Here is a 57,671-nt window from a genome sequence, read left to right as displayed (position 1 = left end):
TGCAGGTATATTAATGCGGCGAACATCACCATCTACGCGTATCATAGGTGAAACACCTGACGATAAGTGTAAATCAGATGCTTTGTGTTGCACACTAAACGCTAATAATTCGGTAATATCCATTTATGACTCCACAACTAACTGATAAATATATGGTTACAATAGCAGAACGACTCACATCCGCCTACGCTAGAATTGCCAACGCGGCTAAAAATGCTAAACGTAGTAGCGACGCTATTACGCTGCTAGCAGTATCAAAGACAAAACCAAGCGACGATATTATTGCTGCCTACGAGCATGGCCAGCGCCAATTTGGTGAGTCTTATGTTCAAGAGGCTGTAGATAAAATAGCTCAACTACACACATTTAGCGACATCATTTGGCATTTCATTGGCCCTATTCAATCAAATAAAAGCGCCCTTGTTGCTGCACATTTTGATTGGGTACAAAGCGTAGATAGAATAAAAATAGCTAAGCGTTTAAACAGTCAACGTCCAGAAAACCTAGCGCCTTTAAATGTGCTTATTCAAGTAAATATAAGCGCCGAGGAGGCTAAATCGGGCTGCAGCGTAGAGCAAATACCCGAACTAGCTGAGTTTATTGATCAATGTGAGCAACTCACTTTGCGTGGTTTAATGGCTATTCCGGCTAAAAGCGACGATCCGAGTGAGCAAAGTCAATCTTTTGAGCAATTACAAACTTGCTTTGATAAACTAAAGGCCCAATATCCTCATATAGATACGTTGTCGATGGGGATGAGCAATGATGTTGAAGCCGCCATTAGCGCAGGTTCAACCATGGTGAGGATCGGCACAGATATTTTTGGAACTCGAACTTAAAAGGTGATAACAGACATATGTCAGATAAAACAATCGCATTTATAGGCACAGGTAACATGAGCTACGCCATTATTGGTGGCATGGTAAAAAACGGTTTTAATGCAAACAACATCATTGCTACAAACCGCAACCAAGAAAAGCTTGCCAAGGTAGCAGACGATTTCAAGGTGAAAACCACCAGCGACAATAACGAAGCCTTACGCGATGCTGATGTCATTGTATTGTCTGTTAAACCACAAATGATGGGCGATTTATGTAAATCGTTCCAAGAATCGGGGATCGACTTTAGTGATAAACTGTTTATTTCGGTAGCGGCTGGCTTAACCGTTAAGCGTTTACGCGAAATGCTTGGCCAAAACGTTAAAATGGTTCGTTGTATGCCAAACACGCCATCGCTACTAGGGCGTGGTGTATCGGGTTTATTTGGCGCAGATGAAACAGCCGAAGAGCACGACTTTGTACAACAAGTATTTGAGTGCACAGGTATTGTTGTTTGGGTAGAGCAAGAGTCGCAAATTAACGATGTCATTGCTGTGACAGGTTCATCGCCCGCTTACTTTTTCTTATTTATGGAAGCCATTGAAGAAAAAGCGAAAGCACTTGGCTTTAACGATGAAGATGCGCGCCGCTTAGTGCAGCAAACTGCGCTGGGTGCAGCCGAAATGGCATTGAGCCAACCAGAGATAAGCATTTCGCAATTACGCGCTAATGTAACTTCTAAAGGCGGCACCACCCATGCTGCGGTTGAGCATTTAAAAGGCGAAGGCCTAGTGCAAACAGTTAGCGATGCAATGGATGCGTGTATTGCGCGTGCAATGCAAATGGAAAAAGAACTTTAAAATTACTTTTTATTGAAGGTTACACTATGAATGCCATGCAATTTTTGATCAGTACCCTGTTTGATTTGTTTTTAATGGTGGTGCTACTGCGTTTTTGGCTACAGTGGGCAAAAGCCGACTTTTACAACCCAATGAGCCAATTTGTGGTTAAAGCAACCTCGTTTGCAGTTAACCCGTTACGTAAAATTATACCTGGACTAGGTGGGCTGGATTTAGCCTCTCTATTGCTGGCATTTATTGTAGCCGTTGCCAAAATTAGTACTTTAATGTTGGTGATATACGGCGCATGGGCTGCGCAACCTGTGTTTATACAAGCACTTATTACCGTACTTAAAGAAGGCTTAAACCTTGTATTTTGGGTATTGATTATTCGCGCTATTTTAAGCTGGGTAAGTCAAGGTTATAACCCAATAGAAGCGGTTTTCCATCAGCTTACTGAGCCAATGCTCAAGCCACTTCGTAAAATTATTCCACCAATGGGTGGCTTAGATTTATCGGTGCTTGTACTAATTATTGGTATTCAGTTTTTACAAATGCTGCTAATGGACTTTTTAGCCTAAATTTTTTGTTATAAGCAAAAGAGGCCCTTTGGCCTCTTTTTTATATAGGACATCATAATGAACCGTTTAATTAAGTTTTGCTTTATTAGTTTTTTAGCCTTTGCTTTTAATGCCCACAGTGAAGACATGCAAGGCGCACAGTACAAAGAGCTGGGCCCTTGGCAAGTGCATTACATTGCTTTTCCATCTACCTTTATTCAGCCGCAAATAGCTAAAACATATGGCCTTGAGCGTAGTGGTTATAAAGGCATTGTTAATATTTCAGTACTGAAAAACAATAGCGATAAAACCGCGCAAACCGCTCAGCTCAGCGGCACCGCAAAAAACCTACTCGGCAATAAGCAAGCCCTTACTTTTAAAGAAGTAAAAGAAGGTGAATCAATTTATTACCTTGCGCAAGTAGACTACACCAACGAAGAGATTTTACGTTTTGAGATAAACATCCAGCAAGGTAGTCAGTCTCAAAAACTCACGTTTCAGCAAAAATTTTACGTAGATTAAAAACATGACCAAAACATTAGTGCTTGCCACAGGCAACCCTGGCAAAGTTAACGAGCTGGCCAATATGCTTAGCCCGCTTAATATAAATGTGCTTCCGCAAAGCGATTTTAACGTAGGCGAAGTAGCCGAAACCGGCACCACCTTTGTAGAGAACGCGATAATTAAAGCCCGCCATGCTGCTAAAATTACCGGCATGCCAGCCATTGCAGATGACTCAGGCTTAGAGGTAGATGGCTTAAATGGTGCGCCGGGCGTGTACTCAGCTCGTTTTGCCGGTGAAAGCGCCAGCGATCAAGACAACATAGATAAACTACTTAATGAATTAGCCGATAACCCAAATCGTAAAGCCCGCTTTTGGTGTGTGCTGGTATTAATGCGCCACGCCGATGACCCTACCCCACTTATTTGCAGCGCAAGCTGGGAAGGCGAAATTACACAAACCCAAAATGGCGAAGGCGGCTTTGGTTATGACCCAGTATTTTTTGTAGCAGAGCAAAACTGTACCAGTGCCGAGCTCACCAAAGAGCAAAAAAATGCGGTGAGTCATCGCGGCCAAGCACTTAAAAAGTTATTACTAGAGCTACAAAGCAAAGGCGGCCTGTGAACCTTCCACCACTGAGCTTATATGTGCACGTACCTTGGTGCGTGCAAAAATGCCCCTATTGCGATTTTAATAGCCATGGGCAAAAAGGCGACATTCCTGAAGCTGAATATGTTCAGCATTTAATTGACGACTTAAAAGCCGATTTGCACTTGGCGCAAGGGCGTAAAATTCACAGTATTTTTATTGGCGGCGGTACACCAAGCTTATTAACTGGCGATGCATATACCCGCTTATTAAGCGAAGTCGATAACCTAATTGGCCTAAGCGACAACTGCGAAATAACCCTTGAGGCAAATCCTGGTACCGTAGAAACCGGGCGCTTTAAAGAGTACGTCAAAGCGGGTATTAACCGTATTTCTATTGGCGTGCAAAGCATGCAAAACGACAAGTTAAAAGCACTTGGCCGTATTCATGGTGCCGATGAAGCGCACTACGCTGCAGAGCAAGCTAAGCAAGCCGGGTTAAATAGCTTTAACCTTGATTTAATGCATGGCTTACCGGGGCAAAGCCTTGACGATGCGCTGAGCGATTTAAAAAAAATAATTGCTTTAAACCCGCCACATATTTCCTGGTATCAGCTCACTATTGAGCCTAATACACAATTTGCATCCAAGCCGCCAACTTTGCCACAAGATGAAACCCTATGGGATATTCAAGAGCAAGGTCAAGCACTACTTGCTCAAGCCGGTTACATACAATACGAAATATCGGGCTATGCAAAGCCAGGCTTTCAATGCCAACATAACTTGAATTATTGGCGTTTTGGCGATTATCTCGGTATTGGCTGTGGCGCTCATGGTAAGGTGACTGATGCAAAAACCGGCATTATTACCCGTACAGAAAAAATTAAGCATCCGCGTGGTTACATGGATATGCTTAAGCCGTACTTGTATAAAAGCTGGCAAGTAGAGCAAGACGATTTAGCCTTTGAATTTTTTATGAATCGCTTTCGCTTAGTCGAGCCTTGCCCTATTGATGATTACAGTGCGCTGACTAATCAGCCATTGCAAAGCCAACAAGCAGCGTTAACTAAAGCAATAAATGCAGGTTTGTTAATACAAGAAAACGGCCATTGGCAAGTAAGCCTTAAAGGGCATCGTTTTTTAAATGACCTGCTAGAATTGTTCGTGTAGTGGTTTTAACCACGCGCGATAAACATAAAATACAAGCAAATAAATATAATACACCCTAATGGGTTTCTAACAACAAAGGGAAAACAATGCGTAAACTTACCTTTATTGCAGCAGCCGTGAGCGTTGCTATTTTAGCCGGCTGCCAGCAGGCACCACAACAAACAACGCCGGCGCCTGCAGTTCAAGCGCAACCTGTGCAAAGCGAAATCGACAAAGCGAATGCGTTTTTTGAAGATACCTTTAACCGCGATGTAATGAACAGCCCGGTTTATCAAACTTACATGGGTATTAAAAAAGATTACGATAAATGGGATGACGGTAGCGAAGAGCAAAAACTAAAAGACCTTGCGCAAGCAAAAGAAGACTTAGTTACTTTAAATGCTATCAACCGCGACCTGCTTGATGATGCCACTAAAGTAAGTTATGACTTAAAAAAACAAGACCTAGAAAGCTCGATTGCTGATTTTAAATGGCGTTACCATAACTACCCGGTTAACCAAATGTTTGGTACGCACTCTATGGTGCCTGCGTTTTTAATAAACCAACATTCAATTAGTAATGTTAAAGAAGCTAAAGATTATATTGCGCGTTTAAACGGTGTACCTACTGTATTTGATCAGCTAATTACTGATTTAGAAACCCGTGCTGATAAAGGCATTATCGCGCCTAAATTTGTGTTCCCACATGTTATAGATTCGAGCAAAAACATCATTCATGGTGCGCCGTTTGATAAAGGTGAAGACTCAACCCTATTAGCCGACTTTAAACGTAAAGTAAGCGCTCTTGAAATTAGCCAAAATGAAAAAGATGCCTTAATTAGCGAGGCAACTGATGCATTAAAATCAGCCGTTAAGCCTTCTTACTCTAAGTTAATTAATTACTTAGCACAGTTAGAAAAACGTGCAGATAACCGCGATGGCGCATGGAAACTGCCTGACGGCGAAGCGTTTTACAATAACGCACTTAAGCGCACCACAACAACTGACTTAACCGCTAAAGAAATTCATGCCATTGGCCTTGCTGAAGTAAAACGTATTCATGATGAAATGCGTGAAATTAAAGACAAAGTAGGCTTTAAAGGTGATTTAAAAGCGTTTATGCAGTTTATGAAAACGGATAAACAATTTTATTATGCCAATGACGAGCAAGGTAAACAGCGTTATTTAGATGAAGCCACTGGCTTAATCAACACCATGAAAACTCGTCTAGATGAGTTATTTATTGTTAAGCCAAAGGCTGATCTTAAAGTTAAAGCCGTTGAAGCATTCCGCGAAAAAGCAGCAGGTAAAGCATTTTACCAACAACCTGCGCCAGATGGCTCACGCCCTGGTATTTACTACGCAAACCTTTACGACATGGAAGCAATGCCAACGTACCAAATGGAAGCATTAGCGTACCATGAGGGTATTCCGGGTCACCACATGCAAATTGCTATTTCACAAGAGCTTGAAGGTGTACCTAAGTTTCGTAAGTTTGGTGGCTACACCGCTTACATTGAAGGTTGGGGCTTATACTCAGAGTACATTCCTAAAGAAATGGGCCTTTACTCAGACCCATACTCAGACTTTGGTCGCCTTTCTATGGAATTATGGCGTGCGTGTCGCTTAGTCGTTGATACCGGTATTCACGCAATGAAATGGACTCGCCGAGAAGGTATTGATTACTACGTAAATAATACGCCTAACGCCACATCTGACGGTGTTAAAATGGTTGAGCGTCACATTGTAATGCCATCGCAAGCGACAGCTTATAAAGTGGGTATGCTTAAAATTTTAGAGCTGCGTGAAGAGGCTAAAAAGCAACTAGGCGATAAGTTTGATATTCGTCAGTTCCACGACGTTATACTTAAAAATGGCCCTGTACCACTTAACGTACTAGAGAACTTTGTAAACGAGTGGGTAGCAAGTAAAAAAGCTTAATACTTGGTTATAAATAGAAAAAGGTCGCTGATGCGGCCTTTTTTGTTTTATAGTAATAAAAACGCTCAGAGGTAGGGTTAAGAATGGATTTAAGCATACAATTACTTAATGCGCGCATTGCTAAGCATCAGCTAGACGAGCTCGATAACGACTTTAAACAGTTAAGCCCTGCTCAGCAAACATTACAGCTAAACCACCTTTACGAAAGTGCTTTGCGGATGAGTATTAAATACGACTTTATGCAAAATGTGGCAACACGTATTTTAACAACCAACACCCCACCAGCACCTTTTATAAACCAATTAACAACGACTGATGCTTTAACGTTTTTTACACCTGCATTAAAAGAAAATAACGGCTTTTTAGCACAAGACAGCCAAGGAAATAATGTGCTGCACAATGTATTTAAACACGCCAATGCTCAAAAGCTGGCGTTTAACTATGTGCGCTCATTAATGCTATTTGAATCTAACGATAATTTAGTTAAAGCCCTTGCACAAACAAATGCTCGTGGCCTCACCCCTGTTGCCTGTTATATCGCCTATGCTGATAAACCTAGCACACCAATAAAGCATGAATTTTCAGCATTATTAGCGCTTATGGAAATAGAGCAAAAACAAAATCCAACCGCTAAACAGCAACTGGCAAATATATTAAAAGGCGCTGATATAAACGAAACCAGCATTTTACTTAGCGCTGCTTACCTACAGCGCTCAACCGCGCAAATTGCCCACTTAGTTAGAGCAATTTAGTCACTTAAGTAATATTCAACACTGGTGACCACCCTCACCTTTTTGATATGTGGCGTGTTTGAATCGCGATTGCTAATGCTAAATTGCCCTTGGCGAGCGGATTTTATTTTACCCAGCGTTGAGTTCGAATCTTTAGCAAATTTGTTGGCAACTTCACGGGCTTTTTCTGTAGCCTCTTGCACCATGGCTGGTTTTATATCGTTAAGACCGGTAAATAAATACTCAACTTTGGTTTCGTAACTATTTTGCACAATGGCAATGCCCTGTTTAGCTAATTGACTCACTTTACTCAGTGCATTTTGTACTTTGTCGGGCGCGTTCGAATACACAATAATATTAGCGCGTACCAAGTAACGAAACTTTTGATTATCGTTAGCGTATTCACGGGCTTGCTTATCAATTATCGACTGGCTACCCGTACTTATTTCGTCATCATCAAAGCCATGTAGCTTTAAAAATGCAATAACAGCATCGTTTTTTTGCTCAACCCGACTAACCAGTTTTTCTAAGTCGTTGTCTGCATCACTGTATTGTAGCGGCCAAATTACCGTATCGGCACTAACTTCACGCTCTGCTAACCCTTTAACCTGCACACTACGCTCCATGCTTTTTACATCTACTGCGGCACTTTTAATAATAAAGCCTAATAAAATTAAGCCTATACTTAGGCAAATTGCGGCTATAACGGTGTAAAAACCGGGTGTTTTATTCACAAAAAACTCCTTGATTGATATCAATAATAAGTATCTATGCGCTCGAAATAACACAGCAAACAGGGTACATTGAGACTATAAATAACGCAAAATATAATCAGCCAAGGATATGCCATGAGCTTAAAGCGCATCAGCCAATTTTTTAATCCGGCCTCGGTAGCCGTTATTGGCGCCTCGAATACCCCCACACGCGCGGGGTTTGTCGTTATGCGCAATTTATTGCAAGGTGGGTTTAAAGGGCCAATTATGCCCGTAACCCCTACCCATAGTGCGGTACACGGTGTGCTTGCCTACCCTGATATTGCCGCGCTGCCCAAAGTGCCCGACTTAGCCGTTATTTGTACAAATAAAAATACCTTACTGAGCATTATCGAGCAGCTAGGTGAACTTGGCTGTAAAAGTGCAATTGTGATTGCTGATGGGCTCTCATTGAGCCAAAAAACAGCCTTAAAGCGCGCTGCAAATGCCCATCACGTTACTTTGCTTGGGCCTAACTGTTTAGGGCTGCTCATTCCGCATATTGGCCTTAATGCCAGCTTTTCTCACACAGTTGCAGCACCAGGGAAACTGGCATTTATATCGCAATCCGCAGCGGTGTGTTCCACTATTTTAGATTGGGCTAAAAATAAAGAAATTGGCTTTTCGTATTTTGTTTCGGTCGGTGATTGCCTAGATATCGATTTTGACGAGCTGCTCGATTTTTTAGGCCGCGATGCTAAAACCAAAGCGATTTTGCTCTACATAGATAATATTGAGGATATTCGCGGGTTTATATCGGCAGCACGGGCAGCGGCTTTTAGTAAGCCAGTTATTGCCATTAAAACGGGAAAAACCGGAGCAGGCGCACTGGCTGCTGAAATTCATACCGGTGGCAAGCAAAGTTCAGATGCAGTGTACGATGCGCTTTTTCAACGCGCCGGTATGCTGCGAGTTAGTGATCTGCGCGAACTTTTTGCAGCCACGCAAACACTTGCCATCCACCCTAAGTTACTAAAAGTTGAGCAGTTAACCATTTTAACCAACGGCGGCGGCCCGGGGGTTATGGCGGTCGATGAGCTTATTTTAAATTCGGGCAAACTTACCCAGCTTAGTGAGCAAACACGATCCGCACTCAATAAAGTTATTCCGCAGTCGGATACTACATCTAACCCTGTCGATATTTTTGGCGACTCTGCTCCGGCGCGTTACAAGCAAGCATTAGAAATTTTACTTCGCGCCGAAGAAGTTAAAAACTTACTTATTATTCATACCCCTTCGGCACTTGCACCAAGTGAAGACTACGCCGATATGATAGTGCAAACCTTACAAAAAATACCAAAGATGGCACGCCCTTATGTAATGACCAACTTTATGGGTGAAGATGCGGCTTATGCTGCGAGGCGTGTTTGCTCTAACCACACTATTCCAACCTATCGTACGCCTGAGGGTGCGGTTGGCGCATTTATGCATTTAGTTAGCTATCGTCGTAACCAAAAACATTTAACGCAAACACCCGAATCAAATACCGATGATGCAAAAATAAATAAATCAGCGGCCACTACGCTCATTAACGAATTTTTAGAAGAAGAGCAAAGCTACTTACCCACTCATCAAGCAAGCCAAATTCTTAGTCATTATGGTGTTGAGTGTATTCAAACAGAAGTAGCCTACACGCCCACAGAGGCGCGTGAGCAAGCAATTGAACTAGGTTTTCCGGTAGCGTTAAAGTTGATTAGCCCAAGTATTGCCTCAAAATCAGAAGTAGGGGGCGTGGTTCTTAACTTAAACGATGCAAACGAGGTTGAACAAACCGCCTTTGCCATGCTGATACGAATTAAAAACACCTATCCAGATGCTGTTATTGAAGGGTTTTCATTGCAAAAAATGGCGCCGCGCGCCGGCGCTAATGAACTGCGAATCGCCATTAAAACTGAGCCTAATTTTGGCCCTGTTATATTACTTGGTGAAGCGGGTAATGGGTTAGAGTATGCCCAAGCAGCCGTTGCTTTGCCGCCGCTTAATATGAACTTAGCTAAATACCTCATTGCAGCCGCAAACGATAAAGGCGTATTAAAAGATCGCATTTTGCCAGAAAAAGTCGACAAATATCGCTTGTGCGCCCTGCTCACACGTATATCTCAACTTGTTGTCGATCAGCCCGATATAAGTGCCATGGAACTTAATCCTATTTTAGCCAGTAATGGGCAATTTTTGGTGCTTGATGCCACTATTAGTGTTAATCGCTATCAGGCACGCAGCGATCGTAAACGTTTATGTATTCGCCCTTACCCTATTGATCTTGTAGAAGAAGTAACCCTTAAAAATAATACACGAGCTACATTAAGGCCTATTCGTCCAGAGGATGAAAAAGCCCACCAAGAGTTTGATCAATCACTCAATAAAGAAGATCGTTACAAACGCTTTTTTGGTGAGCTGCCCCAATTTAACCACGACCAGCTCGCAAAAATGACGCAAATAGATTACGACCGAGAAATGGCCTTTATTGTATGCCAGCGCTTTGAAGGTAAAAGCCGCACCCTAGGTGTAGCACGCGTTATTATGGACCCTGATAATTTACATGCTGAGTTTGCAACCGTGGTTCGCTCTGACTACCAAGGCTTAGGTCTTGGCAGACTGCTTATGAGCGCTGCAATAAATCATTGTAAGCGCCAAGGCGTAGAAGTAATTGAAGGCATAACACTGCCTGAGAACACCGGCATGATTGAGCTTGCCCGTAAGTTAGGTTTTACAATTAGCCGTGATTTTGAAGAAGGCAGTATTAATATGCTGTTAAAGCTAAACACATGAGCAGCACAGCAAGACAAACGTTAGCGCAGGTATTTGAAGGGACTGGCGATTACCGAAAAGCGGGGCATATACTCGACACCGCGCTGATTGCTTTAATTATGCTTAACGTTATTGCCATTGTGTTGGAATCAGTACCGAGTATAAACAAAGTATATTACCCGCAGTTTTTACTATTAGAGGTTATTTCGGTGGCTATTTTTAGCCTTGAATACCTTGCAAGGCTTTGGGCCTGTGTTGATAAAAGCAAATACGCAGCTATAAAAGGTTCAAACGCAAAACGCCGGCTGCATTATTTTTTATCACCTTTGGCTCTCATCGATTTAATAGCCATTTTACCCAGCTTGCTAATGTTTGTGTTTCCTCTGGATTTGCGTTTTTTACGTGTATTAAGGCTTTTAAGAGTATTTAAACTTACTCGTTATTCACGTGCAATGCAGTTGTTATTACAAGCATTTAAAGACGAAGCGAGCTCGTTACTGGCCGCGTTTTTTATTATGTCGGTACTGCTAATACTTGCCTCCTGCGGTATTTATTTATTGGAGCACGATATTCAGCCAGATAAATTTGGCTCTATTCCTGCAGCTATGTGGTGGGCTATGGCGACCCTCACTACGGTTGGGTATGGTGATGTTGTACCGCTAACGCCACTTGGTAAACTCTTTGGTGGCGTAGTTACTTTGGTGAGCATGGGAATGGTGGCAATTCCTACAGGCTTGCTTGCCTCAAGTTTTTCGGAGCAAATACGTAAACGCCGGCAATTTTTTGAAGATGCCGTACATGAGCAAATTCACCAAGGCAGTTTAGATGAATCACAGCGTTTGCACTTAGAGGAGCTGCGCTACAAGTTAGGCTTAAGTAAACTTGAGGCCAATAAAGCAATTAAAACGCAGCTTAATCAACGCAACAGCCATTTATTTTGCCGCCACTGTGGTAAACGCCAATAAGCTTATTTTTACTGGTTAAATATGTTGCCCCAATCTTGTTTGATCAGTGCGGGAACAGCTTCTTTAGGTACTGGCTTACTAAATAAATAGCCCTGAAAATGCTTACACCCTAACTGCTTTAAAAACTGCAGCTGTTGTTTGTTTTCAATGCCCTCAGCCACGCACTCTTTACCTAAGCTATGAGCTAAGGTAAGCGTTGATTGAATAATGGCTTCATCATCCGAGTCCACGCCAATATCTTGCACAAAGCTTCTATCTATTTTTAGTACATCGATAGGAAAACGCTTTAAATACGTTAATGAGGCATAGCCTGTTCCAAAGTCATCCATGTAGAGCTTACAGCCAAGCTTTTTCAGCATTTCCATACTGTGCAGCGCATGTTTAGAGTCGCGCATTAAAATAGACTCGGTAATTTCAAACACTATGGCTTCTGAGGGCACATTAGCGTGGCTCAGCGCTTTATGAATGTCGGTTACAAGCTCTTCGTATTCAAAATCAAGTGCAGAGAGGTTTATCGACAAATACAGCTGAGGTGAAATCTCACGCCATTGTTTAAGGGCTTGCAACGCACGGGCAAAGGTTTGCAGCATAATTTTTGTTATTAACCCTATGCTCTCAGCCGCTAAAGAAAACTCTTGCGTGGGCACTAAAGTGTTTTCTGGCCAGCGTAACAACACTTCAAAACCTTCGGTTTTTTGAGTGTGCGCATTCACTATAGGCTGGTAGTAATTGCAAAACTCTTGCTCTTGGTACGCTTTAGTTAGCAAAGACTCTAAATGCAGGGCTTTTTGTACATGCTGGTTCATCTCCTGCTTGTAAAACTTATAACTGCTTTCGAGCGACTCTTTTGCATGGTACAAAGCTATACTGGCAGCTTTTAACAGCGCAGCATGATCTGCGGCGTCATCAGGCGCTATTGCTACACCAATACTTAAATTAACGTTTACCACCTGGCCATTAAATTCCATATTTTGGCTTACAGAATCTATTAATTTAGTGCAAATAAGCAATACTTCTTCAATTTGCTGCACATCTTCCACCAGCACCACAAATTCATCGCCACCAAAGCGCGCAACACTTGCAGAAGGACGCAAAGAGCGCTTAATGCGCTTAGCCACTTGCTTTATTAGCTCATCAGCCGCTTCACGTCCAAATGAGTCGTTAAAGTATTTAAACCGCTTAATGTTTATGTGCAGCATAGCTACTTTACATTGATGATTTTGCGCTTGCTCAATCGCATGCTCAACCCTGTCGTTAAAAAGCATGCGGTTAGGCAAACCGGTTAATGAGTCATAGTTGGCTAAAATATGAAGCTCATTTTCAGCCAATTTTTGCGCATGAATGTCGGTTAAAATAATAACGTAGCTGCTTAAACGGTGTTCAGTGTCGGCCACTGCACTTATTTTTACTAACACATGGCGCTGCTCACCACTGGCAAGGGTGACTAAGTCTTCACAGGAAAAATGCTCACCCACATTTAGCTTTTGCATTATCCGTAAGTAGTCAAAGCGATTACTTCGCGATATGCCTAAATTAAGGGCACGGCTAGAGCGTGGCTCACTAGGAAAGTTAAAGGCCGTTTGCAACGATTTGTTAGAGGCGCGAACCGTAAAGTTTTTATCAAGAATAAATACCCAATCGCGGGTTTGCTCAAACGCAGCGGTAAATAAACGGGCATGCTCTTCAAACACCATTTCGCGGGTCATATTGGTGTAAGTACCCGCTACTTTTTTAGGAAGTTGTCCGCTCCATTCCACCACTTTGCCAAAGTCTTTATACCAACGCCAATAGCCTTTAGCGTGGCGTAAACGATAAGTGCAATTAAAGTAGCCTTTATCGGTTGATAAAAATTCTAACCATTCTAATCTGAAAAGCGCTTTATCTTGCGGGTGAATTTTAGCTAGGTAATCATCCAAGCTCACGCTTTCTTGATCATACCCAAGTTCATTACATAAGCGCGGCTGGTAAATACTACTCGATGTAGACTGCCAATCCCACATGCCAGACTCACTACCCTCTAAGGCTAGTTTTAATCGCGCTTCACTTTCTTTACTTTCTTTATTAGCGGCCAGTAATATGCGCTGAATTTTGTTGCGGCGCATTACCCAAAAAGCAATAAATGCGATAAACAAAACGCCATAAAGCACCATAAAATATGGCGCTCGCCACAGAGGATACTTAACACGAATTTTTAGCACTGCAGGCGGCGTGTACTCACCGGTTAACGGATCTTTAGCCCATACTTTGAGCTGGTAATTACCTGGATTTAATTTAGGGAATAACACCCGATTATTATTACGGGTGTAGGTTTTTTGGCCGTTATCGAGCTGATACTCATAAATTATGCGCTCTTGATAGCTAAACGCCATCGCCGAAAACGCCACCTCTAAACCGATATCATCATGGTTAAGGACTATTTCATTTAATGGCTGTTTTAAATCGATAGATAAGTCGCGCGACATTAAATCAACTCGCGTTATATTTACATGATCAATTAATGAGTGGTAATTTTGATTTTCCATCGGATGAAAATATGTAATGCCCTTTAAGCTGCCATAGGCAATGCGCCCATCGCTTAAATGCGCCATGGCACTGCTGTTAAACTCAGCAGAAAGCAGCCCCTCAGATGTAGTAAACTGCTGAAAATGAAGTGTTTCTGGGTTTAGTCGCCATATGCCTTTATGGCTACTCATCCAAATCATGCCATTATCATCAAGCACCATGTCATAAAGTAAGGTACCTAACTTATTTTTTTCTAAGTCAATCGTGTGTACCAATTTGTAACTGGCTGCATCAAGCCCAATCAGGCCAAAATTAGATAGTGAAATCCATAAAATATTGTTGTTATCGACCACGTAAGAAAGCACATTAATAGCCACGTTATCGTGCTGTTTTGGCACTTTATAAATGGTGTTTAATGCTAATGTGGTTGGGTTTACCTGATATAAAATACCCGCATTAAAAAACAGGGGCATATCAGGCTTGGTTGCCAGCGCTGGCGAAAAACCATGCGCCAAAAACGGCTCTATTTTGCTAAAGGCCCCTTCTAATCGGGTGATCTGCTGAGTATCAATATTATATACAAACATACCGTGATCTGAGTGCACATAGTACAAATCACCGTTAGGCATTAAGGTTACGCCGTGTACCCAGCCTTCTATGTAGGCTCTATTGTTGGGGTTTGTTATTGTTGGCTCGTTAATTTGATGCGTTATGGGGTCAAACTCAAACAGCCCACGGTTTGTATGTAACCAAAGCTTTTGCTTATAAGGAATAATTTCATACACGCTAAATTCGGTAGTCAGTAAGTCTACTTTGTGGTTTTTTAAGTAAACTTGGCTGGTGTTAGTGGCTAAATCAATTTCGGTTAAGCCATTATGCGTTGCCAGCCATAGGCTGTTGCCATACTCCGTAATGCCCCAAACCGAAGGATGTGAAAGGCCATCGCCACCCAGTTTACTACCATCTATATTGCTAAAGTGATAGGTATTATTAGACAGATAAAATGCACCATCGGTTTTAGTAGCGAGCCAATACCCTCCCGATTTATCTTTTACCATGTCTATCATACTGGTATCAGATAGGCTGTATTTACTTTGTGTAATACGTGTATTTTTTACCAACTCTTTGCTATTTAAATCAAATTTAAAGAGCCCTTTATTAGTCGCCAGATCTAGCTTTTCGCCTTCGTTGATGATGCGCCATACATTTAAATCGGCAATAACGGCTTGGTTTTTAAATGCTATGTCGGGGCGTTCAAACATGCCTGGCAAGTCGCTAATATCAACTTGATACAAGCCTTTAACGGTGCCTACTAACAACTGATTATTTTCAATAACCGAAAACGATTTAACGTTGTTTTGATAAATATGCTCGGCTTTGCTTTTTAAATGCTGCAGCGGCCTAATTTGCTCAGAGGCGATATCAAATACAAACGCCCCATGGCTTGTGCCTATAAAAATATACCCATTGTAATGAAAAAGCTCTCTGACTAAGGTGTTTTCGTATTCTTTAGGCAGCTCAAATAGGCTGGTTATTTTACCTGTTTCAATATCTAATTTAGCAAAGTCGCGACCACGCCCAATCCATAAGGTTTTGTCATCAACCGCAGCCATACTAAATACCGACTGGCTTAAAATTTGTTTTTCGCTGGTAGGTTGAGAAATAAATTGCTGGTAGGTGTCGGTACTTGGGTCGTATTTAAATAAGCCGGCAAGTAATGAGGCTATCCAAATATTGCCTGCGGGGTCTTGGTAAATACAATCAATTATGGCTTCTTCAAGCTCGCCATTAGGGCCATTAATTGAAACAACTTGGTAACCATCATAGCGGTTTAACCCCCCTTCGGTAGAGAGCCATAAGTAACCGTTATCATCAAGCAGCATAGTGTTCACATAGCTTTGCGACAGGCCTTCACTGGGGGATAAACGTTTAACCTGTGCGCCAACTTGGCAACTAAATATAGCGATTAAAGCTATACAGCAACTAATGATCCAATGAACGCCTTTACTCATGGCTTGATCCGTTGTTTTTGTTATAGGTATTCGAGTGCGACTATATTTCGATGCGTATAAATATCAAAAAGTGCTTTTAAACCAGGAGTATATGTTAATACTTGGTTAAAACCAAGACTCGTATATAAAGCTGTAATATTTTTATAAGCAAAGGTGTAAAGCGGCATACTTTGCTGTTTTATAGCGGCGCATACAAGTTGCTTTGCCAGCCCTTTTGCACGGTGCTGCGGGGCAACAAATACGGTCGATAAAAATAAAAAGTCGTGTTTATTTTGTATCCGACACGCCGCAACTATCTGCATTTCACTGTAAACAACCCAAACCTGATCTTGCTTATTAGCACGTCCTCTTACGCTATACAGTGCATAAAACTTATTAACTAATGGAATCTTAAGTGTGTCTAACTTTTGTACTGTATACATATATTAGCTTAGCATTAACGCCAAATACTGCTCAAACTGTTGCTTTAAAAACGTTTGCTCTGCCACTGGGCGGCTATGAATCGTATTATAAACTTGCTCACGTGTTTTTTTATTACGTTTAATTTGATAAGCCCAAAATGAGGCTTCGTAATCTAATTGAATCTGGTATTTTTGCTCTCGGGGTAAAGCACATAAATTAAAACTCACAACCACTCCTAAGTACGGTTAGTTATCCGCATTTATTATACGTATATTTGAACCCATTTACTGTTTAAAAAGCAACAAACATGGGCAAAAACCAAACTATTTTGGTATTATTCGCTGCGATCATTTGCCCTCTCCTTATTTTAAACGGAAGTAACCTTGCAGATACAGCTCAATGCTTTGTTTTTATTAGTCGTTTTATTTTTTAGTAAAATTACACTCGCCAATCACAATAGCGTTATATTTAACCGCCCGGCCGACTCAGCTCAAGCAAGCTATGCGCTCGCTTTACTCACATTAGCCTATAAAGAACTTAATTATGAAGTACACATAATTGATTTTAATCGCCAAAATGCCTTATTAGCAGCCAATAATGGGGTGTTAGATGGCCAGCTTGGCCGCGATATAAGTATAGAGGCGGACAATAAAAACCTGATCAGAATTAACTACCCACTGTTTGACTATAAGCTTTTACTGTTTAAAAACTGCCAACCCAATACACTCGATAAGCTCGATAGTATTGCGGTTTTATCAGGCTATCCAGTTCAGCACCATTACTTAAATGAGCATAAGTTTAACGGCAATATTATTGAAGTAAAAAATATTACGACCCAACTTAACCTACTAGCCCAGCATAAAGTTGATGGGGCAATTATGCTCGACTTTGTGCTTAAAGCCGATAACTTTTCCCTACCAGAGACCTGTATGCAAACCCAGCTGCTAAGTACATTTTCGCTCTATCACTATGTACATAAAAAGCACGCGGCTTTGGTAAGTAAATTATTGAATGCTTTAAATAAACTACACGATAACGGCACTAGCCGCGCATTGCGCGCAAAATACAATTTAAAACTCTAGCATGTACAACAAGGTTTAAAATTCAAAGCCTTGTTGCTTATCTAAAGTGGCTTGTGATTGCGCAGCTTGGCGCTTTTGTAAATACCGTTTGTAACGTTGCTGGCACAAGCTAAGTACTTTCTTTTTTTGCGCATTGCTTAACGCATTCCAATTAAAGCGCTCATCCCGGCTTCGGTAGCAGCCTTTGCAATAACCTCGGTTGTTTACTTGGCAGATACTTTTACAGGGGCTTGGAATATCAAATATTTCAATTTGTTGCATTGCGCCCCCTAAGTAGATTAATTGCTTTGTATGAGTATAGCGTTATTTATGCACAAAAAAAAAGCAGCGTTTACGCTGCTTTATTACGCTATTTGCCAACGCAGATGCCTAATGGCTTTGCTCACATACTTTGTTTGTGATTTCAGTTTTGCGTTGAAATGGCTTTGCATACATAGCTAAAACAAGTGGCTTTAGCTCTTCTGGCACTAAGGCTAAACGCTGTTCAAAAGTGGCGCTATCGGGCTCATCAATAACTGCTTGCTTGCACCCACCGGCAATGTAATTTCCTGGGTGTAAGTAAAAAGACTCAACAATGTGCTTATCAATTGTTTGCGCCAGCTCATCAGCATCATCGCAACCGCTTTCAACCGGTTGTCCAAATGCTAAGTGCACATGCCCTTTAGCAGAGCTAAACCCTTCAACAATACTTGCTATGTCTTCGCCCTCTGATTTTACGTATTCACCGTGCTGCTGTTTATGATAAAGCTCTTTTGCTTTAGAAATTGCACAAGGCTCATACTGGTAAGAAATAGACACAGGAACAATTTTTAACTCTTTAATGTACTCGCCAAATTCTTTCTTTTGTTTACGACCATTAAGTTGCAGCATTTTTAAAAGCGCCGGATCTGTTTGATCAAAGCCGTCTTTTGCACGCCCTTCTTTTTGCGCAATCCAAATAGAATTTCCAGCTGTTAACGAGTCATAAATATACGATGACAACTGCGTAAGCGCCTTAAGCATCTCTTTAGGTGCTTTGGCTGAGCGCTTAACGATAAAGCTTTTATTTAAACGCATCAGCTCGGTTATATACGGTATTTGCAATAAGTTATCACCAATTGCTATACGCACCGTCTTCATTTTATGTTGATACAAACCCCAATTAACAAGTGCAGGGTCCAGCACTATGTCGCGGTGGTTTGATATAAATAAATACGCCTGCTGCGGGTCTAATTTGTCTAATCCCGAAAAGGTAACTTTTGAGGTAGTGCGTTTTATAAGTTTATCTAAATACTTTGCAACTTCGTTTTGTACATCTTCAACGCTCGTAAATTTACCCCATTTTTTTCGTAACTGGCTTCTCACCAGTGTGCGAGCAATAAAAGGCATAGCGGATATAAAGCGCGGTAAGTTGTACTTTGCTATTACATCTATAAACGCATTATCGTTAATTAAACGCGCTAGCGAGGCCGCAACTTCATCGTCGTTGTAAGGTCTTATGTCTGCGTACTTATCTTCTAATTCACTCATTACTGCATCTACAATGTTAAAAAAACGGCACGCAAAACGTACCGTTTATATATAATTTTGATTATAACTCAGCCACTCTTAAATAAGAAATAGCCATTTGGTTATGCTTATTTGCGAGCCATTTCAGTCTATGACCACACAAAAAGGGGTTGGTGCATTGTTTTTTAGTTTTATCAACGTTAATAAGGCTTGTTGACCTTTCACAGGAAAGTGAGTTCAACCTCAATTGATAAACAGGCCCCAGCGATATAGCCCGCTAAAATATCATGTTATTTATATTTGAGTGGGCAGACCAGCCAATTTAAACTTTTATAAGCAACCTGACTTTTTGTACTAAGCATTTGGTAGTAATAGCATTAACAAAGGTGTGTATTCGTAGTACCTTAAACGCTCTTGCCATTTTACGGTACGCATTTAGATAGGACACACAATGAAAATCACCATTCTCGATAACGCTACTTTAGCTAAAACCTCGTTAACTTGCATTGAAGAACTAGGTGAGCTCACTACTTACGAACTTACGTCACCTGAGCAAGTTGTTGCTCACAGCCAAGGCGCGGACGTCCTTATTACCAACAAGGTTGTGCTAAATCGCGATACGATAAGCCAACTTAAAACGCTTAAGCTTATTTGCGTAAGTGCAACAGGCACTAATAATGTTGATTTAAACGCCGCTGAAGAATTTGGTATTGCCGTTACCAACGTAGCAGGCTACTCAACCCCTTCGGTTGTACAGCACACGTTTTCGTTAGTGACTAATTTATTAGGTAATACACACCGCTACCAGCGCGACTGCCAGCAAGGCGCTTGGCAAAAAAGCGAGATGTTTTGCCGATTAGATTACAGCTTTAATGATTTACAAGGTAAAACATTTGCCATTATAGGCGGCGGAACGCTAGGTAAAGGTGTGGCGACAGTAGCGCAAGCTTTTGGAGCCAATGTAGTGGTTGCAGAGCGTAAAGGCGCCTCTTGTAGAGAAGGCCGTACACCTTTTGAAGAAGTATTAAAAACCGCTGATATAATTAGCGTGCACTGCCCGCTTACTGATGAAACACGCGATTTAATTTCGTTAGATGAGCTAAAAATGATGAAACCCAGCAGTATTATTATCAATACCGCCCGTGGTGGCATTATAAATGAAGCCGACTTAGCCACAGCCCTAGAGCAAAATTTAATTGCCGGTGCGGGTGTTGATGTACTAACTAAAGAGCCGGCAGAGCCTTCTAACCCGCTGGCTAATTACACAGGCGAAAACTTGCTTCTTACACCTCACATTGCATGGGCCAGCACAGAGTCAATCGTACGCTTAATTAATGAAGTAAGCCTAAATATTGCAGCCTTTACTAACGATGAGTCTCGTAACCGCTTGGTATAATAACAATTTGCAATAATAATGAGCCGCATTGAGGCTAGGTTTTACCTGTCTCAAAGTCGCTCATTCTATTTAGTAAATAGCTGTAACGTGTTTTCGCTAGGCTAAATAAACGCAGGCTAGCTTAATCGTTAAAAAACCTAAAAAGTGGCTGTTTTTGCTAATGATTTTTATAATTAATCACTTAGAAACAGCCATTACAATCTAACCCTATGAATTTTATAATTTTGTTATATTGGCCTATTACTTGCTCTTGATAAGTAAATAATTAAATTAAAACTCATCAAGGACTATAACAATGAAAAAATCACTTTTAGCTGCTGCACTTATTGCTCCATTTTTAACAGGCTGTGTTATTGCCGTATCAGATGGCGAAGCAGAAACGCACTGGGCAGGTAACGACTCATCAAGCTGGCAACATCAGCATAAAAAAAACCGCGAAGCGATTGCAGATTTAACAATGGATAGCAGCTACCAATCTGTTTTAGCGCAATTAAAAACGCCAAACTTTACCGAGCTATTGAAAAAAGACGATGATGTGTATCAGGTACTGTTTTACGTGACTAACAGCATTCACTCTGATGGCAAAACAACAAAAGATGAATGCACGCCATTGGTATTTAAAAATGATAAATTGGTAGGTATTGGTGAAAGCGCGCTGGGCATGATCACAAAATAACAACGCGTTAGTAGCGTAAAGTCGCCCCGCTAGGTAATAACATTAACGTGTGGGGCCGATTTAAATAACGCTTTAATATAAACACAGCCACATTATAAGTTAAGCGCAACCACCTGATCGCGCCCTGCATCTTTTGCGGCATATAGCCCTAGGTCTGCTTGTTCGAGTAAGGCTTGTTCGGCACTTGCATTGCCGTTTTCCATACTGGCAATGCCAATACTGATTGTTATGTGATCTGCATTTAACGAAGCTTTGTGCTCTATATTGAGGCTGTTTACCGCTTTTCTTAACTTTTGGGCAAATGCTAATGCCTGTTGTTTATTAACATCGGGTAATACCGCAGCAAACTCTTCCCCCCCGTAGCGGGCAATAAAGTCAGTACTACGCTCACATTGCGCTGCTAACGCCTGGGCAACCTGCTTTAAACACTCATCCCCCGCTCGGTGGCCATAGCAATCGTTGTAACGCTTAAAGTGATCTATATCCATTAATAAAACAGACAAACACGAGCCATTACGTTTACTTCTGCGCCATTCACGAGAGAGGTTTTCATCTAAATAACGCCTGTTGGGTATTTCCGTTAAACCATCAATTGAGGCAAGCATTTCTAACAAATCATTTTTTTGCTTGATCAGTAATTGGTTGCGTACCCGCACTTTGACTATAGACGCATTAAAGGGTTTAGTGATGTAATCCATTGCACCTAATTCAAGTCCTTTTGCTTCATCGGTGTGGCTATTATTAGCCGATATAAACACAATAGGAATAGACTGAGTAATAGGGTTTTCTTTAAGCTGTACAAGCACTTCGTAACCATCAATGCCTGGCATCACCACATCTAAAATAATTAAATCGACCTGATTTAATTTAATAAAGGTGAGCGCTTTTTCGCCGCTTTCGACTAAAAATACGTCATGCTCCGTGCCCAGTGTTTTTTCAAGCACCAGCCGGTTAAGGGGATCATCATCCACAATCAGTATTTTAGCTTTTTTCGACATCCCGTCCCCCTAAGGTTTCAATAAATATAATCACTTGCTTTAGCTGAATGATTAGCTCTTTTAAAGTGTGCTGAAGCGGCTCGTTAGTTGTTTTAAGGTGCGTTTCACATTGTTTTGCACACAATGAAAGCCTAATAAAACCTAAGTTACCTGCCACGCCTTTAATGCTATGCACTAAGCGTACCACTTCATCTCGCTGGGTGTTTTCTTCAATTTGTTCTAACTGCGTTTCACACAACTTCGCAAATTTTCCGACCATGGTTGCCAGTAAATTTTCATCAAAATTAAACTGGGTGAGCGCAAAGCTTTGGTCATAAAACTTAGGTTTTATAAAGTCTACGTCTCTAATTGCATCTAACAGCACAGCTGCAACCACAGGTTTAGTCAAATGCTTATTCATGCCGCTACTAAGTGAGCGCTCAACATCTGCAGGTTCACAATGTGCTGTTAAAGCAAAAATAGGCAGCTGGCGCGCGTCAAACTGTTGGCGAATCAATTGCGTTGCTTGGCAACCATCAATATGCGGCATTTGCACGTCCATCAAAATTAAATCTGGTTTTAATATTTGTAGCAGCTCTATTGCATCTGGCGCATTGGTAACCGTTATTACATTTATATGGGCCTGTTTTAGCACACTGCTAATAATGTCTAAATTAAGCGGGTTATCATCAACCGCCATAATAAGTAGACCCGATATATCTTTTTTTACTTCTTCATTATTTTCAGCGGCTTTAGGTGGCTCCGCCCCCGCATTAGCATTTAAGCTAATCAAGCGCTGAGCTAACGCCGTAGCTTTAACATGTTGCGCGTTAATTTGCGTAGTACAAGGCAATGCTAAAGTGTGCTCGTGATTCACCACAACCACAGGGGATGAGTTGCCACTGAGCGTTTCGTGTATAGATTCAACCTTTAATAAATCGTTCAATGTGGTTTCATCAATAATCAGTTGCTGTGCATCAGCAAGCTTTATTGGGTAGCGAAGCGCCTCTTCTAAATCAATAGCTACCACTTGTGAGTAGGCATTAACCACTTCGTTTAGCTGTACAGTGTCATCGCTCACAATGGCTAACGTATTAGGTATAAATACACTATTTTTAGCCGTATCTACCGCAAGCGCTAGAGTAAAGAAAAACTCACATCCACGGCCTTTGTCGCTATTAATTGCAATTTCGCCGCCCATTAAGGCTACACCATGTTTAACTATAGCAAGTCCAAGCCCGACCCCTTGGTGAATACGCGTAGAGGATTCATCGCCTTGAGTAAAAGCATCAAACAGTCGTCGTTGGTCAGCCTTAGCAATACCTACACCACTGTCTATTACGTGAAAACAAATACGTTGCTGATCTAAAACGTCATTTTCTTCAAGCACCATTTTTAAGGTAATACTGCCTTTATTAGTAAACTTAACGGCATTGGTAAGTAAGTTACCTAATATTTGTTGCAAACGTATTGAATCCCCCACCAGCGCGGGGTTAATGAGTGGATCTATTTCAATATTAAAGCTTAACCCTTTGTTTTGGCACAATGGCGCTGTTAAGCTCTCACAAATATCAATCAGTTCAACTAAGCAAAAAGGCACCGGTTTAATTTGCGCTTGCGAACTTTCTACTCGGGCAAAATCGAGCATTCTGTTTAGCATTAATAATAAGCTTTGTGCTGCGTTTTTAGCCTGCTTAGTTTGTTGCAGCTGCTTATTTTTTAAGCCTTGCTCTACTATCATATCTAACAGCCCTAACACAGCGTTAAGAGGGGTACGGATCTCATGGCTTAGATTAGCAATAAAGCGGCTTTTAGCTATTGTTGCGCGTTCTGCGTCATGCTTAGCTTTAGTCAGCGCACTTACATCTTGAATATGAATAACATAATAAGAGGGATCACGGTTTTCATCCCACACCAGCGACACACTCAGCTGCAGCCAACTTGTTAGTTTTCCTTGTGAGAGCGTTAAATGATAAACCCGTTTTTTATCATCTAATAAGTGACAAAGCGCATTTTTTATTTCTTGCCACTGCGCCTCATCAAACAGCATTTTTAGTGGCTCACCAGTTAAAATATCTTGCTGTGAAAATAACTTACGAGCCGCTTTGTTAACTTGCAATATGGTGTGCTCAAGCGAAAGTAACACCACACTGTTTGCTGCAAACTCTATTGCACTTCTAAATTTAGATTCTGACGCTTTTAACGCCGATAGAGTTTGCTGCTGCTCAGTAATGTCTCGCCCAATTCCCATAGTGCCTAATAAGTGCTGGTGCTCGTTATAAAATGGGGCAATCGTTAATTGATACGATTTGTCGGTGCTATCTATGCGTTGCTCAATGCTACTTTTGGTTTGTAAAACTTGCTTTTCTAGTAGGCTTAACTGTAAATCGTCGCTGTCTAAATCTTCAATACGCTTACCGACTAGGATAGCTTGCTCTTTGCCTACATAGGCTTCAAATGCTTTATTACAACCTAAAAATGAGCCATCAATATTCTTAAAGTAAATAAGATCAGGCACACTATTTAGCATTGTATTTAATAGCGCTAGGTGTCGCTCTTTTGCTTCGTAGCTGCGTTTTAGCTTTTGAGATTGCAGCTGTAACTGATCATCGAGTTCTTTATTAGCTTCTTGGAGCGACTCAACTAACTGTGCATTTTTATCAAACACATATTTAACGCGAGAAAACCAAGGCTGCCAATTTAAAGGGATGGGGTAATTAGAAAGCGCGGCTTTAGGGGCATCATTTTGTTCAAAATATTGCATTAAATGAGTCATTGGCCTAACAAAAATACGTTGGCTTAACCAAAAAAATACCGCAAACATTAAGCTTAAAAATAACGTTAAAAACGCAAACTCTAAAAGAACCTCATACCTAATTGGCGTGATCACTTTTATTTGCGGCTCATAAAAGGCGGCATGAATGGGCAGATTCCCCATAGCTTGCATAAAAAACTGCGCATTTTTGTTATTAACTAAGTTTATTTTTTCATTGTCATGGGCTAATTCAGGCCAATAATCTTTTAGGGCTGTTGCTTCATTTAACTGCTTAACAGAGCTGGCTATTACTTGATGCGACTGGTTCATAAACACATATTCGCCTTCGCTTGGTGCCACCTTTTTAAGCCAGCTAGACATGGCCTCTAAATCGTATATTAAAATGATGTAGTCTGACGAATTAGGTTGTTTTTTACGGCCAATAGCAAAATAAGCGCTATCGCGTATTTTAACAATGGCGCTTGAGGTAAGCTGGCCAGGTATAAATGTGGGCTTAAAATTACCATTTAAAATTTTATTAAGCATAGTGCTTTGGCTTTTATTACGCCTTACCACATAGGCAAACCCCGAATCATCAACATAGGCAACAGCCGACAACGATTGCATAAGCGATAACGCGGTATTAAACGTTGGGCTTAGGGTTGTAGCTTGCTGCCATTGGATCAACGCACGGTTAGAAAAAGCAAACTGCCCTTTACCGACTATTTCGCCTTGGCGCTCGCTAAAGTGGCGGTAGTAGTAATTGTCGTATTGATTAATACCTTCTAGTAAGTTGCGATTGAACTGCTCAACACTAGGCTGCTGATACGATATAAAGGCATTGTCAAAAAAGTCGTTTACCGAGCTCATTATATGGCTAACTTGAGCCGACACTTGTTCAAAATCGGCTTGACGTTTTTCTATGGCGCGCTCAACTTTTATATTATACAAGTGCAAACACAGTAAAAATGCCACAAATAAGGGAACAAATAATGCTACAAATAAAGAGCGGTAATAGTCTTTTAGAGGTAAAAATTTCAACGTTTTGCCTAAGTTTTGGCCCGATAGTCAGCCACTAGACTATCGAGCCAAATTGTTCTGCGCAAGTTATAAATTTTCTTCTGCAAAGGAGGCTAAACGGCTGCGCACTACCCCGTTTAAATTAACTGTTGCACTGCCTTCAAAGTCTTTAAAACGCTCAACAATATAAGTAAGGCCGGAAGTAACGGGGGTTAAGTAGTTACTATCTATTTGCGCTAAATTACCGCTACAAATTAGTTTTGTTCCCTCGCCACAACGGGTAATAATAGTTTTAAGCTGAGATGCCGTTAAGTTTTGGCTCTCATCCAAAATTACCACTGCATTTTGAATACTACGCCCACGCATAAAGTTCACCGACTTAAACTGTACATTGGCTTTTTCCATTATGTAATTGCGACTCGAAATTGGGTTTTCGTCTCCTTTGTGTAGTACCTCTAAGGTGTCGGTAATTGCAGCTAACCACGGCGCCATTTTTTCTTCTTCGGTACCGGGTAAAAAACCGATAGACTCAGCTATTTCGGGGGTATTACGCGTTACAATGACCTTGTCGTAAATACCGCGCTCAATCACCATTTCAAGCGCACTGGCCAGTGCCAGTAATGTTTTACCGCACCCAGCTGGACCGGTTAAAATAACCAGCTCAATACTAGGGTCAAGCAAAGCGTCGAGAGCCATACCTTGGTAAATATTTTTAGGTTTTACGCCCCACGCTTGCTGGTGCATTAAACGCTCAACACTAATATCTTTTAATTTAATACGCTCGTTATCGTAAGATTTGACCCGCGCAGCAAAGTGCTCGCTGCCATCAAGTATGTACTCATTGCAAAACATATCTGGAATTAAGTTTTTAGCCACATAATGAAACGTATCACGGCCGTGCTGCTGTGTTTCGCATTGCCCTACGTGCTGCCAAAAATCACCCTCTATTTTTTTATAGCCGCTAGTTAATAAAGCAATATCATCAATTAGTTGGTCGGTACGGTAATCTTCAACATATTTAAGGCCTGCACCTTTTGCTTTAAGGCGCATGTTTATATCTTTTGTCACCAATACAATTTTTGAATCGCTGTGCTGTTTTTGTAAATACACGGCGCAGTTAATAATACGGTGATCGTTTTCATCTCCCGGTAAACCAGAAATAGAATCTGCAAAAAGATGGTCATTAACAATAATGAGCGTACCGGTGGAATTGGCATTTGCCTTTTTATTGCTAGGCAGTGCAACACCCTGCAACATTTGCTCTGGAGTTGCGTCTTTTAGTACCTCATCTAAGCCGCGAATAGCCACTCGTGCATCACGGCTTACGTCGTGTTTTCTATCTTTAATGTGGTCAAGCTCTTCTAAAACAGTCATGGGAATGACAACGTTATGTTCTTGGAAAGACAAATAAGCGAGGGGTTCGTGGAGTAATACATTGGTGTCTAGCACATACATTTTACTTTCAAGGTTCGAAGCTTTTTCCATAGCACTTTCCTTACGTTTTATGATTTTTATGCTATACCAAAATAACTAAGTAAAACGGGCCTAAATTCAAACCTGCAATACTTAATTGCTAAGGCATAATCTAAGTTTAGTCTATTTGTCATAAAAGTCCGTTTTATTACAAACACGATATAGTTTTTATTTACCTAAAAAAGAGCCATTTGTTAGCACTGTTAATGGGATTAATTCGCACTTATAAAATTAATTAAAAGTGAGTCAAATAGCGCCTTGCAGTGGTGTTATGTAACAGGTAACATAGCCGCCTTTTTCTTCATAGACGAGACATACATGAATTTTTCCTTAGGTCAGCGTTGGATCAGTGATACAGAGTCAGATTTAGGATTAGGCACCGTAGTTGCCATTGAAGGCCGCCAGGTCAGCATTTTATTTCCTGCCAGTGGTGAAAACCGTGTTTATTCTAGTGCAGAAGCACCGGTTACCCGTGTGGCATTTAATCCAGGTGATGTGATCAAAAGCGTTGAAGAATGGGAATTAGAAGTAGAGTCTATTGAAGTGCAAGGTGAACTACTTTGCTACGTAGGTACTCGCGTTGATACCGGCGAAGAAGCAAAGCTAAAAGAAACCTTTTTAGATCATTTTATTAAGTTTAATAAACCGCAAGATCGTTTATTTGCAGGCCAAGTAGATCGCTTTGATCGCTACACCTTACGTTACCAAACATGGCAACACCAATTTGAGCGCCAGCAATCGCCTATTAAAGGCTTAATTGGCCAGCGCGCTAACCTTATTCCGCATCAGCTTTATATTGCACAAGAAGTAGGTAAACGTTTTGCCCCACGGGTACTGCTTTCAGATGAAGTAGGCCTTGGTAAAACCATCGAAGCCGGCATGATTTTACACCAACAAATCATTAGTGGCCGTGCTAGCCGTGTACTCATTGTGGTGCCAGAAAACCTGCAGCACCAATGGTTAGTAGAAATGCTACGCCGCTTTAATTTACGTTTTTCTATTTTTGATGAAGAGCGCTGCGACGAAGCCTTTGCAGACTCGCCAAACGTATTTGATACCGAGCAGCTAGTGCTTACCAGCCTTGAGTTTTTAACCAAGAAAAAACGCTGGTTTGAACAAGCAACACTTGCTGATTGGGATTTATTAGTTGTTGATGAAGCGCACCACCTAAGCATTAACAATGGTAAGCCGAGCACCGAATATCAGCGCATGGCTGAGCTTAGCCAAGATATTCCGGGCCTTATTCTATTAACAGCAACGCCTGATCAACTTGGTCACCGTAGCCACTTTGCCCGCTTACAATTGCTCGACCCAGATAGATTTTACGACTACGACGTATTCAAAGAAGAAGAAGCTAATTACAAAGACGTTGCCGAAGCGGCGAATCAGCTACTGCAAGCGCAAGCCCTTGATGATACAGCCAAAGCCACACTTATTGAGCTATTAAAAGAAACCGATATTACCGATGTGCTTGAAAAAGCTCAGCAAGGTGATTTACCGGCACGTAAAGAAATACTTAACATGCTGCTTGATCGCCACGGTACAGGTCGTATTTTGTTTAGAAACAGTCGCAGCGGAATTGATGGCTACCCTAGCCGTAAATTACATGCTTACCCAATGGCACTGCCAAAGCAATATAAAACAGCAATGTCAGTACTTGGCAGCATGAGCGGTATACAAAGTGCAGAGTTAAGCGCACAACGCGCGCTGTTTCCAGAGAAAATCTTTCAAGAGTTTGAAGGTGAAAGTGCCAGCTGGGGCGCATTTGATCCGCGTGTAGATTGGTTAATCGAAACACTTAAAACCCTAAAGCACGAAAAAGTACTGCTTATTTGTGCCAAAGCCGAAACCGCTATTAGCCTTGAGCAAATTTTGCGTGAGCGTGAAGCAATAAAAGCATCTGTATTCCACGAGGGCATGTCGATTATAGAGCGTGACCGCGCAGCAGCCTTTTTTGCCGATGAATACGACAACGCACAAATACTGCTGTGTTCAGAGATTGGCTCAGAAGGACGTAACTTCCAGTTTTCGCATCACTTAGTGTTATTTGATTTACCACTAAACCCTGACTTACTTGAACAACGTATCGGCCGATTAGACCGTATTGGGCAAACAAAGGATGTTAATATTCATGTGCCGTATTTTGAAAATACAGCGCAAGAAGTATTACTGCGTTGGTACAACGAAGGCCTTGATGCATTTGAAAGCACATCAACCACTGGCCAGCTATTGTATAAAGAATTTAGTGAAGACCTACTTGATTACATTGCTGCCCATAATTGTGATGAAGAAGAGCTCGACCCTCTACTTGAGCAAGTAGCCAAACAAAATGCCGTGCTACGCAAACAAATGGAAAGTGGCCGTGACCGTTTATTAGAGCTGCATTCATCTGGCCAAGGCGCTGCCGATTCATTGGTTGAAGAAATTGAAGCACTTGATAACCAATTTGAGTTACCAAGTTACATGATCAACGTATTCGACACATTTGGAGTAAGCCAAGAAGACAAAGGCGAAAACACCATTATTTTAAAGCCAACAGAGCATATGCTAAGTGCATCGTTCCCAAGCTTAAAAGAAGATGGCATGACGGTTACATTTGACCGCGATACCGCCCTTTCGCAAGAAGACGTGCATTTTATTAGCTGGGATCATCCTATGGTGCAAGGCACGATGGACATGATTTGTGATGATGACTTTGGTAGTGCCTCTGTAGCTTTGCTTAAAAACAAAAAATTACCACCAGGTACCTTTTTTGTTGAGCTGATATTTGTAGCCGAAGCTATGGCACCAAAAGCCCTGCAAGTAGGTCGCTTTTTACCGCCAACGCCTATTCGCATATTACTTGATAAAGCCAGTAATAACCTCGGCGAAAACGTGGCATTTGATAGCTTTAACCAACAGCTTTCAGCCGTTGGGCGTCAAACTGCAAGTAAATTAGCAGGCGCTTTACAAGGTGCGGTTCACCCAATGATCAACACCGCAAAAGAGATGGCTCAGCAACAGCTTGAGGTTATTCGCAGTGCGTCACTTGAAAAAATGCAAAGCACCTTAGGTGAAGAACAAGCTCGCCTTGAAGCGCTTAAGCAAATTAACCCTAATATTCGCCAAGAAGAAATTACCTTCTTCGATAAGCAGCGCAGCGAGCTGACAACGCATATCGAAAAAGCCCAGTTAAAACTTGATGCGATACGCTTAATCGTAGTTTCACACTAAAGGGTTTTTGAGCGTTTAGTTTATAGCTATCTGCCGTTAGTTAGCTCAAGATTTAACTAAACTACACTTCAAAAAGCACGGTTTACAGGCCGTGCTTTTTACATTCACCTCTACAATTACTCATCAGTATCTTGGCCACCTAATATAGCCATTATTTCAATACCTATTTCTGTAACTCTGTAATAAATGCTGTCTGAGCCACAAACGGCACGCCGATTGTTCACTAAAACCGCTTTTTTCTGAGTTAGCAAGCTTACCATTTATTGCTTCTGCTCTTCTTGCACGGCGAATTAAATCATTCACCAATTCACTTTTATTTGTGTAATCCCCCCACGTTTTCAACGTCATTACGAAGCCATAAATCATTCTGTTCAGTAAGTGAAATACTTTGCCTTGCCATAATGTGTTCCTATAACTTTAAGCTGGTGCAGTTTTACTCCAGCCTGAAAAATACGCAATTAAACTTTTATCTTTTCCTTGAGCCTTTGCTCTCGCTCCCCTAAAATAGCGCCCTGCAAAATTACTGAGGTCGGCCGTGTTAGTTAATTACAATCCCCCAATGAGTCCGTATTTAACAATACTGCACCAAGATGACGACTTGCTCATCGTTAATAAACCCAGCGAACTTTTAACCGTCCCAGGTAAAGATCCAAAACATGCCGATAGCTTAATTAATCGCGTTAACCGTGTTTTTCCTACAGCTAAAATAGTGCACCGCCTAGATATGGCAACGTCAGGCATACTTTGCCTTGCTATGAATAAGGCAGCTCATAGGCATTTAAGTATGCAGTTTCAAGAACGTGAAACTGCAAAACGCTATATTGCACGTGTTTACGGCCAACTTGAGCAAGATACCGGATCGGTTGATTTGCCACTTATATGTGATTGGCCTAATCGTCCTAAGCAAATGGTTGATTATGAAAACGGTAAGCCCTCGCTAACCCACTTTAAAATACTTGCACGAGAAGCGGGCGCAACACGTGTAGAGCTCACGCCAATTACGGGGCGCTCGCACCAATTACGCGTGCACATGCTAAGCCTTGGCCACCCAATACTGGGCGATAGACTTTATGCCCATAAAGAGGCCCTAGCCGCGGCGCCACGTTTACAACTACATGCGCAAATGTTGCAACTAAAACACCCCGTGACCGAGCAAGTACTGACCTTTGAGGTAGAGCCCGACTTTTAATAGGTAAAGCCCGCAAAGTTAGTACTAAACTTTTACCTTAGCGCGCCGATACTTAGTTATTACTCACGTTCTGGGCTTACTATGATATCTGCGCAGCTAATCAAAAAAACGCTACAAGGTGTATGTTGTTGCTCTGCGTTATGCTTAAGCGCATATGCCAGTGCTGCAGAGCATATAGCCCCACCTTCTTTATCAAGTATCGAAAATAGCGATATAAAACGTCTACTACCCAATGATGAAGTTAAGCCCATACTTGCTGGTGATACAGAGTTTTTAAGTTTGTATAGCGAGTACATGAGCCGAGATTTTAGAGGTATTGTATTACTCATCCCCGATTGGAATTCTACCCCCACTAGCAATGCTGGCATGAGTTACCTGCGAAAAGAGCTTACTAATTTAGGTTACACAACCTACGCCATGACAGTACCCGATATAGATTGGCAAGCAAGTAACATGGCTGCACAAGCAGCTGCCCAATCAAGTACGCAAGCGCAAAGTGAAGAGCCAACAAAAACGGCGCAAAGTAACAGCGACGGTGCTGTTACAACGGCTCAAGAGTCACACTTTGTTAATGCCATTGATTTGGTGAGTAACGAGGTACTAAGCAATTATAAAACTAATTTAATAATGCGTTATGAGGCGCTCTATCAAAACGCGATGAGCGAGCCAAATAATATTGTCGTCATAGCACAAGGTACCAGTGCCGGAGTGTTGCTAGAATACTATGCCGATTTTCCTGACTCGCGAATAGATGCGTTTATAAGCTTAAGTAGTTATTTACCTAATACACAGCGCAATAAAGGTTTAGCGCAAACCACATCGCTGGTGACCCCCGCCTTGCTTGATATTTACTATGCAAATGACAATACCGATATACTTATGAGCCTTAAAAACCGTCAGCGCTGGGTAAATCGAAATGCTAAATTTGATTACCGCCAGCGCCAACTCTTTGGCCTGCGCGATGCGCCAGAGCAGCATGCACGGTTAACTAAAGTGATAGACGGTTTTTTACGCCGCCTTTTTTAAATACTCGTAAGCCGCTTGAATATCTTGGCTTTTTTTAACTGCTACTTCCATCATGTGTTTAGGCAGCCCTTGAGAGACTAATTTATCAGGGTGATGCTGCGCCATTAATTTACGATACGCTACTTTAATATCTCGTTGCGTCGCGTCACTACTTAACCCTAATAAAGCCAAGGCCTGTGAGCGGTTCATGCTGTTATTAGGGGGCACATGATGACCAGAGCCTTCACGGTAACTGCTACTTTGACCTTGCTGCTGTTGTCTATACTGTTGTTGCTGCTGTCTAAAACTAAATTCAGCTTGGTAACGCTTAAGAATAAAAGCAAAATGAGTTTTAGAAATACCTAATTGCTTACTTACCTCTTGTAACAGCTGTTTTTCTTGCTCTGCGAGCACGCCATCAGAAAACGCCATTTGAATTTGAATTTCTAAAAACAGTTGCAGTAAGTCGTAACGTTTTGCAAAGCGTTCTTTAAAGTCGTGCACTGTTTCTTTAATCGAAAAGTCGCTGTCTTTACCTGATTGAAATGCATGCTGAGCTTCGCGGCGCTCATCGCCCTTTAGCCCCATTTCATCCATAAACATACTTGCCGCTTTTATATGCACCTCGCTTACGCGACCGTTCGACTTTGCAATATGCCCCATAACCGCAAAACAGCTCGAAAAAAACAACGCTTGGCGCTCGTTTACATCATCACCTTTAAACAAACCTGAAAAGCCTCCGGCTTTATCAAAATCGTTTTTTAAGCTTTTATCAAATAAATGGCCGAGGTATAAACCTAAAATGGCGCCAAAAATTTTGCCAAACATAAAGCCAAAACAAAAACCGAGTATTTTTCCCCACATCTAATTAACTGCCTCTATTAAAGTGTGTTTTGTATGCGCTCGTTGAGCTGCGCGAGTCGCTGTGGTGTGCCTATATCGTCCCACTGACCAATATAAAGCTCAGTTGAGATAACCTGTTGGGCGAGTTTTTCTCGCAATATTGGCCCAAGCGGGCGTATGCCTGGCTCTAAACCTTTAAAAAAATTAGCGTGGTAACGGCTAATCCCCGAAAATGTATACTTTTGACTCTCAGCCGATAAGTGACTTAACGCAAAATCCCCTTTTTCATTATGAGGTGGGTTTTCTACTAACACTATGTGGGCCTCGCCGTCTTGCAGGTGCAACTGTGTAAGCGCACTCACATCGTAATCTGTAAATACATCGCCATTAATTACAATAAATTGCTCACCTAGTAATGGCAGCGCCTGAATAATTCCGCCTGCGGTTTCAAGGCCGCCCTCAGCCTCTTGGCTATATTCAATGCGCACACCAAACTCAGCACCATTTTTAAAATAGCTTTTTATTTTATCACCTTGCCAAGCTAGGTTTATAACAATGTTAGTAATGCCAGCGGCTTTAAGGTTATTAATATGGTGCTCAATCAGCGGTTTACCCGCCACTTTTAGCATAGGTTTAGGCATAGCTTGTGTAAGCGGCATCATTCGCTGGCCGCGCCCGGCAGCTAAAATCATGGCTTTCATGTGCGCTCCTTAGCTAATTTTAGTGTTACCTGCGGTATTACAATGCTGCTTACCCACTCACTTAACGCCGCAAGCTCTGGATAGGTTTTAGCAACATCAACAATGTAATCCAACGTTGGCAAAATATTATCAAGGTAACCGGTTTTGCCATCGCGTAAATAGAGCCGGCAAAATATTCCCGCCGCCTTTAAATGGCGCTGAATACCCGTTAAATCAAACCACTGTTTAAACTGCTCAAAAGAAGTATCTGTTATTAATTTTTGCGCTGTAAATTCTTCATAGCCGTACTCAAGCAGCTGATTAAGCTGTGCTTGTGGCAACTTAAAGTAGCAATCACGTAGCAGCGACACTAAGTCATAACACAGCGGTCCGCGCACGGCATCTTGGTAATCTATAATTGCCCACTGCTCATTGCTATACATAATATTACGGCTGTGATAATCACGATGAACCGTGACCGTAGGCTGCGCTAGCATAGCGTTCGTTAATAGCTCACAGCTTTGCTGCCAAAGCGTTTGTTGCTCAGTACTCAATGTTAAGCCAATAAAATCAGTAACCAGCCATTGGCTAAAAATATTCAGCTCAAGGTGAATAAATTCTTTATTATAATTTTGCATAGCTGCTGATTCAGGGGTTTTGGCCCAGCTTGCCGCTAAACGGATTAATTGCTTGTAATATTCATCTCTATTTGGCTCATCGAGCTTATCGGCTAAGTGTGTATTTCCTAAGTCACTTAACACAAAAAAGCCTTGTTCTTCATCGCTTGCAATTATTTCAGGCAATAAAAAGCCGTTGTCGGTGAATACTTTATTAAGAGAGATATACGGAGCGTTATTTACTTTTTGTGGGTCGGAGTCCATCACAATAAACGCTTTTCCGGCACAGCTTAAACGGTAATAACGGCGAAAGCTGGCATCCCCAGTAATGGCTACTAAGGAGTGTGGTTTAGCATCAAAGTGCGTATTTATAAATAGTTGTAAATTATCAAAGCGTGTCATTATATAAGATGTCTATTTTTATAGGTCAATTACTGTATTTGCCATTGTTTTCCTTTATTATGTCTAGCTTATAATAAACCAAAGAGCATTAAGGTCGATAAATGAGCAAAACCTGGGGCATATTGATGCTAGGCGTAATTAGCGCACCATCGCTTGCCGAAACTGAACTGGCACACAATTTATGTGGCATTTCAATGCAAACCAGAGCTTGGCAACCTCTACCAAATTTAGCGGTAGGATCGGTTGATATACAAGCTGACGATGTAGAGCTCCTAGGCACACAAAGCGCTGAATTTACCGGCAATGTTGATATTAACACCCTTGATATGAGTTTGTCCGCACAAACTGCGCTTATAGATAAACAGCGCGGTTTACTTAATGCAACAGGCCCTATTACTTATCAAGACCGTGTAAGCCAAGTAAACAGCTCAGGTTTAAATGCCGATTTAAATAATTCAGAAATAAGCCTACTAGGTGCCGATTACAGCTTAACAGCGCAACAAGGTAAAGGTGGCGCCGAAAAACTCACTGTCAACGAGTCTGGCTTATTGTTAATGAATGCAAGCTTTACTACTTGCCCAAGCGATACACCCGTGTGGGAAATAGAAGCCGACGAAATTAACCTCTCTCGTGAAGAAGGCTGGGGCGAAACCTATAACGCCGTTTTACGTATTCTTGACACTCCCGTTTTATATTTACCTTATTTCACGTTTCCGCTGGATGAGCGACGCAAGTCGGGCTTATTAACACCAAGCATTTCAAGCTCCGACCGTTACGGCCTGGAAACTGTTACGCCTTATTATTGGAATATTGCGCCTAATTTTGACGCCACTATTACACCACGTTATATGTCGCGCAAAGGCTTACAATTGCAAACCGAGTTTAGATACCTCACGGAGCAACATGAAGGCTTGGTCGGTATTGAGTATTTAGATAGCGATGATTCGGAGCCAAGCCTTGATGAGCGCTATATGTTTCATTGGCAGCAACAAAGCTATTTAAGTGAAGACTGGCGCGCCAATATTGATGTAACTAACGTCAGTGATGACAACTACATCACCGATTTAAGCTCTAATTACGCAAATAAAACCGATACCCAACTTTATCGTACCGGCTCTGTGACTCACCTTGGTGACACATGGCGTACCGATATTAAATTTCAAAACTTTGAAGTACTGGGCGATCACTTAGAGTCGTATGCCGCGGTTCCACAAATTAGCTTTACACAAACCGCCCCGTGGCGTTTTGATAACTTTGATTTTAGTTTGTCGGGTGAAGTAAGCCACTTTACCAACGACTCTTCAGAAATAGCCATAGACAGTGCTACCCGTGTACACGTAGAGCCAAAAGCGCGCTTTAACTACGCAACACATGCGTGGTCGTTTCTCTCAGAAGTGAGCTTATTGCAAACTAACTACAAACAAAGTGGTAATTTAACGGGCACTCAATATAGCGATAGCGTTTCGCGTACCTTGCCAAAAGTACGTTTGTACTCGCAGCTTAACTTTGAACGTGACACCTCGACCTTTTTTGAAGATGGCATTCAAACTCTTGAGCCACAAATACAGTATTTATATACCCCTAATAAGGATCAATCTGAGATAGGTCTATTTGACACCACTCGCCTACAGGATGACTTTTTTGGCCTATTTAGAGATACGCGCTTTTCGGGTGTAGACCGTATAGCCGCAGCTAACCAATTTACGTTAGGTGCAACAACACGCTTATTTGATAATAAACACGAAGAAGTGTTTAACTTTAGCGCGGGTCAAATTTTTTACCTAAACGACTCGGCTAAACCTACCGAGCAAGATTTAGACTCAGAGACAAACTACAACGCCCTTTTTGCAGCGCAAACAATGCTACATTGGCACCGCCGTTGGTACCTCTCAGCGGGTATGCAATACGACACGGATGGTAAGCAAATGATCCAGTCAAATGTCACCCTCGATTACAAAGGTGACAATAATGAGCTAGTTCAATTGAACCATCGCTATGCAAATGATGTCTCAGGAAATACAATCGAGCAAACGGGTGTATTTACAAGCATCCCAATTAGTGATCAGTGGCAATTTATTGCAAGCTACCACCGGGACCTTGAAAATAATCGAAGCATCGAATTTTTAAGCGGATTACAGTATGAATCATGCTGTTGGGCAATCCAAATTACTGGTCACCGTCAGATTGAAACCGATTTAAATCAGTCTATCGGGCAGCAACAAGCCACTTTTGATTCAGGTATTAGTTTAAACTTTGTATTAAAAGGACTTGGCAGTAAGAGCCGTTACGATGCACAAAAATTATTACAACAAGGTATTTTTGGCTACCGTAGACCGTATTTTCTTAATAATTAAGGCAAACGAGCAATTAAGGTGATATTTTAAAGCCCTAAAATGCAGTACGCCCTGTTTTAAAGCAGTACTATTAGAAGAGTAGTAAAAAGAATATGAATTTAAAAAAACTATTATCAACAGCTATTTTAAGCTTAAGCTTATGCCATGGCGCATTTGCCGCCCCACAGGAAATCGACAAAGTAATTGGTGTTGTAAACCAAGGCGTAATTTTAAAAAGTGAAGTAGACACCATAATTAATCGTGTTAAAAAGCAAGCCGCAGAGCAAGGCCAACAACTTCCTAAAGACGAAACGCTTCGCGTACAAGCCGTTGAGCGTTTAGTTAACCAAACGCTTATGATGCAAATGGCTGAACGTATGGGCCTTGAAATTTCAGACAGCCAGTTAGACCAAACACTCGCGAATATGGCAAAAGATCAAGGCGGCAGCATTGCCGATCTTCGTCGTACCATTGAAGCCGCTGGCGAGAGCTTTCAAGCCTACCGCGAAGAAATTCGTAAAGAGATCACCACCCAACAGGTTACCCGTGCCAATGTAGATCGTCGAATCTATATTAGCCAACAAGAAGTAGATAACCTGTTAAAGATAATGGAAAGCCAAGGTCAAAACTCTGAAGAGTATGATATTGGCCACATCCTTATTGATATTCCTAACGATGCAACAGCAGATGAAATCACCAGTGCGAAAACCCGTGCTGACAAAGTTATTGAGCTATTAAACGATGGCCAAGAGTTTAAACGCATCGCTATTTCATCATCAGGTGGCTCAAAAGCGCTTGAAGGCGGACAACTCGGTTATATGGGTATCAACGAAATGCCTTCGTTATTTGCCGAAGCTGTAAAAGGTCAAAAGAAAGGCGCTATTGTTGGCCCGCTTCGCTCGGGTGCTGGCTTTCATATAATTAAGGTGCAAGATGTACGTGGTCGCCAATTAGTAGAAACCACAGAAGTACGCTCACGCCATATTCTTATTAAGCCTTCAATTATTTTAAGTGAAGAAAAAGCACGTAGCATGCTAGCAGGATTTGCCAAAGATTTACGCGCAGGAAACGCTGACTTTGCTGAGCTTGCTAAAGAATACTCAGAAGATCCAGGCTCAGCCCTTAAAGGCGGTGAGTATGATTGGACTGACCCTACAACGTATGTACCGGCGTTTAAAGATACTTTATTATCACTTGATAAAAATCAAATTAGTGAACCATTTAGAACACAATTTGGTTGGCACATAGTACAACTTTTAGATAAACGTGTAGCAGATAAAACTGAGCTAGCTAAACGTAACCGTGCGCACGGCATGTTGTTTAATCGTAAATTTAAAGAAGAAAGTTTTAACTGGCAGCAAGAAATGCGCGAACAAGCCCATGTTGAAATTTTCCCTATAGACGAGTAATTATGACATTACGAATTGCAATTACCCCGGGTGAACCCGCGGGGATTGGCCCTGACTTGCTGCTGCAATTAGCGCAGCAACCATGGCAAGCTCAACTGGTCGCTATCGCCGACAAACAGTTATTAAAAGAACGCGCTCAACACTTGGGCCTTAATATTGAGCTAATTGATTTTGATGAAAATGCCCCTGCAGCTATAGCGCCTGCAGGTAGCATTTATATTCACCAAGTAGATTTAGGCACTGACGTTAAGCTAGGTGAACTAGACGACTTAAACGGCCAATACGTGCTTGACACCTTACGTATTGCCAGCGAAAAAAATATGGACGGTACCTTTGATGCCGTTGTCACGGGCCCTGTTCATAAAGGGATTATTAATAAAGCCGGTATTTCCTTTAGTGGCCACACTGAGTACTTTGCTCAGCAGTCGGGCACCTCTGATGTAGTAATGATGCTAGCAACTGAAGGCTTGCGTGTTGCCCTAGTAACAACGCATATACCGCTGGCTTATGTATCGCGTGCAATTACACAAGAGCGCTTAACTAAAGTTATTAGTATTTTAAACCACGACTTACAAACTAAGTTTGGTATTGAGCAACCAAAAATTTTAGTGTGTGGATTAAACCCCCATGCCGGCGAAGACGGTCATTTAGGCACTGAAGAAATAGAAACAATTTCACCTACGCTTGAGCTTTTAAACAGCCAAGGCATGAATTTAATTGGTCCGCTTCCTGCCGATACCCTATTTCAGGATAAATACCTCTCTCAAGCCGATGCCGTGCTTGCTATGTATCACGATCAGGGTTTACCTGTGCTAAAATACAAGGGATTTGGTAACTCGGTAAATATAACCTTAGGTTTACCATTTATCCGCACTTCGGTTGATCACGGTACTGCGCTTGATTTAGCAGGCACCGGTGACGCTGAAGTTGGCAGTTTTGAATTAGCGATCCGCGAAGCAATTAAGCTCGCCCATGAAAAAGCACAGAATCAATGACCGATAAAGTACATTTAGGACACCGCGCCCGTAAACGTTTTGGGCAAAACTTTTTATTTGATGAATCTATCATTGATAAAATAGTGACTGCAATCGATCCTAAACCACAAGACAACCTAGTAGAGATTGGCCCAGGTTTAGGCGCAATTACCGAGCCTGTTGCCGATTTAAGCGGCCAACTTACTGTTGTTGAGCTAGATAAAGACTTAGCTCAGCGTTTAATTGAGCACCCTTTTTTAGGTCCTAAATTAAACGTAAACCAAGGCGATGCAATGAAGTTTGACTTTGCAAGCCTAGTACGCGATGACAAAAAATTAAAAGTGTTTGGTAACCTGCCTTACAATATTTCTACGCCATTACTGTTTCATCTTTTTGAGTTTGCTGATCATATTGAGCACATGCACTTTATGCTGCAAAAAGAAGTAGTAAAACGTATGGTTGCAGGCCCAGGCAGCAAAACCTTTGGCCGCTTAAGTGTGATGACGCAATACTACTGCCACGCAATGCCCGTGGTTGAAGTACCGCCAGAGTGTTTTAAACCAGCACCTAAAGTAGACTCTGCGGTTATTCGTCTGATCCCTAAAAAAGCCGAGCAACGTACCGCTAAAAGCGTGAAAATTTTAAACACCGTGTGTTTAGAAGCCTTTAACCAACGCCGTAAAACATTACGTAACAGCTTAGGCAACTTACTCACCGCAGATGAGCTTACCAGCATTGGTATTGATATTACTTTGCGTGCTGAAAGCCTAACGTTACAACAATTTATTGATATAGCTAATTGGATTTATGACAACAAGCAGTAATATTGGCTCTCCTGTAAAAGTCTCTGTAGAGACTTTTTATGTTGAAGGGCAATCTCAGCCTGAGCTAGAAAAGTACGTTTTTGCCTACTCAGTGACAATTAAAAACCACAGTCTTTGCAGCGCTACACTTTTAAGCCGTTATTGGTTGATCACCGATGCCAATGGTAAAGAAGTTGAAGTAGAGGGCGAAGGCGTTGTGGGCGAAACCCCCGTTATAGGCCCAGGCGAAACTTACAAATACACCAGTGGCGCAATATTAGACACCCCTGTTGGCACCATGCAGGGACACTACACACTGCGCAATGAGTTTGGCTCTGAGTTTGAAGCACCTATAAGCGTATTTCGTTTAGCGTGCCCTAACATTTTACATTAGTAAAAAGCGCCATGGCTGATTACGCAATTGGTGATTTACAAGGCTGCTTTAAAGAGTTTAGCCGCTTGCTCAAACGGGTTGACTTTAACCCAAGCAAAGATCACCTTTATTTAGTGGGCGATATCGTCGCACGTGGGCCGGACTCTCTGGCCTGCCTAGATTATATTTATCGCCATCAAGACAGCATGACTGTTACTTTAGGCAATCATGATTTACACATGGTTGCCTGTCACTATCTTAATAAGCCAATCAACCCCAAAGATAAACTCGGTGCTATTTTTGATAGTAAAAAGCTTCCTCACTATATCGCCTATTTGCAAACTCAGCCGCTTGCTATTTATTTAGCACAGCACCGCAGCTTTATATCGCATGCAGGGCTTAACCCTAATTGGTCTATAGAAAGCGCACTTAAACACGCACAGTTTGCTAAGCGTTGTTATCAATCGGCAAATGCTAAGCACTTTTTTGAAAAAATGTATCAGCCTCATCCCGCTATATGGCATGACGATTTAAACGAATTTGATAAGTTTAGGTACATTGTTAACTACTTTACCCGCATGCGCTTTTTAACCAGCAACAACACGTTAGAGCTTAGTGCGAAAGGCGCAATTAGCGATAATAAAACGTTAACAGCCTGGTTCACCCACCCTAATATAAAAGCATTAGAAAACAACCTTATATTTGGCCATTGGGCCGCTCTTGAAGGGGTTACTCAGCTCAATCACATACATGCGCTCGATACCGGATGCGTATGGGGCGGTGCTTTAACGATGATGAACTTGCAAACTAAGCAAAAAATAGTAGAAAAGCCGACGCTTTTATCTAAATAAACTGTAAAACCCCAGCACATATGTTAAATTTAAATTAATAGATATTAATTGCTTAACTTATTGGTTAAAAAGCCGATAAGATGTGATTGAAGTACTTTAATTGGAAATCCATATGAATCTGACAGTAAGCCAACGAATTTGGTGTGGTTTTATATTTATCACCTTATTACTCATAATCATTGGTGGTAACTCTTTAATAAAAATTGCGAGCATTGACCGCTCTACCCAGCAGGTAAACCAGTTATCACTGCCCGCGCTTAATAAAAGCTCAGAACTACAAGCTGAATTTATTTTAATGAGTAAAGCAGCCCAAGCTAGTTTTTATACCACCTCAAGCGCACAGCTCACCCCTATAAAACAAAAAGTACTTGAGCAAAAAGACAAATTCAACTCGCTGCACGCCGACCTTCAACGTGTAGTAAAAAACGATGCATCACTGAGTCAGAAAAGCCAAGCAGTAGAAAAAACCTACTTAAGCTTTTTAGGTACGGTCGAAAACCTATTAGCTGATAAAGATAAACAACTAGCACTTAATAAAACCCTCACAGCACAGCTTGAAACAATTGAGATTGCAGCTGAAGATGCCAACTCAGTCGTGCTTGATATCACTGATATTACTAACTTTGAGCAAAATCACCCACGCGCTTACCAAGCTGCCAATAACTTAGAAAACAACTTTATGTCGGTGGTGAGTAACAGTACCGATATGCTCACGGTTAAAACGACAAACACCTTAGATATTGTAAAAAATGAGCAAGCTTATTACCTTGACGAAGTAATTCGTACTTTAACGTTAATAAAGCCAGCTATAGAGCAAGATAACAACGACCTATACAGTGATTTACAAGCATACGTTGATACGCTGATAGAAAATATTAGCGGCAATAATAGCCTAGCGGCCAATAAGCAGCGCCTTATTGACGCTATCGCACTTACCGAAAAAGAACTTGCCCAATCAGAGCAAGCAACCACTATGGCACTGTCGCAAATTGATGATTTAGTAACACAAGCAAGTACTGTAGCTTACAAATTACAAGAAGGTGTTCGCGAGGATGTAGACTCAGCGACGCTCTGGACATGGGCAGGTATGATCATCGCAACGTTAATTGCAATTGCAATTGCGATTCTTACCGTTAATAGAATCACTAAGCCACTGGCTGAGGTTAATCGGATTTTAGATATTGTTGCCAGCGGTGATATGACCCAACGCTTAGATGACTCTGCAAAAGATGAATTTGGCGAGCTATCAAAAAGCTGTAACACCCTTATAGATAGCTTACGTAGCTTAATTAAAGGCATTATTTCACGCTCAACTCAATTAGCAGCGGCGTCTGAGCAAACATCGGCCATTACCGGTGAGTCAAGCCAAGCTATTCGTAACCAACAAGCACAAGTAGAGCAAGCGGCAACAGCCACAACCGAAATGAGCAGCACGTCGCAAACAGTAAGCAACAGCGCACAGCAGGCACTTAACGAAATAAAAAATGCCGATAAAGAAGCTGAACGTGTAAAAGGTATATCTCATCAAAACAAAGCCACTATTGAGCAACTTGCTCGCGAGGTGGACGATGCATCAGGTGTTATTAATAAGCTTCATCAAGACAGCGCATCTATAGGCAGTATTTTAGATGTAATACGCGGCATTGCAGAGCAAACCAACCTATTAGCACTTAACGCTGCAATTGAAGCAGCACGTGCCGGTGAATATGGCCGAGGTTTTGCGGTAGTAGCGGATGAAGTACGCTCACTGGCAAGCAAAACACAAGAGTCGACCCAAGAGATACAATCTATGATTGAATCGCTTCAAAGTGGCGCAGAAGCGGCTGTAACAGCAATGGATAAAGGTAAACAGCAAGCAGAATCATGTGTTGAACAAAGTGACTTAGCAAGCAGCGCATTAGACTCAATTACACTTGCCGTATCGCAAGCGCACGATGTAAGTGAAGAAATCTCTACCGCTGCTCAAGAGCAACAACAAGTATCACAAGAAATTAGTGAACGTTTAGAATCTATTGTAGCCATAGCCGAGCAAACAGCTGAGGGTGCAAATCAAACAAACATTTCAAGCTCAGAAGTAGCCAAACTTGCTGAAGAGCTAAGAATATCGGTAGAAAACTTTAAAGTGTAATGTACACCTAACAACAGTAAATTAACGCAATAAAAAAACCCGATACTGTTACTCAGTATCGGGTTTTTTATTTACTTGTTTTAACACTTAGCGAGAAGCACGCTGGCGATTGCCGCCCACTTTAGGCTTAGTGTTAGCCTTTTTAAATTGGCTAAACCCAGTATGGCGCGTTAAGGCTGGGCGCCCTCCTTTACCAGCGCCTTTATTTGCTTTTTCATCGCGGCCTTCTTCTGGCACTAAGCAATTTGGGCCTTTACCAATTAAATTGGCTTTCCCCATACTACGCAGTGCATCGCGGATCATTGGCCAACCCGATGGATCGTGATAACGCAATATGGCTTTGTGTAAGCGACGTTGGCGCGCTCCTTTTGGCACAGGTACTTGCTCTTTGTTGTTTTTAATATTACGCAACGAGTTCATTTCTGTATGGTAAATGGTGGTTGCATTGGCCATAGGCGACGGGTAAAAATTTTGTACTTGGTCTAACTTAAAGTCGTTAGATTTAAGCCACAATGCCATGTTAACCATGTCTTCGTCTTTGGTACCTGGGTGCGCTGAAATAAAGTACGGGATTAAATACTGCTTTTTACCCGCTTCTTTTGAGTACTTATCAAATAATTCTTTAAATTGATCGTAAGCACCCATGCCCGGCTTCATCATTTTAGACAAAGGGCCATCTTCTGTGTGCTCAGGGGCAATTTTTAAATAGCCACCCACATGATGTGTCACCAGCTCTTTTACATATCGAGGGTCTTGTACGGCTAGATCGTAACGAACGCCTGAGGCGATCAAAATCTTTTTAATGCCTTTCACTTCACGAGCTTTTTTGTATAAATCGATAGTAGGTGTATGGTCTGTGTCCATGTGCTTACATATATCAGGATAAACACATGAGAGTCGCCTACAGGTACTTTCTGCTTTTTTGCTCGTACAGCGCAATTTATACATGTTGGCCGTTGGGCCACCTAAATCAGAAATAACACCGGTAAAACCAGGTACTTTATCTCTAATTTGCTCTATTTCATCAATAATCGACTCTTGCGAGCGACTTTGAATAATACGTCCTTCATGCTCGGTAATAGAGCAAAACGAACAGCCACCAAAACAGCCGCGCATAATATTAACCGACGTTTTAATCATATCGTAGGCTGGTATTTTTGCATCACCATAACTTGGGTGCGGTATACGCTGATAAGGCAAACCAAATACATCATCCATCTCATGGGTTTCGAGCGGAAATGCCGGCGGGTTAACCCAAATAGAGCGATCGCCATGGCGCTGAAATAACGCACGAGCACAACCTGGGTTGGTCTCTTGGTGCAAAATGCGCGAGGCATGAGCATAAAGCGGTTTATTAACGCTTACTTGCTCAAATGCAGGCAGTTTAACGTATGTTTTTTCCCACGGTTTAGGGCGCGCAGGCTGAATGGTAATGGGTTTAGCGGCCTCGGCTTTTAAATCAATACCGGCTTGCTTAAACTCTGATTTACTACACCCAACATCATCAGCCCCATAGGGGTTTGGGATAGGGTCAATTTTGCCTATTTTATCAATCGCTGTTGAATCACTTCCGCGCCAGCCCGGTATTGGCTCTTTACGAATAACCGCTGTACCACGAATATCCTGAATTGTATCCATAGTTTCGCCAGCGGCTATACGGTGGGCTACTTCCACCAGAGGGCGCTCTGCATTACCATAAATAAGGATGTCGGCTTTGGCATCAAATAAAATACTACGGCGTACTTTTTCTTGCCAGTAGTCGTAATGAGCAATACGGCGCAAGCTTGCTTCAATACCACCAATAACAATAGGCACACCTTTGTAGGCTTCGCGTAAGCGCTGAGAGTAAATCATCACCGCACGGTCAGGACGCTTGCCGCCCACATTACCTGGTGTATAGGCATCGTCATGGCGCATTCGTTTTTCAGCCGTGTAGCGGTTGATCATCGAATCCATGTTGCCGGCTGTTACACCAAAAAATAAGTTTGGTTTACCAAGCCCCATAAAGGCATCTTTTGATTGCCAATCTGGCTGAGCAATTATACCTACTCTAAAGCCTTGCGCTTCAAGTACACGGCCAATAACCGCCATACCAAAACTAGGGTGATCAACATAGGCATCGCCGCTAATAATTATAATGTCGCAGCTATCCCAGCCAAGAGCGTCCATTTCTTCGCGAGTGGTAGGTAAAAATGGGGCGGTGCCATAACATTCTGCCCAATATTTGGGGTATGAAAATAGCGCGCGTTCAGCTTTAAGGGAGCTCATAGTTTTGGCCGTAGAATAACAAAAGGCGCGAATTATATCCTAATACATTGCTTATTTATACAACATTGCCTAGAGATATCGCGCCTACTGTAAAGTCTGTTGATATTAAGTTTTTTTATTTCGCTCTTTAATAAACTCTAAAAGTTCGTGCTCAGGCATCGGCTTAGCGTACATAAAACCTTGTACTTCATCACACCCTAAGTTTTTCAAAAACTCTGCCTGCTGCTGTGTTTCTACACCTTCAGCAATTGTTTTTAGTCCTAGTTTAGCACCAAGCGACACCACCAAAGCAGCAATAGCACCGGTGTCGTTATCGGGTAAATCTTTTACAAATGCGCGGTCTATTTTAAGCCTATCAAGCGGTAAACTTTGTAAGTAACTTAACGAAGAAAAGCCCGTTCCAAAATCATCAATCGCAACTTCTACGCCTAATTCTTTTAACTCTTTTAGGGTATTGATCACGGTTTCTAATTCATCCATTACCACGCTTTCAGTCACTTCTAACTCTATATTGCAGGGTTTAACGTCGTACTTTTGTAAGGTGTTTTTTACTGTTGAAGCGTAGCCTTTAACCTTAAATTGCGGCACAGATACATTTACAGCAATGCAAATTTCTTCACCGAGTGCCTCTAAGCGTTTTTGCTGTTGGCAAGCTTGTTCTAAAACCCATTGGCCAATATCAACAATTAAACCGGCATCCTCTGCTAAAGGCACAAACACCGCAGGAGATATAAACGAGCCATCTTCTGATGGCCAGCGCAGCAATGCTTCACAGCCAATCAAAGATAAATTATCAAGTGAAAGCTGAGGCTGATACCACACTTGGAGTTTTTGCCGAGCAAAGTCATGACGTAACTGCCTAATAATACCTAAGCGCCAAGCCATTTTGTCTTGCATATCAATATCGTAGTAAATACCCTCTTTGCATTTAAGCTTTTTAGCTTGATTTAACGCAATATAGGCAACTTTGAGTGTATCTAACCCATTACTTTGAAAGTCTTGCTGCTGACATAAACCAATTCTAAAATCGACAGGTAAAATATGCTCGCCAGCACTAAAAGGCACACTTAGCACGTCGTTAAATTGTTCAAGGTCAAACTCCGTTTGGCGAATAATAAAGCCAAAAACATCTGCGCCAATACGCGACAATAACTTTGCGTCTGGGTAAGCATCTTTAAGCCGCTTTACAATCTCGATTAGCAAATGATTGCCAATTTCTTGTCCTAAGCCATTGTTAATATCTGCAAAACCAATCACATCAATTAATACAAAAACGTAGTCATTAACATGTGGTTTTTGATAACGCACCACCCGCTCAATAAAATTAGTACGATTAGAAATACCGGTCAGTACATCTTTGTAGGCCGCATCTCTTAGTTTTACAAACAGCCTTACGTTATCAAGGGCTACACTCACATTAGTAAGAAAAATCTCTGCAAATTGCAGCTGCGCATCACTCGGTTTATGCTCGCACTCTAAATAAATAGCAGCCTGGCGGTGCTTACTTTTAACAATAAAAGTTACGCTCGAATCGGTTTGGCAATGCTGAGCCGACTCAAAACACTGCTCTACTTGTTCAAGCGCAACGCTATCAACATTAACAAGCTTTTCACCAAAGTAGCTCTCATAATGGCCACTGCCACCCAATACTTGAATAAAGTTATCGCCATCTAGCTTACTGCATACCAACCCAACTTGTTGGCACTCTAAAATAATGCCCAAGTGTTTAATAATCTCTTTGCACAACACTTTAATATCGGTAAGCCCTAAAATAGACTTTGAAGCCGAAACAATGGTGTTCATCGCATCACTTTGATACTCAAGCTGGCATACTTGCTCGTACGAGCGAATAGCGGTGATTAAAGAAGTTACTAATTTAGAACGAGTTAACTCTGTTTTTGTTTTATAGTCGTTAATGTCATATTCGCGAATTACTTTTTCTTCTGGGGTGTTGCCCGCTTGGCCGGTTCGTAAAATAATTCGCACATGCTGATTGTTAAGCTCTTCGCGTACGCGTTTTACAACTTGCAAACCCGCATCATCAGATTCCATCACTACATCTAAAAAAATAACGGAAATTGTATTATTGTTTTTGAGTATTTCGATGGCTTCGCTGCCAGAGTACGCATCGTGAAAACGCAGCCCTGCCCCCCAAAACTCTACGCCCGATAACGCAAGCTTAGTCACTGAATGTATTTCAGGATCGTCATCAACGATCAAAACATCCCAAAAATCAGATAATTCTTGGGTTATTTCTTCTTCGCTGTCTGGCGCTAAAAATAAAAAATCGCTTTGCTCTGACGACATTATCTACCCTTTATCAGTTTTAATACTTATATAAGCTCATACCTATGTGCTAAAAATATATTTTTGGTTTATAGGCTAATTCATACTATAGTCGATTAATAAAAAGTTGTTATATTTCAAACTAAAAAACTCGTAAAAGGTGTGCCTATTAAATTTTTTAAAATCCTTATAAAAACGCTCTTATTGTTAGTTTTAGTGGCTATTTTGATTGGTTTAACCCTGCCGCAAAATTACAGCGTAAATAAAAACATACAAATAAATGCCAATGTAGCGACCGTTAAATCGCTGGTGTCTGACTTTAGCCTTTGGCATACATGGTCACCTTGGGGCAAAGTAGATCCTTCTATCACTTTTACTTTAGGCGAACCTAGTCGAGGTATAGGCGCGCATCAATCGTGGCAAAGTGACTGGGGGTATGGAGAAATGACCATTACTTCGCTTTCACAAAATAAAATGACCTTTAATGCACTTTTAAAAAATGAGCATATTATTGAAGGTGAAATTACATTTACCGAAGTAGAAGGTGTGGTAAATGTAACGTGTAATATTAATGGCCAAACCAATACCCCGCTAATTTCGGGTTATCTATCAATTTTTAGTGAGTATGTATTAAGCAATACAGTGTCACTTGGCTTAAATAACTTGCAAACAGTAGCGCAATTACGCGACCAAAAAACACAGCTGGATAACGATGACAGTAAAATCAGCCCAAGCGAGAATTAACCTCGCCAATATAATTGAGTCTTTACTTGGCTACCCCGTAAAAAAAATAACCACAAATACTGGGCAACCAAGTACAGATCAAAGTTACAGCTCTAAAGGCGATCTAAACCCGCTTTATCACATAAATAGCGATAACCCTATTTTAGCGCGCGCCCAAAAGCGCCAAGATTTACTGCTTATAAAACAGCAGCAAAATATAGAAACCATTTTAGCTAAAGCAATGGGATTTTGCCCCGATGTGGCAAGTAATAAGCAACCAGATGCCGACTGGATAGAACGCTTTATTGCCCTATGTGAAGACACCTCAAATGAATCGATGCAAACACTGTGGGCTAAAATTTTAACTGGCGAGACCCTCAACCCCGGTACATTTTCTATAAAAAGCTTACAAACACTCAAGCATATGACCCAACGCGAAGCTGATGCATTACAAAAGTGTGTATCGCTGAGTAGCTACAACGCAAAAGACGACAGCCACTTTATTTTATTAGGGTTTTATAAAAAGCCTTCGCTTTTCGACTTACTACGAAAAGGCAATAAGGTATCGCTTAATTTAGGAAAAACGGGGATCAGCTTTCCTGATATTTTAACGCTAATGGATCTTAATTTACTCTACAGAAAAGAAATAGAATCGGCGGTATTAAAGGCTGGCCAAGAACTCACCCTGTCGTTTTTATCGCAAAAAGTGACGTTAAAAGCTAAAAGCAGTGACTTAGTATTAAGCTATTACAAGTTTACCCAAACTGGCGATGAGCTTTCTAAGCTTATAAATTACCCTGTAAATAAGGTGTATAAGCAATTAATTAATAATGCACTGGAGGGAGAATTTGATTTAACGTGGCATGTTAATAAATAACACACCACGCTGTAAGCTCACTAATTAAAAGTGAACTTGAATACCCGCAAATGGGCCTGATGCGTCAATATCGGTATTAATATCATCAACATCATCTAGCTCTAACGTCATTGAGCGGTAACCCGCTTTAATAGCTACATCTACCGCTAGGTTATCAATAAGTTCATACGCTACACCTACTTGGTAGTCTTGTACTTTACTATCGTCGATAGCCAAAAAGCTGCCTTCAAAAAACACGCTTAAACCCGTAAATGGTAAGCCTGCTTCAGCACGACCATAAGCAAGTGGAACAAAGCCCGAAAAATCTTTAGTCTCAGAGAAGTTAGTGCCACCTTGTTGAGTGGTACCAGTTACAACAATGTCACCGTCAAACTGCTTTGCGTTTAAACCTAAATCAATTGAAATTAAATCGTTATCAAAAATTTCGTAATAAAGAATGTAATCAATGTGAGTTAAATCACTTAATGTATTTGCTGTTGTACCAACCACGTAATCTGAGCCATTAAAGCTAAACGTATCAGTAAGGGTTGCTGAGCCATTAAGTTCAAGCTCAGTGTATTTAAGCTTTAGGTTAGGAACTAATGGCACTGGGTGCTCTAGTGCCGCGTAGTAGCTAATAAAGGTTTCGTCTTCAAAATTAAAATCTTGTGGTGCGTTATCTTTGTAAGAAAACTGACCGTCGTTATCTGACTGCCAGCCATCAACACCTACATATAAACCTAATAGAGTGTCTGCCTGTGCTGCAGGGGCTAAACATGCCATTGAAAGGGCAGCTGCTAAACAATACTTTTTCATTTTTTATCCTTGAGCTAGTAGTTCGCTAAGTTCGATTAAAGCCGCATTGGCTCTTGAAATATAATTTGCCATAACTAAAGAATGATTTGCCACAAAGCCAAAACCATTCCCGTTTAATATAATTGGGCTCCACACGGTTTCTTGTGTTGCCTCAAGCTCACGTATAATTTGCTGTAAGCTTACACGCGCATTTTTCTTTTCTAATACATCAGCAAAGTCATACTCAACTGCTTGTAAAAAGTGTAATAACGCCCACGTTGCACCGCGCGACTCGTAAAACACGTCGTCTATTTCCCACCACGACGTTCTTACTTGTTGCTGAAGTGGTGTATAGGTCGCTTGCGTGTTTGAAGAATTACCAGCTAAATCGGTATTTACTTTGTCTTGGCCAACACTTGCACTTAAACGCTGACTTAAACTGCCTAAACGCTTTTCGGCTTCTTTTAACCAGCTACGAAGATTATCTGCACGTGAATAAAATTGGCTATCGCGCTCATGCTCGTTAGCAATTTGTGAGCGGTATACAAGAAGGTAGTCTATTCCCTTTTGGTACTCTCCCTCGGCACTTGGCCATGCCCATGCTTCAGAGCTAATATTAAATTGCGGCTGCGCTTTTTTAAGGGCTTCATGTTCGGTAGATTGCGACTGTGAACGGCTAAAATCTTTACGCATTGATAGCGCTAAATCACGCACCATTTCAAGCGCGCCATATTCCCACGCAGGCATGTCATCCATTATCACACTTGGCGGCATCACATCGTTTGATAAATATCCACCTTGCTTATCAAGTAATGTGCTAGCAACGGTAATAAGCGTTGAGGTGGTTGTATAGCCTGTTACCATTTTTTCGTTGCGTGCTTGCGCGGTTTCTTTTGCATTAGTTACTACGTTAAAACGTGCCGGCTCAATGCTCCAATAAACTGCAATAGCGTAAAAAATAATAAGTAGTACCACCAAGGCACCAGCTATTTTTCCTTTATGTTGCGACATTTATCCTCCTAGTGATGAGCGTGTTGTTTTTTAGATGGCTTTGAATGCGCAGCTTGCGCTTCAAGCGAAACCACTTGAGCATTAGTAAACAAGCGGTTACCGTCACTAAAATATAGCGTGAGTTTACGTTCTTGCCCTACTTTTAGTGGCTCTTGTGGATCAAATACCATTAAATGGTAACCACCAGGCTCAAAGCTTAGGCTTTCATGGCCCTTAATAGTAACGGCTTTAACCTGTTGCATTTTCATCATGCCATTGACATGTTTGTGCTCATGTATTTCTACACGGCCTAAACCTTCGATGGTTGCTTTAGTTAATTTAGCAACACCACCACCGTGGTTAGAAATTGTTAAATAGCCAACACTCGACTTACTACCAGGCAAAAACGCCCTTACTTGTGCATGGCTTACTTCAAGCTTAGCTTCGTCTGTATCGTGGCTGTGCCCAGCATGTGCAGCAACCGATGACGAAAACACATTAATCATTAACGCCGAGGCCATAAAAAAGCACTGCTTCATCATCGCTTTATTCCTTGTGAAAGCATAAAATTTCACTTTAAATTTAACATAGTTAACTAATAATAGTCAGTTAAATTAAGGCTTAAGAGGTTACTTTTTTGTTATCGAGCACCAACCAGCACAGTACAGCTACAAATAATAATGGCCAGGCTATCATCACTGAACCAAATAACAGTGCCAAAATGGTGCCAACCAGCGCGACAATCCCTGCGCCTATTAATCCCATAGTCACTAATGCCATTACGGCTACCACTGCAATAATAGCGACTAATACGCCAGCCAGCTCCAGTCCTACCCAGCTCATATCTGCAATCCACAGTGGAAACTGCCATGAATCAAAATGTATTAGCGACACAGTATCAGTAAAAAGTAACACATATACGACAACACATATTGCTAAGGTTTTCATATCCCTCTCCTAATACGCACGCTCTTCAAGGCAGCAGTGAGCAATCAAATAACCAAGCGCTACTGCAAACGGAAAACTTATAAATAATAAAATTGTTACTAAGCGTGTTGACCACACTGGAAAATCAAGGCGACGCGCTAACCCACTGCATACGCCCGATATTTTTTTATTCAGTGAATCTTTGTACCAACCACGCTGTGTTTTAAAGTTATTCATACTCTACTCCTTAAGCGCTTCGCGCAGTTGTATTGGTATTACTTTGCTTAACACTGGCTTTCAAACGAGCCAGCTCTGCATCTATTTTTTCATTTTTAACTAAAGACTCAATTTGCTCAGCGGTTGATTGCGCTGTATTTGTAAGTTCATAAGCATCAACCTGTGCTTCTATGCCTTCCACTTTTTGCTCTATCATTTCAAAGCGAGACAAAGCATTTGCGACGTTGTCGCTGTGTAATTGCATGTTCACTTTTTCACGTGCGGCAACAATATCGTGGCGTTTTATTAATTGAGCTTGTTTGCTTTTAGCTTGCGCCATTTTTTGCTGTAAACGCTCACAATCTGCCGTAATTTTCTCTATCGACTCTTTTAGAATATTTAGCTGAGTGTTTTTTGCTGCAATTTGCTCATCTACTCGCTGTTTTTCTACTAACGCAGACTTGGCTAAATCGTCACGGTTTTTAGCAACTGCCAGCTCAGCTTTTGTTTGCCACGAAATTAAATCTTTTTGTTTTTGTGCAATTTGGCGTTTAAGCGTTTTTTCTTCGCACAGTAAGGCTGCGGCTGTGCTTCTACATTCGTTAAGCGCTTCTTGCATTTCACTTAGCATAAGGTTGAGGAGTTTTTCTGGGTCTTCTGCTTTATCCAGCATGGCAGCAATATTGGATTGGATAACATCATTTACGCGATTAAATATACTCATTGTTTTGTCCTGTTGTTTTTAATTGATAACAACAACAGGATTCCAAGAGTTATGCCAAGTAACAAAAAGTTATTTATAAACATTTGAATTCAATTAGTTAGACAGCTAATAAGTTATTTTAAACTGACTAAAAACTGAATGCTAATAAGCGAAAATCACTAACTTATTTATCTTTTGACTAAATTTTAGTTATAAAAAAAACCACTTTATAAAGTGGTTTTTTTATAACTGTTCAGCGCTTTAGTATTACTCAGGCACAAAACTTAATGCTTTATCCATTACCGACAAATCAGCCTGTTTACCGTGACCATTTTCTGAAAGGTGACGTCTAAATCCGCGCGCCCCTGGCTGCCCCTGAAAAATCCCCAGCATATGGCGTGCTATATGCCAAAAGTTAGCACCTAAACGCATTTCTTCTTCTATGTAATCATACATAGCGCGCACCACATCGTGACGAGTCTGAGTATTAGCCACCTCTCCGTAAATCTTTTCATCCACCTCATTAAGCATAAATGGATTACTATATGCTTCGCGACCAATCATAACGCCGTCAATATGCGCTAAATGCGCTAGGCTTTCTTCAATTGTTTTAACACCGCCATTAATGCTTAAATCGAGCTGTGGGTAGTCTTTTTTTAATTGGTAAACGCGTGGGTAATCAAGAGGCGGTACTTCACGATTTTCTTTAGGGCTTAAACCATTTAACCACGCTTTACGGGCATGAATAATAAAGTCATCACAGCCAACTTTATGGCTGGCTTCAATTAATGCGCATAAAAATTCATACGAGTCTTGCTCATCAATACCGATGCGTGTTTTTACCGTAACAGGAATACTAACTTCGCTTTTCATTGCCGCTACACACTGTGCAACCAGCTCAGGCTCGGCCATTAGACATGCACCAAAACGCCCGTTTTGTACTCTATCTGAAGGGCAGCCTACATTTAAGTTAATCTCATCGTAGCCACGCTCACCGGCAAGCTTTGCACACTTTGCTAGCGCCTCGGGATCAGACCCCCCCAGCTGCAAAGCAACCGGCCCCTCGTGCTGATTAAAGTGTAGGTAATCGCCGCGACCAAATAAAATCGCCCCCGTGGTGATCATCTCAGTGTATAAAACAGCATGCTTACTCATCTTACGATGAAAAGTGCGACAATGACGATCAGTCCAATCAAGCATGGGTGCAACAGAAAAACGTCTGTTTAACGTTGGATTATCTAATGTGCGTTTTTGCAATGTAAAAGCCTCGGGGATTATAAGTAAATGCGCCCATAAAAAGGCGCTGTATTTTACACAAAAGCCTAATCAGCATCAATGTTAGCTGTATATTTGTAAACCAAAATAATGCGCGATACCGTTGAGTATATTTGTAACTGCCACAGAGCTTAAAATTAACCCCATGATTCTACTTATAATACTTGCGCCACTGTCGCCTATTAATTTATGCACATGATTTGCGAGTAACAACAGCACAAGCACAACAACTAATACAACCAACATCATCGACGATGTAGTAACTTGCTCAACCCACGTGTATTCTTCGTTACGGGTCATCAGTACTGCGCCAAGCATGGCGCCTGGGCTTGCTATAGAGGGAATGGCTAGCGGAAAAATAGCGGTTTCTGTGCTGTCGCGCACACTTTTAATCTCAGACTCGGGCTTACTTTCACCAAAAATCATTGAAAGCGCAAAAATAAGCAGGACTATGCCCCCAGCTATTTGAAACGCCGACAGCGGTATTTCAATTGCATTTAATAGCTGCTCACCGGCAATAACAAAAAAGAGTAAAACCACAGCGGATACACCCACGGCTTTAAAAACAACTTTTCGTTTAAACTTTTCATCTTCCCCACGTGTCACAGCAATAAATACAGGCACTGTACCTATAGGGTCTATCACCGCAAAAAAGAAAATAAATATAGCTACCAGTTCATGCATTAATGGGGTTCCTAGATAAAAAGTGTTTAATAAAAACGCTGCAAGTACAACACAGTATGTTAGTATATCACGGTAGCGTAAGGATAAGAGAATGATGAATATAGAATCACTCGTAAGTAAAGCAAAACAAGTTTGTGACAACCGTGGTGCGCGTTTTACGCCTATCCGCGAAAAAGTATTTCGCCTATTAGCTAGCGCCCAAGGCGGCGTTGGGGCGTACGATTTACTTGAGCAATTAAAAGTAACAGAAACAGGCGCAAAACCTGCAACAATTTACCGTGCGCTAGACTTTTTATCAGAGCTGGGCTTTATTCACAAAATAGAAAGCACCAATGCATTTATGCTTTGCCATCACTTTGATCATATTCATCCTGTGCAGCTATTAATTTGTGACAGTTGTGGCTTTGTAAAAGAGCTGCACTCTACGGTTATTTCTCACGAGCTAAACAACTTAGCAGCAGAAAGCGGCTTTGTTGTATCAGGGCAAACTATTGAAGCACACGGTAAGTGTGAGTCTTGTAGAAGCTAAACCCAAAGTTTGTTTTAAAGCTATACTCATATTTAGATAGCCACTTTAGCACCAATTTTAAGAGTACCTAACATGAATGTTGAGTTCATTAATCCATTTTTATCTTCTTTGATCAATGTGTTATCTACAATGGCACAAACCGAGTTAAAACCAGGTAAGCCGCGTATAAAAACAGACGAAGTCGCCTGTGGCGATGTATCTGGTTTAATTGGCATGGTGGGCGCGCAAACTCGTGGCTCATTTTCAATTACCTTTGATGAAAACTTAGCTCTGACCATCATGGAACGCATGCTTGGTGAGCGCCCTGACAACATAGACGATGAAGTAACTGATATGGTTGGGGAAATTACTAATATGGTTACCGGTGGAGCTAAAAACTTACTCGGCGAAAAAGGCTATGACTTTGATATGGCTACGCCAATTGTAGTTGCAGGTAAAGGCCACACCATCACACATAAAAGTAAGGGCAAAAAAATAATTATGCCATTTAGCTGTGATGCAGGCGATGCAAATATAGAAGTTAGCTTTGATAAGTTATGAGCTGGCAACAAACTCAAATAACTTTAAAACCGCGCGCTCGAGGATTTCATTTAATTGATGATGAAATACTCGCGCAGCTGAGCGAGCTGGCTAATTATAAAGTTGGCCTATTACATTTGTTTATTCAGCACACATCGGCAAGTTTAACCATAAACGAAAACGCAGATCCTACAGTGCGCATGGATATGGAAAGCCACTTTAACCATTTCGTTCCTGAGCGCCAACCTTACTATCGTCACGATTACGAAGGTGATGATGATATGCCAGCCCATATAAAAACCAGTACGTTAGGGTGTGAATTAAGTATTCCTATAAACAATGGGCGCTTAGCGCTAGGTACATGGCAAGGTATTTACTTAGGCGAGCATCGCGACGCTGGCGGTGCAAGACGTATTATAGCGACCTTGCAAGGCGAAACCTTTTAACTTGTATTGACCTCCCCTCCCTTTCTTTTACCCTCGTCACTTCGCATTATTTAAAACCCTTTATATCGTGAGGCGGCATGGGGCCACCCGTGCGTATAATATTTATAAATAATTTTCGTAGGTATTAATCAGATCAAAATATTGTTTTAAAGAAGTGTTTATTTTAGTGGGATATTTAGAGAGATTGGAGCGGCACACGAGGCTCGAACTCGTGACCTCGACCTTGGCAAGGTCGCGCTCTACCAACTGAGCTAGTGCCG

Annotated in this window: 51 protein-coding genes (1 of these 51 running past the window's edge); 28 read left to right on the top strand and 23 right to left on the bottom strand. The window is 41.5% G+C overall.

The window, feature by feature from the left end; all coding sequences use genetic code 11:
• Positions 1-123, bottom strand: partial view of a type IV pilus twitching motility protein PilT gene (locus MSC25_RS03925; RefSeq protein ID WP_004586840.1) — the start only. 918 nt of this gene lie to the left of the window's left edge; the window shows 123 of its 1,041 coding nt (coding positions 1-123); it begins with the start codon at positions 121-123; the stop codon falls past the left edge of the window.
• Between the two features lie 2 nt (positions 124-125).
• Here MSC25_RS03925 and MSC25_RS03920 point away from each other — a divergent pair, with 2 nt between their 5' ends.
• The 8 genes from MSC25_RS03920 to MSC25_RS03885 all read left to right on the top strand — a co-directional run bounded on the left by MSC25_RS03920 (position 126) and on the right by MSC25_RS03885 (position 7,147).
• Positions 126-839: a YggS family pyridoxal phosphate-dependent enzyme gene (locus MSC25_RS03920; RefSeq protein ID WP_273588905.1), complete on the top strand. Its 714-nt coding sequence runs from the start codon at positions 126-128 to the stop codon at positions 837-839.
• 17 nt (positions 840-856) lie between these two features.
• Complete coding sequence (gene proC / locus MSC25_RS03915) at positions 857-1,678, top strand: pyrroline-5-carboxylate reductase (RefSeq protein ID WP_004586838.1); 822 nt, start codon at positions 857-859, stop codon at positions 1,676-1,678.
• A 26-nt stretch (positions 1,679-1,704) separates the two neighbouring features.
• Positions 1,705-2,238 carry a YggT family protein gene (locus MSC25_RS03910; protein ID WP_004586837.1) on the top strand — a complete coding sequence of 178 codons (534 nt, stop codon included), beginning with the start codon at positions 1,705-1,707 and terminating at the stop codon, positions 2,236-2,238.
• A 57-nt stretch (positions 2,239-2,295) separates the two neighbouring features.
• A complete protein-coding gene (locus MSC25_RS03905; RefSeq protein WP_004586836.1) occupies positions 2,296-2,739 on the top strand; it encodes a DUF4426 domain-containing protein in 444 nt (147 codons plus the stop codon).
• A 4-nt stretch (positions 2,740-2,743) separates the two neighbouring features.
• Positions 2,744-3,343 carry an XTP/dITP diphosphatase gene (locus MSC25_RS03900; protein ID WP_055254892.1) on the top strand — a complete coding sequence of 200 codons (600 nt, stop codon included), beginning with the start codon at positions 2,744-2,746 and terminating at the stop codon, positions 3,341-3,343.
• Positions 3,340-4,476, top strand: a complete 1,137-nt coding sequence (gene hemW / locus MSC25_RS03895) for a radical SAM family heme chaperone HemW (RefSeq protein WP_248442680.1) — start codon at positions 3,340-3,342, stop codon at positions 4,474-4,476. The genes MSC25_RS03900 and hemW overlap by 4 nt, the downstream gene beginning before the upstream one ends.
• Before the next feature lie 86 nt (positions 4,477-4,562).
• Positions 4,563-6,395 (top strand): DUF885 domain-containing protein, encoded by a 1,833-nt coding sequence (locus MSC25_RS03890; RefSeq protein ID WP_248442678.1) that lies wholly within the window; start codon positions 4,563-4,565, stop codon positions 6,393-6,395.
• 83 nt (positions 6,396-6,478) lie between these two features.
• Positions 6,479-7,147: a hypothetical protein gene (locus tag MSC25_RS03885; protein ID WP_004586832.1), complete on the top strand. Its 669-nt coding sequence runs from the start codon at positions 6,479-6,481 to the stop codon at positions 7,145-7,147.
• On the opposite strand, the gene MSC25_RS03880 is transcribed toward MSC25_RS03885, so the two are convergent.
• Positions 7,144-7,860 (bottom strand): SIMPL domain-containing protein, encoded by a 717-nt coding sequence (locus tag MSC25_RS03880; RefSeq protein ID WP_004586831.1) that lies wholly within the window; start codon positions 7,858-7,860, stop codon positions 7,144-7,146. The two genes, MSC25_RS03885 and MSC25_RS03880, sit on opposite strands and share 4 nt — an antisense overlap.
• A 114-nt stretch (positions 7,861-7,974) precedes the next feature.
• Between MSC25_RS03880 and MSC25_RS03875 the strand changes: the two genes are divergently transcribed.
• Positions 7,975-10,647 carry a bifunctional acetate--CoA ligase family protein/GNAT family N-acetyltransferase gene (locus tag MSC25_RS03875; protein ID WP_138577998.1) on the top strand — a complete coding sequence of 891 codons (2,673 nt, stop codon included), beginning with the start codon at positions 7,975-7,977 and terminating at the stop codon, positions 10,645-10,647.
• Positions 10,644-11,591: an ion transporter gene (locus MSC25_RS03870; RefSeq protein WP_248442676.1), complete on the top strand. Its 948-nt coding sequence runs from the start codon at positions 10,644-10,646 to the stop codon at positions 11,589-11,591. The genes MSC25_RS03875 and MSC25_RS03870 overlap by 4 nt, the downstream gene beginning before the upstream one ends.
• 8 nt (positions 11,592-11,599) lie before the next feature.
• On the opposite strand, the gene MSC25_RS03865 is transcribed toward MSC25_RS03870, so the two are convergent.
• From MSC25_RS03865 to MSC25_RS03855, 3 genes are read right to left on the bottom strand one after another with little or no spacing between them, the layout of a single operon-like run.
• Entirely contained in the window at positions 11,600-16,105 is a 4,506-nt protein-coding gene (locus tag MSC25_RS03865; RefSeq protein WP_248442673.1) for an EAL domain-containing protein, read from the bottom strand.
• A 20-nt stretch (positions 16,106-16,125) separates the two neighbouring features.
• Positions 16,126-16,527 (bottom strand): GNAT family N-acetyltransferase, encoded by a 402-nt coding sequence (locus MSC25_RS03860; RefSeq protein ID WP_004586827.1) that lies wholly within the window; start codon positions 16,525-16,527, stop codon positions 16,126-16,128.
• A gap of 3 nt (positions 16,528-16,530) precedes the next feature.
• The gene (locus MSC25_RS03855; protein WP_004586826.1) at positions 16,531-16,734 is read right to left on the bottom strand and encodes a DUF3283 family protein; all 204 of its coding nucleotides are present in this window, start codon (positions 16,732-16,734) and stop codon (positions 16,531-16,533) included.
• Positions 16,735-16,890: 156 nt separating this feature from the next.
• On the opposite strand from MSC25_RS03855, the gene MSC25_RS03850 reads away from it, so the two are divergent.
• Positions 16,891-17,589 (top strand): transporter substrate-binding domain-containing protein, encoded by a 699-nt coding sequence (locus tag MSC25_RS03850; protein ID WP_024031530.1) that lies wholly within the window; start codon positions 16,891-16,893, stop codon positions 17,587-17,589.
• Between the two features lie 15 nt (positions 17,590-17,604).
• Here the strand turns inward: MSC25_RS03850 and MSC25_RS03845 are convergent, their stop codons facing one another.
• Both MSC25_RS03845 and MSC25_RS03840 read right to left on the bottom strand, forming a co-directional pair.
• A complete protein-coding gene (locus tag MSC25_RS03845) occupies positions 17,605-17,850 on the bottom strand; it encodes a DUF1289 domain-containing protein (RefSeq protein WP_004586824.1) in 246 nt (81 codons plus the stop codon).
• 108 nt (positions 17,851-17,958) lie between these two features.
• Positions 17,959-19,098 (bottom strand): 1-acyl-sn-glycerol-3-phosphate acyltransferase, encoded by a 1,140-nt coding sequence (locus MSC25_RS03840; RefSeq protein WP_248442671.1) that lies wholly within the window; start codon positions 19,096-19,098, stop codon positions 17,959-17,961.
• Positions 19,099-19,528: 430 nt separating this feature from the next.
• Between MSC25_RS03840 and MSC25_RS03835 the strand changes: the two genes are divergently transcribed.
• Entirely contained in the window at positions 19,529-20,473 is a 945-nt protein-coding gene (locus MSC25_RS03835; RefSeq protein ID WP_138685855.1) for a D-2-hydroxyacid dehydrogenase, read from the top strand.
• Positions 20,474-20,768: 295 nt separating this feature from the next.
• Positions 20,769-21,149 carry a DUF3192 domain-containing protein gene (locus tag MSC25_RS03830; RefSeq protein ID WP_004585870.1) on the top strand — a complete coding sequence of 127 codons (381 nt, stop codon included), beginning with the start codon at positions 20,769-20,771 and terminating at the stop codon, positions 21,147-21,149.
• Between the two features lie 92 nt (positions 21,150-21,241).
• Here the strand turns inward: MSC25_RS03830 and MSC25_RS03825 are convergent, their stop codons facing one another.
• The 3 genes from MSC25_RS03825 to MSC25_RS03815 all read right to left on the bottom strand — a co-directional run bounded on the left by MSC25_RS03825 (position 21,242) and on the right by MSC25_RS03815 (position 27,386).
• On the bottom strand, positions 21,242-22,147 hold the full coding sequence (locus MSC25_RS03825; protein WP_248442668.1) for a diguanylate cyclase: 906 nt from the start codon (positions 22,145-22,147) through the stop codon (positions 21,242-21,244).
• On the bottom strand, positions 22,131-25,922 hold the full coding sequence (locus MSC25_RS03820) for an ATP-binding protein (protein ID WP_248442667.1): 3,792 nt from the start codon (positions 25,920-25,922) through the stop codon (positions 22,131-22,133). Before MSC25_RS03820 ends, MSC25_RS03825 begins: the two co-directional genes overlap by 17 nt.
• A gap of 66 nt (positions 25,923-25,988) precedes the next feature.
• Entirely contained in the window at positions 25,989-27,386 is a 1,398-nt protein-coding gene (locus MSC25_RS03815; RefSeq protein ID WP_248442665.1) for a PhoH family protein, read from the bottom strand.
• 306 nt (positions 27,387-27,692) lie between these two features.
• Here MSC25_RS03815 and rapA point away from each other — a divergent pair, with 306 nt between their 5' ends.
• The 3 genes from rapA to MSC25_RS03800 all read left to right on the top strand — a co-directional run bounded on the left by rapA (position 27,693) and on the right by MSC25_RS03800 (position 32,802).
• Entirely contained in the window at positions 27,693-30,587 is a 2,895-nt protein-coding gene (gene rapA, locus MSC25_RS03810) for an RNA polymerase-associated protein RapA (protein ID WP_096041176.1), read from the top strand.
• 535 nt (positions 30,588-31,122) lie between these two features.
• Positions 31,123-31,776 carry a bifunctional tRNA pseudouridine(32) synthase/23S rRNA pseudouridine(746) synthase RluA gene (rluA, locus tag MSC25_RS03805; protein ID WP_024031523.1) on the top strand — a complete coding sequence of 218 codons (654 nt, stop codon included), beginning with the start codon at positions 31,123-31,125 and terminating at the stop codon, positions 31,774-31,776.
• 81 nt (positions 31,777-31,857) lie between these two features.
• The gene (locus tag MSC25_RS03800; protein ID WP_248442663.1) at positions 31,858-32,802 is read left to right on the top strand and encodes a DUF3530 family protein; all 945 of its coding nucleotides are present in this window, start codon (positions 31,858-31,860) and stop codon (positions 32,800-32,802) included.
• Here MSC25_RS03800 and djlA read toward each other — a convergent pair.
• Genes djlA through MSC25_RS03785 form a run of 3 tightly spaced genes read right to left on the bottom strand, consistent with a single transcriptional unit; the run spans position 32,785 to position 35,323 of the window.
• Positions 32,785-33,645 (bottom strand): co-chaperone DjlA, encoded by an 861-nt coding sequence (gene djlA, locus MSC25_RS03795; protein ID WP_029773301.1) that lies wholly within the window; start codon positions 33,643-33,645, stop codon positions 32,785-32,787. The two genes, MSC25_RS03800 and djlA, sit on opposite strands and share 18 nt — an antisense overlap.
• Positions 33,646-33,662: 17 nt before the next feature.
• Positions 33,663-34,325: an N-acetylmuramate alpha-1-phosphate uridylyltransferase MurU gene (gene murU, locus MSC25_RS03790; protein WP_004585861.1), complete on the bottom strand. Its 663-nt coding sequence runs from the start codon at positions 34,323-34,325 to the stop codon at positions 33,663-33,665.
• Positions 34,322-35,323, bottom strand: a complete 1,002-nt coding sequence (locus tag MSC25_RS03785) for a phosphotransferase (protein ID WP_248442661.1) — start codon at positions 35,321-35,323, stop codon at positions 34,322-34,324. The genes murU and MSC25_RS03785 overlap by 4 nt, the downstream gene beginning before the upstream one ends.
• A gap of 101 nt (positions 35,324-35,424) precedes the next feature.
• Here MSC25_RS03785 and lptD point away from each other — a divergent pair, with 101 nt between their 5' ends.
• From lptD to MSC25_RS03750, 7 genes are all read left to right on the top strand, one after another.
• Positions 35,425-37,677, top strand: coding sequence for an LPS assembly protein LptD (lptD, locus tag MSC25_RS03780; RefSeq protein ID WP_055254919.1), 2,253 nt, complete (start codon positions 35,425-35,427; stop codon positions 37,675-37,677).
• Positions 37,678-37,769: 92 nt separating this feature from the next.
• Positions 37,770-39,065, top strand: a complete 1,296-nt coding sequence (gene surA / locus MSC25_RS03775) for a peptidylprolyl isomerase SurA (RefSeq protein WP_064385734.1) — start codon at positions 37,770-37,772, stop codon at positions 39,063-39,065.
• 2 nt (positions 39,066-39,067) lie between these two features.
• Positions 39,068-40,060 (top strand): 4-hydroxythreonine-4-phosphate dehydrogenase PdxA, encoded by a 993-nt coding sequence (pdxA, locus tag MSC25_RS03770; protein ID WP_024031517.1) that lies wholly within the window; start codon positions 39,068-39,070, stop codon positions 40,058-40,060.
• Positions 40,057-40,863, top strand: coding sequence for a 16S rRNA (adenine(1518)-N(6)/adenine(1519)-N(6))-dimethyltransferase RsmA (rsmA, locus tag MSC25_RS03765; protein WP_004585856.1), 807 nt, complete (start codon positions 40,057-40,059; stop codon positions 40,861-40,863). Before pdxA ends, rsmA begins: the two co-directional genes overlap by 4 nt.
• Entirely contained in the window at positions 40,847-41,236 is a 390-nt protein-coding gene (gene apaG / locus MSC25_RS03760) for a Co2+/Mg2+ efflux protein ApaG (protein ID WP_004585855.1), read from the top strand. The genes rsmA and apaG overlap by 17 nt, the downstream gene beginning before the upstream one ends.
• A gap of 11 nt (positions 41,237-41,247) precedes the next feature.
• Entirely contained in the window at positions 41,248-42,066 is an 819-nt protein-coding gene (locus MSC25_RS03755) for a symmetrical bis(5'-nucleosyl)-tetraphosphatase (RefSeq protein WP_248442659.1), read from the top strand.
• A gap of 112 nt (positions 42,067-42,178) precedes the next feature.
• Positions 42,179-44,194 (top strand): methyl-accepting chemotaxis protein, encoded by a 2,016-nt coding sequence (locus MSC25_RS03750; RefSeq protein WP_004585853.1) that lies wholly within the window; start codon positions 42,179-42,181, stop codon positions 44,192-44,194.
• Positions 44,195-44,281: 87 nt separating this feature from the next.
• Here MSC25_RS03750 and MSC25_RS03745 read toward each other — a convergent pair whose 3' ends face one another.
• Entirely contained in the window at positions 44,282-46,462 is a 2,181-nt protein-coding gene (locus MSC25_RS03745; RefSeq protein ID WP_248442658.1) for a YgiQ family radical SAM protein, read from the bottom strand.
• Between the two features lie 105 nt (positions 46,463-46,567).
• Complete coding sequence (locus MSC25_RS03740; protein ID WP_248442657.1) at positions 46,568-48,769, bottom strand: EAL domain-containing protein; 2,202 nt, start codon at positions 48,767-48,769, stop codon at positions 46,568-46,570.
• A gap of 141 nt (positions 48,770-48,910) precedes the next feature.
• Here MSC25_RS03740 and MSC25_RS03735 point away from each other — a divergent pair, with 141 nt between their 5' ends.
• Positions 48,911-49,492: an SRPBCC family protein gene (locus tag MSC25_RS03735; RefSeq protein ID WP_004585850.1), complete on the top strand. Its 582-nt coding sequence runs from the start codon at positions 48,911-48,913 to the stop codon at positions 49,490-49,492.
• On the top strand, positions 49,461-50,348 hold the full coding sequence (locus MSC25_RS03730) for a TIGR03899 family protein (protein ID WP_248442655.1): 888 nt from the start codon (positions 49,461-49,463) through the stop codon (positions 50,346-50,348). The genes MSC25_RS03735 and MSC25_RS03730 overlap by 32 nt, the downstream gene beginning before the upstream one ends.
• Before the next feature lie 24 nt (positions 50,349-50,372).
• On the opposite strand, the gene MSC25_RS03725 is transcribed toward MSC25_RS03730, so the two are convergent.
• From MSC25_RS03725 to MSC25_RS03690, 8 genes are all read right to left on the bottom strand, one after another.
• A complete protein-coding gene (locus MSC25_RS03725; protein ID WP_004585848.1) occupies positions 50,373-51,143 on the bottom strand; it encodes a TIGR04219 family outer membrane beta-barrel protein in 771 nt (256 codons plus the stop codon).
• 3 nt (positions 51,144-51,146) lie between these two features.
• Positions 51,147-52,133 (bottom strand): DUF2333 family protein, encoded by a 987-nt coding sequence (locus MSC25_RS03720; protein WP_004585847.1) that lies wholly within the window; start codon positions 52,131-52,133, stop codon positions 51,147-51,149.
• An 8-nt stretch (positions 52,134-52,141) separates the two neighbouring features.
• Positions 52,142-52,654, bottom strand: coding sequence for a copper chaperone PCu(A)C (locus tag MSC25_RS03715; protein ID WP_029773289.1), 513 nt, complete (start codon positions 52,652-52,654; stop codon positions 52,142-52,144).
• 79 nt (positions 52,655-52,733) lie between these two features.
• Complete coding sequence (locus tag MSC25_RS03710) at positions 52,734-53,060, bottom strand: hypothetical protein (RefSeq protein WP_024031509.1); 327 nt, start codon at positions 53,058-53,060, stop codon at positions 52,734-52,736.
• 9 nt (positions 53,061-53,069) lie between these two features.
• Complete coding sequence (locus MSC25_RS03705; protein ID WP_024031508.1) at positions 53,070-53,276, bottom strand: PspC domain-containing protein; 207 nt, start codon at positions 53,274-53,276, stop codon at positions 53,070-53,072.
• A gap of 10 nt (positions 53,277-53,286) precedes the next feature.
• Entirely contained in the window at positions 53,287-53,979 is a 693-nt protein-coding gene (locus tag MSC25_RS03700; RefSeq protein WP_248442653.1) for a PspA/IM30 family protein, read from the bottom strand.
• A 246-nt stretch (positions 53,980-54,225) separates the two neighbouring features.
• Complete coding sequence (gene dusA, locus MSC25_RS03695) at positions 54,226-55,215, bottom strand: tRNA dihydrouridine(20/20a) synthase DusA (protein WP_096041166.1); 990 nt, start codon at positions 55,213-55,215, stop codon at positions 54,226-54,228.
• A gap of 81 nt (positions 55,216-55,296) precedes the next feature.
• Positions 55,297-55,917, bottom strand: coding sequence for a MarC family protein (locus MSC25_RS03690; RefSeq protein ID WP_004589061.1), 621 nt, complete (start codon positions 55,915-55,917; stop codon positions 55,297-55,299).
• A gap of 94 nt (positions 55,918-56,011) precedes the next feature.
• On the opposite strand from MSC25_RS03690, the gene MSC25_RS03685 reads away from it, so the two are divergent.
• From MSC25_RS03685 to MSC25_RS03675, 3 genes are all read left to right on the top strand, one after another.
• Entirely contained in the window at positions 56,012-56,446 is a 435-nt protein-coding gene (locus MSC25_RS03685) for a transcriptional repressor (RefSeq protein WP_029773280.1), read from the top strand.
• A gap of 72 nt (positions 56,447-56,518) precedes the next feature.
• Positions 56,519-56,986 carry a chemotaxis protein CheX gene (locus tag MSC25_RS03680; RefSeq protein WP_029773279.1) on the top strand — a complete coding sequence of 156 codons (468 nt, stop codon included), beginning with the start codon at positions 56,519-56,521 and terminating at the stop codon, positions 56,984-56,986.
• The gene (locus tag MSC25_RS03675) at positions 56,983-57,411 is read left to right on the top strand and encodes a secondary thiamine-phosphate synthase enzyme YjbQ (RefSeq protein ID WP_024031503.1); all 429 of its coding nucleotides are present in this window, start codon (positions 56,983-56,985) and stop codon (positions 57,409-57,411) included. The genes MSC25_RS03680 and MSC25_RS03675 overlap by 4 nt, the downstream gene beginning before the upstream one ends.
• Positions 57,412-57,671: the final 260 nt, after the last annotated feature.

Source organism: Pseudoalteromonas sp. 1CM17D, assembly GCF_023161805.1.
Lineage (GTDB): Bacteria > Pseudomonadota > Gammaproteobacteria > Enterobacterales > Alteromonadaceae > Pseudoalteromonas > Pseudoalteromonas atlantica.
Note: the sequence above shows the minus strand (reverse complement) of the source record. Positions and strands in the feature narration are given on the sequence as shown.

Bases quoted from the DNA above. Each gene is read 5' to 3' on its own strand.
- MSC25_RS03920 (WP_273588905.1), top strand. From the start codon at position 126: ATGACTCCACAACTAACTGATAAATATATGGTTACAATAGCAGAACGA.
- proC (WP_004586838.1), top strand. From the start codon at position 857: ATGTCAGATAAAACAATCGCATTTATAGGCACAGGTAACATGAGCTAC.
- MSC25_RS03910 (WP_004586837.1), top strand. From the start codon at position 1,705: ATGAATGCCATGCAATTTTTGATCAGTACCCTGTTTGATTTGTTTTTA.
- MSC25_RS03905 (WP_004586836.1), top strand. From the start codon at position 2,296: ATGAACCGTTTAATTAAGTTTTGCTTTATTAGTTTTTTAGCCTTTGCT.
- MSC25_RS03900 (WP_055254892.1), top strand. From the start codon at position 2,744: ATGACCAAAACATTAGTGCTTGCCACAGGCAACCCTGGCAAAGTTAAC.
- MSC25_RS03890 (WP_248442678.1), top strand. From the start codon at position 4,563: ATGCGTAAACTTACCTTTATTGCAGCAGCCGTGAGCGTTGCTATTTTA.
- MSC25_RS03885 (WP_004586832.1), top strand. From the start codon at position 6,479: ATGGATTTAAGCATACAATTACTTAATGCGCGCATTGCTAAGCATCAG.
- MSC25_RS03875 (WP_138577998.1), top strand. From the start codon at position 7,975: ATGAGCTTAAAGCGCATCAGCCAATTTTTTAATCCGGCCTCGGTAGCC.
- MSC25_RS03870 (WP_248442676.1), top strand. From the start codon at position 10,644: ATGAGCAGCACAGCAAGACAAACGTTAGCGCAGGTATTTGAAGGGACT.
- MSC25_RS03865 (WP_248442673.1), bottom strand. From the start codon at position 16,105: ATGAGTAAAGGCGTTCATTGGATCATTAGTTGCTGTATAGCTTTAATC.
- MSC25_RS03860 (WP_004586827.1), bottom strand. From the start codon at position 16,527: ATGTATACAGTACAAAAGTTAGACACACTTAAGATTCCATTAGTTAAT.
- MSC25_RS03845 (WP_004586824.1), bottom strand. From the start codon at position 17,850: ATGCAACAAATTGAAATATTTGATATTCCAAGCCCCTGTAAAAGTATC.
- MSC25_RS03840 (WP_248442671.1), bottom strand. From the start codon at position 19,098: ATGAGTGAATTAGAAGATAAGTACGCAGACATAAGACCTTACAACGAC.
- MSC25_RS03835 (WP_138685855.1), top strand. From the start codon at position 19,529: ATGAAAATCACCATTCTCGATAACGCTACTTTAGCTAAAACCTCGTTA.
- MSC25_RS03830 (WP_004585870.1), top strand. From the start codon at position 20,769: ATGAAAAAATCACTTTTAGCTGCTGCACTTATTGCTCCATTTTTAACA.
- MSC25_RS03825 (WP_248442668.1), bottom strand. From the start codon at position 22,147: ATGTCGAAAAAAGCTAAAATACTGATTGTGGATGATGATCCCCTTAAC.
- MSC25_RS03815 (WP_248442665.1), bottom strand. From the start codon at position 27,386: ATGGAAAAAGCTTCGAACCTTGAAAGTAAAATGTATGTGCTAGACACC.
- rapA (WP_096041176.1), top strand. From the start codon at position 27,693: ATGAATTTTTCCTTAGGTCAGCGTTGGATCAGTGATACAGAGTCAGAT.
- MSC25_RS03800 (WP_248442663.1), top strand. From the start codon at position 31,858: ATGATATCTGCGCAGCTAATCAAAAAAACGCTACAAGGTGTATGTTGT.
- djlA (WP_029773301.1), bottom strand. From the start codon at position 33,645: ATGTGGGGAAAAATACTCGGTTTTTGTTTTGGCTTTATGTTTGGCAAA.
- murU (WP_004585861.1), bottom strand. From the start codon at position 34,325: ATGAAAGCCATGATTTTAGCTGCCGGGCGCGGCCAGCGAATGATGCCG.
- MSC25_RS03785 (WP_248442661.1), bottom strand. From the start codon at position 35,323: ATGACACGCTTTGATAATTTACAACTATTTATAAATACGCACTTTGAT.
- lptD (WP_055254919.1), top strand. From the start codon at position 35,425: ATGAGCAAAACCTGGGGCATATTGATGCTAGGCGTAATTAGCGCACCA.
- surA (WP_064385734.1), top strand. From the start codon at position 37,770: ATGAATTTAAAAAAACTATTATCAACAGCTATTTTAAGCTTAAGCTTA.
- pdxA (WP_024031517.1), top strand. From the start codon at position 39,068: ATGACATTACGAATTGCAATTACCCCGGGTGAACCCGCGGGGATTGGC.
- rsmA (WP_004585856.1), top strand. From the start codon at position 40,057: ATGACCGATAAAGTACATTTAGGACACCGCGCCCGTAAACGTTTTGGG.
- apaG (WP_004585855.1), top strand. From the start codon at position 40,847: ATGACAACAAGCAGTAATATTGGCTCTCCTGTAAAAGTCTCTGTAGAG.
- MSC25_RS03755 (WP_248442659.1), top strand. From the start codon at position 41,248: ATGGCTGATTACGCAATTGGTGATTTACAAGGCTGCTTTAAAGAGTTT.
- MSC25_RS03750 (WP_004585853.1), top strand. From the start codon at position 42,179: ATGAATCTGACAGTAAGCCAACGAATTTGGTGTGGTTTTATATTTATC.
- MSC25_RS03745 (WP_248442658.1), bottom strand. From the start codon at position 46,462: ATGAGCTCCCTTAAAGCTGAACGCGCGCTATTTTCATACCCCAAATAT.
- MSC25_RS03740 (WP_248442657.1), bottom strand. From the start codon at position 48,769: ATGTCGTCAGAGCAAAGCGATTTTTTATTTTTAGCGCCAGACAGCGAA.
- MSC25_RS03730 (WP_248442655.1), top strand. From the start codon at position 49,461: ATGACAGTAAAATCAGCCCAAGCGAGAATTAACCTCGCCAATATAATT.
- MSC25_RS03725 (WP_004585848.1), bottom strand. From the start codon at position 51,143: ATGAAAAAGTATTGTTTAGCAGCTGCCCTTTCAATGGCATGTTTAGCC.
- MSC25_RS03720 (WP_004585847.1), bottom strand. From the start codon at position 52,133: ATGTCGCAACATAAAGGAAAAATAGCTGGTGCCTTGGTGGTACTACTT.
- MSC25_RS03715 (WP_029773289.1), bottom strand. From the start codon at position 52,654: ATGATGAAGCAGTGCTTTTTTATGGCCTCGGCGTTAATGATTAATGTG.
- MSC25_RS03710 (WP_024031509.1), bottom strand. From the start codon at position 53,060: ATGAAAACCTTAGCAATATGTGTTGTCGTATATGTGTTACTTTTTACT.
- MSC25_RS03705 (WP_024031508.1), bottom strand. From the start codon at position 53,276: ATGAATAACTTTAAAACACAGCGTGGTTGGTACAAAGATTCACTGAAT.
- MSC25_RS03700 (WP_248442653.1), bottom strand. From the start codon at position 53,979: ATGAGTATATTTAATCGCGTAAATGATGTTATCCAATCCAATATTGCT.
- MSC25_RS03690 (WP_004589061.1), bottom strand. From the start codon at position 55,917: ATGCATGAACTGGTAGCTATATTTATTTTCTTTTTTGCGGTGATAGAC.
- MSC25_RS03685 (WP_029773280.1), top strand. From the start codon at position 56,012: ATGAATATAGAATCACTCGTAAGTAAAGCAAAACAAGTTTGTGACAAC.
- MSC25_RS03680 (WP_029773279.1), top strand. From the start codon at position 56,519: ATGAATGTTGAGTTCATTAATCCATTTTTATCTTCTTTGATCAATGTG.
- MSC25_RS03675 (WP_024031503.1), top strand. From the start codon at position 56,983: ATGAGCTGGCAACAAACTCAAATAACTTTAAAACCGCGCGCTCGAGGA.